The sequence below is a fragment of the Stenotrophomonas sp. Br8 genome (assembly GCF_014763005.1).
Lineage (GTDB): Bacteria > Pseudomonadota > Gammaproteobacteria > Xanthomonadales > Xanthomonadaceae > Stenotrophomonas > Stenotrophomonas lactitubi.
The window spans coordinates 112,233-169,903 of the sequence record NZ_JACGTN010000023.1 but is presented as its reverse complement, the minus strand read 5'-3'; the positions used below and the strand labels follow the sequence as shown (position 1 = coordinate 169,903).

Here is a 57,671-nt window from a genome sequence, read left to right as displayed (position 1 = left end):
GGAGTCTGCGCCGTTGTCCCAGGTGATCACCGCCTGGCTGCGGCCGCGACGGTCGACGTAGTGGAAGCCGTCGGCGGTCTGTACCAACGCCAGGCCGTCGCCGTCGTAGGGAAGATCCTGCAGGGTGTCCGCGCTGATCTGCGGCTTGCCATCGACGACCTCGCAGCCGGGCAGCATCCACAACCCGTGTTCTTCGGTCATGACCTTGCAGGCCGGCCCCTGCGCTGACGCGCAGGTACTGGCCAGCACGCCCAGCAGGGCCAGCCAGCGCACATGGCGCAGGCTGGCCAGGGCAGGGCGTGCCGGCCGGGCCATCACTTGCTGTCAGCCTTGCGCTCGAAGGTGGCCGGTGCCGGCAGTTCCACCGGTACGCCCTTGTCGTCGCAGGTGCCGGCCTTGCACAGGCGGTCGCGCAGGGCAGGGGTGGCCTGCACGATCATGTGGTAGATCGCGTTCTGTTCCAGGGTGCCGCGGATCGCCTTGCTGCCCGGGCCGCGTGCCCAGATGCCGACGTCCTCGCCACCATGCGATTCGGACTTCATCGGTACCAACGCTTCCTGCATGTAGTCCGGATGCTCGGTATCGACATCGTGCAGGTTCGGGCGGCCGTTGGCCGGCTCGAAGCTGCTGGGGTTGTGCGGGTAGCGCTTCGGGCCCGCCGGCTGCTGGTTGCTGGTGCCGGTGTGGCCGGGGCCGTTGGCATAGCTCAGGGTGGTGTAGGGCTGGCCGTTGCCATCCAGTGCCAGGTCGAGCTTGCCCGCACCGTCTTCGCCGCCCTTGTCCTTCACCTTGCCCAGGATCGGGTTGCCACGGGCCGGGTAGCCGACGAAGTTCAGGGTGTGCGAATGGTCGGCGGTGACGATGATCAGCGTGTCGTCGGCCGAGGTCAGCTCGTTGGCCACGCGCACGGCATCGGACAGGGCCACGGTCTCGGTCAGCGCACGGTAGGCGTTGCCGCTGTGGTTGGCGTGGTCGATGCGCGCGCCTTCGATCATCAGCACGTAGCCTTCCTGATGGCGCGACAGGTTCTTGATCGCTGCAGCGGTCAGCTCGGCCAGGCTCGGCTCACCGGCCGGGTCCTGCGGACGTTCGTACTCGTAGCGCATGTGGTCCGGCTCGAACAGGCCAAGAATCGCCGGTGCGTTGGCGGCGGCCTGCAGCTGCTTGCTGTTCCACACGTAGGCGCCCTGTGGGTGCGCCTGCTGCCATTCCTGCACCAGGCTGCGGCCGTCCAGGCGCTGGCCGACCTTGTCGTCGTACTCGGGGTCGCGCTCTTCCACGGTGGTGAACTCACCGCGACCACCGCCCAGGGCGACCAGTGGGCCGCGGCCGTAGCGCGAGGTCGACAGCAGCTGCTGGGCGATGTCCTTGCAGCCGGCGGCCTTGGCCGCTTCGGTCAGGTCGGTGTCGTTTTCCCAGTTGCGCTCGGGCGAGTGCGCGTAGGTCGCGGCCGGCGTGGCATGGGTCAGGCGTGCGGTGGAGACCACGCCGGTGGCCAGGCCGGCGCTGTCGGCCAGCTGCAGCCAGGTCAGCAGGCCCTTGGACAGGCTGTCGGCGCAGTCGGTGCGGCTGCCGGCACTGACGCCGATCGCACCCATGTGGGTCTTCACGCCGGTGGTGATGGCGGTCATGGTGCCGGCCGAATCCGGCGTCTGCGAATCGGTGTTGTAGGTCTTGCTGAACGCGGTGGCCGGGAAGCGCTCCCACGACAACAGGTTCTCTTCGCCCGAGCCGCCCTTCTGCTGGCCTTCGTAGATGCGCGAGGCGGCCACGGTGGTCAGGCTCATGCCATCACCCAGGAACAGGATGACGTTTTTGGCCTTGCCGGCCATCGCGCCATTGGCGGCTGCCTGGGCGGCACCGCTGCGGTACCACCACTGCGGGGTTTCACCGGCAGGGTGGGCAACGGGGGCGACGCTGACCTTCAGGCCGGCCGGAGCGGACGCGGGGGCGGTGCTGGCGCAGGCGCCGAGCAGCAGGGTCGTGGCGCAGGCGGCCAACAGGGAGACGGAACGACGCATGGACGCTGGGATCTCACAAAGTGAAACGGGACGTTCATTATGCCCGGCCTCGCAAGGCATGCCGATGACACACTGATTTGCCACGTGGGCGGTCGTTCTGCGGCCCGCCTTGGGCTATCGTGCCAGCATCCCTTCCTACCCCCTTGGATTGCCTATGAAGCTGGTCTCTGCCTGGCTGCGGATTCCATTCTGGCAGCGCGTGGTCGGTGGCTTCGTGCTCGGTGCGCTGGCCGGCTGGGCGCTTGGCCCGGCGGCTGAAACCTGGTTCGGCCCGCTCGGCGAGCTGTACGTCACCCTGATCAAGATGATCGCGGTGCCGCTGGTGTTCTTCGCGGTCATCAACGCGATCTCTTCGCTGCACGGCCAGAAATCGGTCGCCGCGCTCAGCGGGCGCACGTTCCTGTGGTTCGTGATCACCGCCGCGCTCGCGGTATGCGTGGGCCTGGGCGTGGGTACGGTACTGCAGCCCGGCGCCGGTGGCCTGCAGCTGTCGATGGCCAGCAACTATGTGCCGCGCGAAGTGCCCAGCGTGGTGCAGGTGCTGCTGGATGTGGTGCCGTCCAACGTGTTCTACGCGCTGTCGGGTATCGGCACCAAGGTCAACGCCGCCGGTGAGACCGTGCTGGCGGCGGGCCGTGGTTCGATCCTGCCGGTGATCTTCTTCGCAGGCCTGGTCGGCTTTGCCATCGTCAAGCTCGGCGAGAAGGTGACCGAAGCGCGCAAGCTGGTCGGGCAGATGAGCGACATCATGATCCAGGTGACCCGCTTCGTGCTGGAAGTCACTCCGATCGGCACCTTCGGCCTGATCGCCGGCCTGGTCGGCAGCTATGGCTTCGAGAAGCTGCTGCCGCTGGGCCACTTCGTGCTGGCGCTGTACGTGGCCTGCGCGCTGCACATCGTGGTGGTGTACAGCGCGCTGCTGCTGGCGCACGGGTTGAATCCGCTGAAGTTCTTCCGCGGTGCGGCGCCGGGCATGCAGGTGGCCTTCGTCAGCTCCTCCAGCTTCGCGGCGATGCCGGTTGCGCTGCGTTCGATCACCCACAACCTGGGCGTGAACAAGGATTACGGTTCGTTCGCGGTGCCGCTGGGCGCGAGCATCAAGATGGACGGCTGCGGCGCGATCTATCCGGCGCTGTGCGCGGTGTTCATCGCCCAGTACAGCGGTGTGCCGCTGACGCCCGAGCAGTACGTGGTGGTGCTGATCGCTTCGGTGCTGGGCAGCTTCGGTACCGCCGGCGTGCCGGGTACGGCGGTGATCATGGCGACGGTGGTGCTGAGCGCGGCCAACCTGCCGCTGGAAACCATCGGCTATCTGTACGCGATCGATCGCATCCTGGACATGATGCGCACGATGACGAATGTGACCGGTCAGATGCTGGTGCCGGTGCTGGTGGCCAAGGAAACGGGCCTGCTCGACCAGACGGTGTACGACAACCCGTCCACCAACGTCGGCATCGATGATCCCGACCCGAGCCCGCCGCGCGCCTGAAGCGGCACTGCAACGGGCTGTATCAGTACCTGTAACACTGCTGATACAGCCCCGGTGGCGCCTTGCGCAGTGGTGTTTCCTGCGCGTTAAGGCGAACGGAATCCGAACGAAGTTGTAACACTGCGGCGTCATGCCGCCGCGGTGTTACCCGTCAAACCCCCGCTGCGACGGCCTCCCGGTGTTGGCACGAAAGCTGCTCATTCCCCTCGCATATGCAACGGGAGAGCGGCATGGACGGCAGCACCACCCTTATCACTGTTTCTGGCCGGCAGCTTGCGCTGCTGCTGGTGCTGGCCGTTCCGCTGGCGGCCGCTGCTTCGGGCGCCCGCCAAGGGGTGAAGGCGCAGCCTGGCGAAATCGTCCTGTTGCGCGACGTGGCCACGCGCCCGGCCTACCGCATGGCGCCGCCCGGCGTGGCGTTGATCGCCGATCCGAAACCGCAACAGGAGATCGCCGCCGCACTCGGCAGCAGCGGCGCCGCCAGCGGCATGGATGAACTCAGTGACGACGACTACGCCGGTCTCGGCGCCGGTCAGTCCGGCAGCGTGCACGCGCACGGTGTCACCACCGTCGAGCGGGTGACCCAGCAGGCATTGGGCGGAACCCTTGGCCGCTCGGGCGAGGGGATGATCAGTGGCAGCAGCCTCAGCGGTGCGATGAGCGGCCCGCTGGGTGCGGTCGGCAATACCACACGCGGCATCGGCGATACCGTGCGCGGCGCACTGTCGCAGTTCCCGCTGGGCGCACCGGCGCAGGCGGGTGGCAAGTGAAGCGCGCAGTGCTGCTGGTGGCCTGGCTGGCAGTGCCGGCCGTAGCCCTGGCCGACGACTACAGCGGCATGCTGGCCTACCTCGATGTGACCCGCATCGACGGCCGCGCGCTGGCCGGTGCCAGTGGTGCCATCGCCATCAACCAGGCTGCGGGCGATCTCAACATCCAGGCCAACCTGCATGGCATGGCCAGCGGCGACCGCGCCGACGTGGCCATCGCCGCACGGCAGCAGCACAGCAACGATGTCGTGCTGTCGGCACCACTGGAAGCCAGCGCGCACATCGCCGGACAGGCGCTGGCAGGGGCCAGTGGCATTGCATCGATCAACCAGGCCAGCGGCATCGCCAACACGACGCTCAATGTCGTCAGCGCGACGCTGGCCCGGCAAGGAATACGCGAATCCGATGACACGGCGTTGGCCGCCTCGGACATCGCGTCAGCAGGGGGGCAGGGCGATGCCGGTGACGGTGTTGCGGCGGGTATCCGTAGTGTCGGCGTTTCATCGACGGCACTGCGGGGCTTCGACGGTGTCCTGCAACTCAATCAGATCGCGGGAGCGCGAAACGATACGGCCAATGTTCTGGGCCTGGTCGTGCAGGGCAACCCGTGAGTACCACCCACCCGATGTATCACTGATGAGAGAGGGCACCATGAAAGCGACTGTCAAGAAGACCGTACTCGCCATGGCAATTGCCACTGCCTCGACCGCTGCTGCGGCCAATGGCTGGGACAACCAGAACGCCAATGCGAACATCAACCACAACCACGTCGTGACCGAAACCCGCAACGACACGCACAACCATACCGACAACGAAGTCCGCAACTGGACCCGCAGCAACACCACGGTACGCAACAACACCGACACCTCGAACGTGACCCGCAATCGCACGGTGAACGTCAACGAGCAGGTGCAGAAGAACAGCAACATCCAGGCCGACGAGCGCAAGGAAAAGAACAACCACGGCGTCGACGTGAACCTGGAGAAGGACCTGCGGCTGAGTTCGGACATCAACTTCTCCGGCGATCCGACCATCACCGGTGACATCGATCTGGATTCGGCCGCCATCGCCGTGATCGACAACCGCCAGTCGATCAGCAACAACCTCACCGGCAACAGCCTGGTCACCAACAGTGCTTCGATCGCCGATGATGTCGGCGCCGGTGCCTCCGGCAACCTCGGCTTCAACGTGGTGGCTGGTGACAACAACGCGCAGGACAACGCTGCGTCGCTGTCGGCTGCGGATGCCTCCTTCAGCTTCGGCATGGCCGACGCCGAGGTGTTCGTCAACCAGGCCGGCTTCGGCAACACCACCATGAACTCCGGCGTCACCAACGCCGCTGGCCTCGGTGGCAATGCCTTCGGCGGTGCATCGGGCAACATCGGTGTGAACATCGCCTCGGGCAACAACAACGAGCAGAAGAACGCACTTGCTGCATCGGTAGCCACCAGTGCGATGGCGCAGTCGAGCATCAGCTCCAACCAGGTGTCCACCGGCAACACCGTGTCCAACGCCGGCTTCGTGCAGTCCTACACCGATACGGTGCAGGTCGGCCTGAGCGGTCGCGTCGCTGGCGGTACCCTGGCCGTGGGTGCCGGTACCTATCGCGGCACCGGCAATGCCTACCAGATGGCCAACTACTACCTCGATACGTGGAGTGGCGATCTGCCGCATCCGGGTGGCAATGCGACCGGGCACATCGATCTGGACAACGAGATCCAGAACGCAACGATGAACCCGAACCGGCCGGGAGTGGGTGGCCTGGGCTTCGATACGCGTGAAAGCGGCACCAGCCAGTTCGTCGAGCTGGGCGTGGCCGACCTGTATGCCAGCCTCAGTGGCACGGTCAGCACCACCCGCTGGGTGAACGTCAATGCGACCAACACCTCGGCACTGTCCGGCAGCGCGTTCTCCGGCGCGTCCGGCAACATCGGCGTGAACGTGGCATCGGGTACCGGCAACCTGCAGGCCAACAGCCTGGCATTGGCCGTGGCACAGCCGAGCACCGGCGGTGGGACCGGCGGCGGCGAATGATCCACGGTGTGACCGCTTTCGCAGCGAACCTGCGTTGAGCGCAACAAGCCCGGCCATCCGCCAATGGCCGGGTTCCCCCGGGAGCCCCTGTCCCTCCTCCCCCTTGGGGCAGGGGCTCCTTCCTTCTCGTGGAGAACAGCATGGCCGGTCATCGCTGGTGGTTGCGTTTGCTGCCCTGCCTGCTGCTGTTGACCAGCGCATCCGGCTGGGCAGGCGAGGTGGTGTTCAGCGGGGTGCTGCCCAATGGCGCGCTGCTGCAGCAGAAGGTGGAAAGCATGCAGGAGCGGCGGTATCGCAACCTGGTGCGGCAGCACACCGACTACAGCTGCGGGGCGGCCGCTCTGGCCACCATCCTGCGTTATGCCTACCACCTGGACACCACCGAGGCGACGGTGATCGAGGGAATGATGGGGGTATCCGATCCACAGCTGGTCAAGGAACGCGGTTTCTCGCTGTTGGACATCAAACGCTATGTCGAATCGCTGGGCATGCGTGGACGCGGCTATCGCATCGATGAATCGCGCCTGCGCACGTTGCGGGTTCCTGGACTGGTGCTGATGGATGTACGCGGCTTCCGGCATTTCGTCGTGCTCAAGCAGGTGCGCGACGGCGTGGTGGAAGTGGCCGATCCGATCCTGGGCAACCGCAGCCTGTCGCTGGCCGAGTTCAGCGCCGCCTGGCCGTCACGTGCTGTTTTCGTCGTGATCGGCAGCGACTTCGATCGCAATACGGCGCTGCTGCAACCCAGCGAACGGCCCAGTGCCCGCGCGTTGTATGCGCGGCAGGGACCGATCACCGATGCCGAACTGGTCGACTTCGGCTTCAGCCACGCCGACCTGTTCTGAAGGAGGCACGATCATGCAATGCCAACGTGTAGTACTCGCCCTGCTGCTGATGCTGTCGGTGTCGCCGTTGATGGCGGCAGACGGCGCACCGGGGCGGGGACTGAAGGAAATACCCGATCCCGAACTGAACCTGATGCGTGGCCGCTACACCGTTGGTGGCAACAACGTGGCCTGGTTCGGGGTGACGATGATTTCGCAGTGGCAGGGGCCCAACGGTGCGGTGGTGCAGGGCGCGCTGACCCTGGGCATGGATTTCCGCAATGGCGGGACACCGAAACTGAGCTTCCAGCCCAGCGTCCACGTCACCGCCGCTGACGCACCGTTGCCGACCACGGCAGGGCGCAGCATCGACAGTACCGGCTTGGCCAATGCCAGTGGACTGGTGCAGAGCGTGCAGGTGGCCGGCGATGGCAACACCGCGCGCAACGTGACCACGCTGACCGTGCGTGATGGCGCGGTGCCGACAGCGATGACCGACGACGGCAGCCGCATGGCGCAGGCACAGCAGGGTGGCGCTACCGCCACGGCCATGCTCGATGGCAACCAGGCGCGCCTGCTGCTGCAGGTCGATGGGCAGAGCCTGGTACAGCAGTGGATCCGCAACGGCAGCGTGGGGCAGGGCATTGCCCTGGCCGGCGATGGACAGACCGCCAGCAACCGGCTGCAGCTGGAACTGGTACGCAACACCGCGGCCAACAACCTGCCCTTGAGCCAGAACGTGGCCCAGGCGATCGGGATGAACCGCGGCATGGGCCCGGGCCAGTAACACGGCCTGGTCAGGGGGAATCGACGTACAACGCAGGTCACCGACATGCACACTCTCTTCCGGCTTACTCCGCTGGCGCTGGCGGCGCTGGCGGCCCCCGCCTTCGCCCAGCAGCCTGCACCCAGTGACGGTGCCGACATGCAGGCATTGATCGCGCAACTGGAACAGCTCAAGGCCAATTACGCACAGGAGGTACGCCGCCTGCGCGAACTGGACATGCAGGTGCAGGCGATGCAGGCGCGGCTGAGTGGTCGCGCAGGTCCCGGTACGACGCCCGCAGCGCCGTTGGCGCCCGCTGCAGCATCCGCCGTTCCGCCCAGCAGCGAAGGCTATGCCAGCAGCGCGGCCGAGGCACAGCAGGCCAAGCAGGAGGCACGGCGCAGCGTGGACGACGTCAAGCAGCAGCAGGCGGCGTTGTTTTCGCGCCGGTTCACCATCGAAAACGGCCTCACCTATGCGCGCTACGACCGCAAGCAACTCACCCTCAACGGGTTCCTTGCCCTGGATGCGATCTTCCTCGGCAACATCGCGATCGAGAACGTCGAATCCGATTCGTTGACCTACAACCTGGCCGCGCGCTGGGGCGTCAGCCCAAATCTCACCTTGAACCTGGATGTGCCGTACCTGGCGCGACGCACGGTCTACCAGAAGGGCGGTGCCGGCGGTGCAGCAGCGGCGATCGCGCAGGAAGAAACCAACGGCAGCGGCATCGGCGATGTCAGCCTGAGTGCCAATTACCGGCTGTTCGCCGAACGCGGCTGGCGTCCGGAGACGGTACTGACCGGTGGCGTGACTGCTCCTACAGGTCGCGCACCCTATGGCCTGGACTGGAAAGTGATCGAGCGCGATGACGATGACTACATCCGCTTCGCGGTGCCGCAGGAGCAGCCGACCGGCAACGGCGTATGGCAGGCCAACCTGGGCGTGTCGATGGTGAAGACCGCCGATCCGGCCATCCTGTTCGCCAATGCCGGCTACATCCATTCGTTCCCGCGCGGCTTCAGCGATATCGACAGCAACCCGGATACGGTCAACCCCGGTGACGTGAAGCTGGGTGGTTCGGTGTACTTCGGTGCCGGTGTGGCATTCGCGTTCAACGAGCGCACCAGCCTGAGCATTTCCTTCAGCGACAAGATCAGCACGCGCGCCTCGACGCGGTTCAAGGGCGGTGAATGGGTGAAGGTGATCGGCAGCGATGCCAATGCAGCGTCGCTCAATCTCGGCGTGACCTACGCGTTGAACCAGCACACCACGTTGGTGACGATGCTGGGCATCGGCCTGACCCCGGATGCGCCGGACTTCACGCTGGCCTTCAAGGTGCCGTACATGTTGTAGGCGGGGCGGCCGGGCCATGCCCGGCTGCTTCAAGCTGCCAGCGGTCAGCGCTGCGCCGGCAGCTCAAGATGATGCTTGCGGCACAACCGATAGACCGTCACCCGCGAGATCTGCATGTGCCGCGCGCACGCCGACACGTTGTAGCCATGCTGGCGCAGCGCCTGCAGCAGTACATCGCGCTCCACCTGGCCACGCGCATCCTGCAGCAGCGCGCGCCGTGCGGGCGCATCGGGTTCGGCCAGATCCAGGTCGGCCGCGCTGATCAGTTCTCCCTCCGCCACGATCGCCGCCCGCTGTACGCGGTTCAACAGTTCGCGCACGTTGCCCGGCCAGTCGAACCCGCGCATCGCCTGGTGCGCGCCAGAATCGAAGCCACGTGCACGGCCGGCATGACGTTGGCGGAATGCGCGCAGGAAGTGTTCGGCCAGCAACAGGACATCGGCGCCACGTTCGCGCAGCGATGGCATCGGCAGGCGCAGCACATTGAGGCGGTAGTAGAGATCGCGCCGGAAGCGGCCCTGCGCGACCGCGTGTTCCAGCTCGACATGGGTGGCCGCCAGCACGCGCACATCCACCCGCAGTGGCTGGTTGCTGCCCACCCGTTCCAGCGTGCCCTCCTGCAGCACCCGCAGCAGACTGGTCTGTGCATCCGCAGGCAGGTCGCCGACCTCATCGAGGAATACGGTGCCGCCATGGGCTGTTTCGAACAGGCCGATGCGACGTTGGGAAGCGCCGGTGAAAGCGCCACGCTCGTGGCCAAACAGTTCGGACTGCACCAGGTTGGCGGGAATGGCGCCGCAGTTCACCGCCAGGAAGGGCTTTCCCGCACGCCCGGACAGCGCATGCAGTGCCTGCGCGGCCAGCTCCTTGCCGGTGCCGGTCTCGCCCGTCACCAGCACCGGCAGCTCGACCGGGGCGAACTTGTGCAGGGCAGCGCGGACGGCCAGCAGGGGGGCGCTGTTGCCGATCAGTGCGGGAAGACCGCCACCGTTGTGGGTCGCGGCAAGCGGCACGTCGTCGCCGTCGCACTGGCGCTGCATCGCCGACAGGAGATCGGGAAGCTCCAGCGGCAGCGAGAACTGATCCTGGCAGGCCCGCAGCAGCGGCCCCCAGGCCGGTGGAGGACTGCCCAGCCCCGCGGGCAGCACGGCCAACCACGGCAGGTGATGGTGCTTTTCGATCCACGGCAGCAGCAACTGCGCCGCCTCTGCATCCAGATGGCGAAGATCGACGACGGCGACCAGATGATCGCGGCCGCGCAGGCCAATGGCCATGGCAGGCGCAGGGCTGACACAGCGAAGTTGCCAGCCGGCGGCCGCCAGCGCGCCGCGCTCGGCTGCCGGTGGCTGGCCAAACCAGATCACGCAGCGCGATGGAATCTCCAGGCTTGCCGCCATGCCTTCCCCCAGCATCCGGGCAACGCGAGCGGCAGACGGGCCATCTCGGCGTGCCGCCCCACGCCGGGATGCTGCGGCCGCACGTGGGTGGCCGGTTGCGGCCCAACCGGACCGTGACATCAATGACCAACGCAGCATGCGTCGACCAGCGGCCATGCTTTCGGTCAGCCAACAAAAAAGCCGCTGCAGGGCAGCGGCTTGTCAGGTCACGCGTGGACGGCCTCGAATCAGAGATCGACCCGGCGGGCCTGCATGAACTTGTTGCCCCAGTAGCCACTGAGCAGGGTGTCGACGCGGACGTCCTTGCCGGTGCTCGGGGCATGCAGGAAGCGGCCGTCGCCCACATAGATGCCGACGTGGTCGACCCGGCCCTTGCGGCCGAAGAACACCAGATCGCCTGCGGCCAGGGCGGCGCGGTCGTTGATCAGTTCGGCATTGGCGTCATGTGCCATTTCACGCGAGACGCGCGGCAGCTCGATGCCCAGAGCCGAGCGGAACACATAACCGACCAGGCCGCTGCAGTCGAAGCCGCTGTCTGGATTGCTGCCACCCCAACGGTAGGGGGTGCCAAGCAGGGTCATGGCCCGGCGCAGCAGCGACTGCACCTTGCCGTTGTCGGCAGCGTTGCCGACAACGACGCTGCCATTGGCGGCGCTGCTGGTGTCGTAATTGGCGAGCAGGCGGCTGAGGTCACCGGCCACCATGGCCGAGCGGTCCATCAGGGGAATGGTGTCATTGGCGGCCAGATGCGGCAGCAGGGCGGCCAGGGTGGCGCTGGCGGCGGCATCGGCGCGGCTGCGCTGCGGAGCGGTGGCGTCGGCCTTGGCGGCTGCGCGGGGGGCGGTCTCGGCGGTCGAAGCCGGGGTCGCATCGGTACGGGTGGGAGCGGACTGCGACCAGGCCGGAAGGCTGGTCAGACACAATGCCAAGCCCAGCAGAAGCGGGCGGACACTACGCGAAGAAGCGGCGGTCTGGCCTTGGCACGTCGGGTCGTTTGTCGTCACGCGTCGGTCACAAGGAAAAAAACGATGGGGCATCATGCCCTGTAAAAGCGGTAATAAGTTAAAAATTCCGTTAGTAAATCGTTAGTTTCATAGTGATGGTTGTCACAATTTTGAACATATCGCCTGTTCATTTTAGCGAAGGACGCGTTTTGCCCCTGTGTAGTGGTCCTTCCAATAGGGGCCGCTGAGCGAATCCAGGCGGACCGTTCCGCCGGTGCTCGGGGCATGCACGAATCGACCTTCGCCGACGTAGATCCCCACGTGACTGACACTGCCGCGGCTGCCAAAAAAGACCAGGTCGCCGGTTGCCAGGCGCTTCGGGTCGATCTTCGGGCCCTGTACCGCCGCCAGGTCGCGTGAGGTCCGCGGCAGCTTCAGATCCAGCATTTCACGGTAGACGTAGGCGACCAGGCCACTGCAGTCGAAGCCGGATTCAGGCGTGTTGCCGCCATAGCGGTAGGGCGTGCCGACCAGGCTGATGGCGCGCATCAGCACCGAATTGGCGGCCTCGGGGTTGTCCGGTGTGGTACTGGGCCAGCTTGCCGCAGGCGGTGGCGGTGTGGAACGGACGGCCTTGCCGCCGCCACAGGCGGTCAGCAGAAGGGGCAGGGCCAGCAGCAGGGCGGGCGCGAGGAGCCGGCGCGTGCCGGACGAAACTGGCGTGATGTGCATGTTCTCCGGATAATGCGCGACCTTGGATTGGCCGTCATGATGGCGGCGTCCCCGCCGGGCGACAACCCGCCCCAACCCGCCTGCCTCCGGCAGATCCAGACAGAGTTGCGCATGAAGATCGAAAAAGACCGCGTTGTCCGCTTCCACTACACCGTCTCCGAGGCCGGCCAGGAGCCGATCGAATCGTCCAAGGACCGCGGCGAGCCGCTGGCGATCCTGATCGGCCACGGCAACATCATCCCGGGCCTGGAAAACGCCATGATGGACAAGGAAGCCGGCGCGACCTTCGACGTCGACGTCAAGGCGGCCGATGCCTACGGCGAGCGCCGTGATGGCCTGTCCCAGCGCGTGCCGAAGAAGCACTTCGGTACCGCCAAGCTGGTCCCGGGCCAGCAGGTCGTGCTGCAGACCAACTTCGGCCCGCGTGCCGTGACCGTGCAGAAGGTCGGCATGAGCGTGGTCGACGTCGACCTGAACCATCCGATGGCCGGCAAGGACCTGCATTTCGACGTCGAGATCGTCGACGTGCGCGAAGCCGGCAAGGAAGAGCTCGAACACGGCCACGTCCACGGCGACGGCGGTCACCAGCACTGATCGCGCTGCGATCGTGATGGCAGCAACGGCCCGCTTCGGCGGGCCGTTGCGTATGTGGAACAGGGCGGAGCCATCCATGGTTCGCAGGCCGGCGGCATAATGACGGACCTGCACGCCGGATGCCCCGTGAACACCGCTTCCCCTTCCCTGCAACCGGTGGCTTCCGGCGAACGCATCGCCCTGCTGGACATACTGCGCGGGTTTTCCCTGCTGGGCATCCTGCTGATGAACATCGAGGCCCTCAGCGGGCCGCTGGACCTGGCCTTTACCGGCATCGACGCGCATTGGCAGGGCATCGACTACTGGGCCGATGCCTTCGTCTATGTGTTCGTGCAGGGAAAATTCTTCACCCTGTTCTCGCTGTTGTTCGGTGCGGGCTTTGCGGTGATGGCCCAGCGTGCTGAAACGGCGGGTCGCCCGTTCACTCCGTTCTACCTGCGCCGCAGCGCCGGGCTGCTGCTGATCGGCCTGTGCCACGCACTGCTGGTCTGGTCGGGTGACATCCTGGTGCTGTATGCACTGGCCTCGCTGCCGTTGCTGGCCTGCCGCGAAGCACCGCGCAGCTGGCTGCCGTGGATGGGCCTGCTGGTATATGCACTGGGTGTTGCGCTGATGCTGCTGGTCGGCGCAATGGTGTCGATGGCCACCCCACAGGACCTGCAGAAGATGCTGGTCGACGCGCAGCAGGGCATCGACCAGCAACGTCTGGTGTATGGCCAGGGCGACTGGATGCAGGCCAACGTGCAGCGTCTGCATGAGTTCGGCGCGTCGCTGGGCGGCATGTTCATTTCCGGACCCGAAGTGCTGGGCATGTTCCTGCTGGGTGCCTGGTTCGCTGGCAGCGGCGCCTTGACCGCGCCCGAGCGATTCCCCCGGTTGTATGCCGGCCTGCGCTGGGTCGCGCTGCCTCTGGGCCTGCTGGTCACCCTGGCGGGTGTGTTGTGGAAGCCCTATCTGGCTCCGGGTGTCTATGACCTGCCGACCACTGCGGCAATGGCACTGGTGGCCGTGGGTGGCGTGCCGATGTGCCTGGGCTACCTGGCCTGGATCGTGCACTGGCGTGCGCGCATGGGCTGGCTGGCGCCGGTCGGCCGGATGGCGCTGACCCATTACCTTGGCCAATCGGTGGTCTGTACGTTGCTGTTCTATCACTACGGGCTGGAGTGGTTCGACGCAGTGCCGCGTGCCTGGCAGCTGCTGTTCGCATTGCTGCTGTTCGCTGCGCAGGTAATCCTCAGCCATCTGTGGCTGCGCCGTTTCCGCTTCGGCCCGATGGAATGGCTGTGGCGTGCGATGACATACCAGCAGTGGCCGGCAATGCGCGGTAGGGCCGGGCAGGGGTGATCGATGCAGGCCACGCACATCTCTTCCTGCGTGGCTGCGTGCATCGCCACGCGTGTCGCTGCATACCCTCACGTCTGGCCTGCAGCGGGCCATGGCATGCTCGCAGCAGCATGAGCGCCTGCGTCAGCCAGCTGCCCGCCGATCTTCTCTGCGGGCGCACGCCCGCCATCGATCCTGTTCCCTGTCGACCCGAGCGATTCCGATGAACACTCCCTCTTATGACTACGATCTGATCGTCCTTGGCGGCGGTTCCGCTGGCCTGGCCGGCGCCATCCGCGCTGCGCAGCATGGCAAGCGTGTTGCCCTGCTGGAGCCGGGTGAACTGGGCGGCACCTGCGTGAATGTAGGTTGCGTGCCGAAGAAGGCGATGTGGCTGGCGGCCGATCTGGCCGAGCGCATAAGCCTGGCCAGCGCGATGGGCTTCGACGTGGAGGCGCGCCCGGCACTGTCGTGGAAGGAGCTGGTGATCCATCGCCAGGCCTACATCAGCAACATCCACACCAGCTACCACAAGCGCCTGGATGAAACCGGCGTGGTGCGTATTCCGGCCCGTGGCCATCTGCTGGATGCGCATACCGTGGCGTGCAGTGACGGCGTGCGGTACAGCGCCGCGCAGATCCTCATCGCTACCGGGGCGCATCCGCAGCGGCCCGACATTCCCGGCGCCGAACTGGGCCTGGTGTCCGATGACTTCTTCGACCTGCGTGCGGCACCGGCCGAGGTCGCCATCATCGGCGGCGGCTATATCGCGGTGGAACTTGCCGGGCTGTTGCAGGCGCTGGGCAGCAAGGTGAGTCTGCTGGTACGTGGCAGTCGCCTGCTGGAGCGCTTCGACTACGAGCTGACCGCGCAACTGGCCGAGAACCTGCGCCAGCAGGGTGTTCGCATCCACTTCGATTACCGTCTGCGTGAGTTGAAGCGCGACGGCGAGCGCGTGCGCGCTTTCGGCCATGACGGCCCGATCGACAGCGTGTTCGACGCCGTGTTCTTCGCGACCGGCCGGCGCGGCAACAGCAGGGATCTCGGCCTGGAGGCGCTGGGCATCGGCATCGGCGAACACCAGCAGGTGGAGGTGGACGAGTGGCAGACCACGGCGGTGCCGAGCGTGCATGCGGTCGGTGACATCGCAGGCAAGGTCGGCCTGACGCCGGTTGCCGTGGCTGCATCGCGTCGTCTGATGGATCGTCTGTTTGGTGGCCGCCCGGACGCGAAGATGGACTATGACAACGTGGCCAGCGTGGTGTTCTCGCACCCGCCGCTGGGCGCAGTGGGCATGAGCGAGGAAGACGCACGTGCGCGCTTCGAGCAGGTGACGGTGTACCACAGCCGGTTCCGGCCGATGCTGCAGGCACTGGCCAACGGCACCCAGCGCAGCCTGTTCAAGATGGTCTGTGCCGGGCCGGAAGAGCGTGTGGTGGGTGTACACCTGCTGGGTGAAGCGGCCGACGAGATCCTGCAGGGTTTCGCGGTGGCGGTGAAGATGGGGGCGACCAAGGCCCAGTTCGACGACACGGTGGCGATTCACCCGACGTCTGCTGAAGAAGTGGTGTTGATGCGCTGAGCCGACACTCACGGTAATGTCGGCCGCTGGCCGGCAACCTCAACAGCAACAGCCGAAGCAACAGCAACAGCGTGCATTCCGTGGGATGGCGGGGTGGGTCCGGTTGCGGGGTGCGCTGCAAGTACGTCCCTGTAAGCTCGGTCGCGCCATCCATGGCGCTCACGCCCCCGCAACCGGACCCACCCCGCCTTCGACAGATTGCTGCGATCTGTCGGACCGGCGTTCTGTGTTGCTGTTGGTAGGGGTCGACCTTGGTCGACACGTAGATCCACGCCATGCGTGGATCAGGAATTGCAGTGGGCATGAACGGGAATCGGATCGTTCGCCCGGAAGTGCCATGAGACAATTGGAAGCTATCCGGCTCCTTGCAGCCGCCCGTGCGGCCCGTCTTCTTCCTGATGTCTACCTCTTCCACCCGCATTGCCACCACGTCCCCGCGTATCGCCCTGGGCGGCATCGGCCTGGCTGCGATCGGCGCCGTTGCCGCATCGGGCAAGGCCATCATCGTCAAGCTGGGGCTGCGCCATGGCGTGGACGCCACCACGCTGCTGGCGCTGCGCATGCTGATGGCGCTGCCCCTGTTCGCGCTGATGGCGGTGTGGGCGTCGCGGCGTGCGGAGCGATTGTCCTGGGCTGACCGCGCACGCGTGCTGTGGCTCGGCTTCACTGGTTACTACCTGTCCAGCCTGCTGGATTTCCAGGGCCTGCAGTACATCAGCGTGACCCTGGAACGGTTGATCCTGTACTTGAACCCGACCCTGGTGCTGCTGATCAACGCGCTGCTGGCGCGGCAGCGGCCGGGTCGCTGGCAGATCGGTGCGCTGGTGCTCAGCTATCTCGGCGTGCTGATCGCGTTCGGCCATGACCTGCAGCGCGAAGGTGGGCAGATCATTCTCGGCAGCCTGCTGGTGCTGGGCAGCGCGCTCAGCTATGCGCTCTATCTGTTTGGCAGCGGTCAGGTGGTCGCCCGTATCGGCGCGGTGCGTCTGACCGCCTACGCCAGCTGCGTGGCCAGTGTGCTGGTGCTGCTGCATTTCACCATCACCCATCCACTGCCATTGCTGTGGCAGGCCCCCGCCGCGGTGCAGTGGCTGTCGCTGATCAATGCGACGGTCTGCACCGTGCTGCCGGTGCTGGCGATCATGCTGGCGGTGCAGCGCGTCGGCTCGTCGCTGGCCGCGCAGGTGGGTATGCTGGGCCCGGTTTCCACCATCGTGATGAGCCTATGGCTGCTCGACGAACCGATGGGGCCGGCGCAGATCGCCGGCACCGTGCTGGTCCTGCTCGGCGTACTGCTGGTGACGCGGCTGCGCCGATGACGCCGGAGCAGGCGCGTGCGCGCATCCTGGCGGTGATCCATGCGATTCCGCCGGGACAGGTGATGGGCTACGGCCAGGTCGCAATGCGCGCGGGCCTGCCCGGACGCGCCCGGCTGACCGCGCGCATCCTCGGCCAGAATGAGGATCCCACACTGCCCTGGCACCGGGTGCTGCGCTCGGATGGGCGCATCGCCATGGCCGAAGGTTCGGCCGGCTGGCGCGAACAATCGCAGCGGCTGCGTGCGGAGGGTGTCGTCGTGGAAAACGGCCGGGTGCGGATGCCCGCAGTCGACCCGGCGGCGGCGCTGGATGCCGCCGTATGGGGACCGGGTTGATCGCTGCCTGCGACTGAACGGGCGACCGTCCGCTCGGGTCAAAAAGGGCCGGTGCTGCGGCTATGATGGAGGCCGTTCCATGCCGGTGTCCCCATGTTCCCGCGACTGCCAACCGTTACCAAGGCCCTGTTGATCGCCAACGCGATCCTGTTCCTGCTGCAGCAGCCGTTCCTGCTCGGCATGCAGACCTTCGAACCGTTCATGCTGCAGCCGCTGCAGCAGGGCTTCGATGCGTTCTCGCCGGGTAGCAACTTCCAGCCGTGGCAGCTGCTGACCTACGGCTTCCTGCATGGCAGCTTCGGGCATCTGTTCTTCAACATGCTGGCTGTCTTCATGTTCGGCGCGCCGCTGGAACAGACCTGGGGCGAGAAGCGCTTCCTGATCTACTACCTGGTGTGCGTTGTCGGCGCCGGCCTGTGCCAGTTGCTGGTCGGCACGATGCTGGAGAACCCGGCCAGGGTGCTGGGTGCTTCCGGTGGTGTGTTCGGCCTGCTGCTGGCCTACGGCATGCTGTTCCCCAACCAGCGGGTGATGCTGCTGTTCCCGCCGATTCCGATGAAGGCACGTACGTTCGTGATCCTGTTCGGCGTCGGCGAGCTGGTGCTGGGCATGACCGGTTGGCAGCCAGGCGTGGCCCATTTCGCGCACCTGGGCGGCATGCTGTTCGGCTGGCTGCTGATCCGCTACTGGCGTGGCCAACCGCCGTTCAACAAGCGTCGTCCCCCCGGCCCGCCGAAGCGCCCGAATCATCTGCGCAGCGTCAAATGAGCCGCAGGCTCATTTGACGCCGGTAGATGCCAACCTTGGTTGGCACGCTTTGACGCCGGTAGATGCCAACCTTGGTTGGCAATCATCTCTGCCACGTTGTGCCAACCAAGGTTGGCGCCTACCAACAGCGGGCAATGCAGGCGGCGGGTTGTACCCACATCCACGCATGGCGTGGATCTACTGGTCCTGCAGCACCACCTGCGCCGCATTGTGCCCGGGCGCACCGGTCACCCCGCCGCCCGGATGCGTGCCCGCTCCGCACAGGTACAGGCCGGGCAGGGCGCCGCGATAGCCGGCCTGGCCGACCATCGGCCGTGCCGAGAACAGCTGGTTGGCGCTGAGCGCCCCGTGGAAGATGTCGCCGCCGATCAGCCCGAACGTCCGTTCCAGGTCCAACGGTGAAAGCGCCTGTCGACCGAGCACGCTGTCGGCGAAGCCGGGGGCGTAGTGATCGACGGTAGCGATCATCAGGTCGGCGACGGTATCCCGGTGGTCATCCCAGTGACGGCCATCGGGCAGCTCCGGCGCCACGTGCTGGCAGAACAGGCTCGCCACATGCTGGCCGGGTGGCGCCAGCGAGTCGTCCAGCGTGCTCGGAATCAGCATCTCCACGATCGGCTCGCGCGACCAGCCATCGCGGCGTGCATCCAGCCAGGCATGGTCCATGTAATCCAGGCTGGGCGCCATGATGATGCCGGCACTGAGGTGGTCGCCGGGGCCGGGCAGGGCGCGGAAATCCGGCAGCCGCGACAGCGCCACGTTCATCCGGAACGTGCCCGAGCCGCAGCGCCAGTTCGCCATGCGTTCGCGGGTGGTGGCGGGAACCTGCGCAGGCTGCAGCAGCTGTTCGTACAGCAGCTTCGGATTGACGTTGGCCACCACCGCACGTGCGCGCAGGCTCTCACCGCCGGACAACGCGACGCCGACCACGCGTCCGTCTTCAACCAACAGGCGCTGCACGCCGGCATCGACACGCAGCTCAGCACCGGCCGCACGCGCGGATGCGGCGATGGCCTGGCTGATCGCACCCATGCCACCGATGGCGTGGCCCCAGGCACCCTTGACCCCGTTGCACTGGCCGAACACGTGATGCAGCAGCACGTAGGCGCTGCCGGGCGTGTAGGGACTGGCGTAGTTGCCGACAATGCCATCGAACCCGAACAGCGCCTTGATCGGCTCGCTCTCGAACCAGCGGTCCAGGTACTCGGCGGCCGACAGCGTGAACAGATCCAGCAGTTCCTGCCGCAATGCAGGATCGAGTGCGGCCAGCTCACGCCCCAGCCGGCCCATCTGCCACAGCGCGGGCAGCGCGCGCCAGCCAGCTGTCACCCCGAGGTCGGGCGGCGGACGCAGCGCCCAGTCGCGCAGCACGTCGGCAAATACTTCCAGGCGCGCTTCATAGGCGGGCAGCGCCTGCGCATCGCGCTCGGAAAATTTCGCCACTTCCGCCTGGGTGCGGCCCGGTGCAGACAGCAGGTAGCGACCATCGGGCAATGGCAGGAAGTTGTTGGCCGGCCGCGCGACGATGCGCAGCCCGTGCGCATGCAGCTGCAGTTCCTCGATCACCTTAGGCTGCAGCAGCGACACCGTGTACGAGGCCACCGAGTTGCGGAAGCCGGGATGGAACTCTTCGGTGACCGCCGCACCGCCGAGTACACCGCGGCGCTCCAGCACCAGCACTCGTTGCCCCGCGCGCGCCAGGTACGCCGCACACACCAGCCCGTTGTGGCCGCCGCCAACGATGATCGTGTCCCACGTCGTCATGCGTTGCGGATCGCCGCGTCGATGGTGGCGATGTCGATCTTCTTCATCGGCATCATCGCGTTGAAGGCGCGCTTGGCCAGGGCCTTGTCCTTGCTGGTCACCGCTTCGATCAGCATGCGTGGGCTGATCTGCCAGGAGATGCCCCAGCGATCCTTGCACCAGCCGCATTGGCTCTCCTGGCCACCGTTGCCGACGATGGCATTCCACAGACGATCGGTCTCGGCCTGGTCCTCGGTGGAAATCTGGAACGAGAACGCTTCGCTGTGCTTGAAGGTCGGGCCGCCATTGAGGCCGACACAGGGGACACCGCAGACCGTGAACTCGACGGTGAGGACGTCACCCTGCTTGCCGTCGGGGAAGTCGCCTGGCGCGTGATGCACGGCGGTTACTTGACTGTCGGGAAAGGTCTTTGCGTAGAACGAGGCAGCCTCGAGCGCACCGCTGTCGTACCAGACGCAGATCGTGTTCTTGTGAGCCATGGCGGGGCTCCGCAGTGGACGAAGGCGCAGCGATAGCATGGGTCGTGTTAATGCCGGATCGTGCTGCACTGCGGGAGCTGGCGGCGTCGCGCTACCATGGCTGGACGACACGACAGGGACGATGCGTGAAGATCCTGATTCTGGGTGGATATGGGGTGTTCGGGGGGCGTCTGGTCCGCTTGCTGGCGGACCTGCCGATGCTGGAACTGCTGATCGGTGGCCGCAACCTGGCGGCGGCGCAGGTCTTCTGCACCGGCTATGTGGGGCAATCGACACTGCGCCCGCTGCAGGTCGACCGGCAACAGTTGGCCACGGCCCTGCAGGCCGAGCGACCGGACCTCGTGGTGGATGCCTCCGGTCCTTTCCAGGACTACGGCGAACATCGCTACACGGCGATCGAAGCCTGCATCGCTGCCGGCATTGATTATCTGGACTTCGCCGACGCGGCGGACTTCGTATTCGGCGTTTCGCAGTACGACGAGCAGGCCAGGGCGGCCGGCATCTACGTGCTGTCCGGCGTCAGCAGCTTCCCGGTACTGACCGCCGCGGTGCTGCGCGAGATGGCCACGCACATGGATATCGTCAGCGTGGAAGGTGGCATCGCGCCATCGCCGTATGCCGGCATTGGCCTGAATGTGATGCGTGCGGTTGTCGGCTATGCCGGTTCGCCGGTGAAGCTGCGCCGCAATGGTCGCGATGGGCACGGCATCGGCCTCGCCGAGAGTCGCCGCTTCACCGTCGCGGTGCCGGGGCGGCTGCCGCTGCGCAACCTGCATTTCTCGCTGGTGGATGTGCCTGATCTGCAGGTGCTGCCACCCGAACATCCGACGATGACCGACATCTGGATGGGAGCTGGCCCGGTGCCGGAAATCCTGCATCGCGTGCTGAACCTGCTGGCCAAGGCGCGCCTGCACCTGAAACTACCGTCGCTGGAGCCGTGCGCGCGGTTGTTCTACACCGTACTGAACCTGATGAAGTTCGGTGAACATCGCGGCGGCATGATCGTACGCGCGGTGGGCACCCGCGATGGTGCGCGCGTCGAACAGAGCTGGCACCTGCTGGCCGAGGCCGATGACGGTCCGTACATTCCGTCGATGGCGATCGAGGCGGTAATCCGCAAGCAGCTGGCCGGTGATCGGCCGACGCCCGGGGCGCGCGCGGCCACGCATGCACTGGAGTTGAGCGACTATGACCGCCTGTTTGAAGGCCGCACCATCCACACCGGTTTCCGCCGGGACATGCCGGGTGCCAGCCTGTACCAGCGCGTGCTTGGCAGCGCATACGCGCAACTGCCGGCCAGCGTGCAGGCGCTGCACGCACCGTCTGCAGCCAAGTGCTGGAGCGGCACGGCATCGGTCGAGCGTGGTCGCGGGCTGCTGTCGCGGTTGCTGGGGAAGGTGTTCGGCTTTCCCGCGGCGGGCGCGCGTGTGCCGGTCAGTGTGGAGTTCACCCCGGAGGCCGGCGGTGAGCGCTGGACGCGGACCTTTGCCGGCCGTCGTTTCTCTTCGTTGCAGACGCAGGGGCAGGGGCGCAACGAAGCGCTGCTGGTCGAGCGCTTCGGCGTGATCTCGGTAGCGTTGGCGCTGCTGGTCGATAACGGGCGGCTGCAACTGGTGCCACGACGCTGGTCGCTGTTGGGCATGCCGTTGCCGCAATGGCTGCTGCCGGGGGAAAACAGTTTCGAGAGTGATGAGGACGGATGCTTTGTCTTCGACGTGGAGATCGGCGCGCCAGTGGTGGGGCGGATCGTGCATTACCGCGGAACGTTGAGGCCGGGTTGATGCCCATCCACGCCTGGCGTGGATCCACCCCAGGCAACGGCAGTAGATCCACGCCATGCGTGGATGGCCAGAACCACGAAAAAGGGCGCCCGAAGGCGCCCTTTCCGTTACGGCTATCGCATCAACCTCAGCGCCAGACCTTGATCTGCTCGGCGTCGGTACGCTGCATCGGCTGGCCCGGCTTGCAGCTGAAGCTGGCGCCGAACGCCGGCAGGTTCGACAGCGGGCCGTTGGTGCGCCAGCGGCCCGGTGCACGGATGTCGGCGGTCAGGCGGCGTGCGGCCTCGTTCGGCGACAGCTGCTGCGGCCACAGCGCGGCCCAGGCGCGGAAGAAGCCCTGCTGCTGTGCCGGCTTGGCCTTCGGCTCCTGCGCGGTGTAGGCGGCCCAGGCCAGTTCCAGACCGGCGATGTCGGCCAGGTTCTCTTCCTGGGTCAGCGTGCCGTTGACCTTGGCCCCCTTCACGCCGGGGAACTCGTAGGCGCCGTACTGGGTAGCGACACGGCTGCCGAGCAGGGTCCAGGCGGTCTTGTCGGCCGGGGTCCACCAGCTGCGCAGTTCGCCCTTGGCATCAACCAGTGCACCCTTGGCGTCGATCGCGCGGGTCAGCTCGTGGCCGACCAGGCCACCGAAGCTGCCGAACTTGTCGGCGGCATCGGCCTTGGCGTTGAACACCGGGCCCTGCAGGATCGCGGCGGTGACGATCAGCCGGTTCTGCGCAAGGTCATAGGCCAGCGACGGCTGCTGCGGCAGCACGTCCCAGCGGCGGTCGGCGTTGCCCTTGCCGATGCGCTTCATTTCCTCGCGGTGGCGCCAGGTGGAAGCGATCAGCATGTTGCCGCCGAACGAACCACGGCCCATCGGCTGCACGCTGTAATCCAGGTCACGCAGCGGGGTGCCGATCTCGATCTTCAGCGCGGCCAGCTTGGCCTGCGCTTCGGTCTTGGCCTCGGCGCTCATCCAGCTGTTGTTCTTGACCGCCTCGATCTGCACTTCGCGTACCTTGTCGACGATCCACGCCGCCTGGCGACGGTCTTCGGCGGACAGGTAACGCGCAGCGTATTCGCGGCCGACCATCGGGCCAGCGGCCACGTTGATTGCGTCCAGCACGCTTTCCCAGCGCTGCGGCGGCAGGGTCTCACCACGCAGCACGCGGCCACGGAACTCGAATTCCGCATCGCGGTACGCCTTGGACAGGTACGGCGCCATCGAGTCACCCACGCGCCAGCGCAGGTAGGCCTTCCACTGGTCCGGCTTGAGCTTGGTGACCATGCCGTCGAGCTGCTTGAACAGCGCCGGATCGGCCAGCGAGACCAGGTCATCGTTGACGCCCTGCGCCTTCAGGAACGCATCCAGCTGCAGGTTGCGATAGCGGCTGTTGAGATCCTTGGTGGAGATCGGCGCGTAGTTGTTGAACGGGTTGTTGATGCCCGCCAGCGACTGCGCGTTGCGGGCCAGTTCGGTTTCCAGCGCGATCACCGCCTGCGACTCGGCGTCCAGCTTGGCCGCCGGGGTGCCGGTCAGTGCCAGGATCTGCTTGACGTAGTTGCGGTAGCGGCCCATCAACGCAACGGTGTCGGCGTCGGTGCGGGTATAGAAGGCCGGATCAGGCAGGCCCATGCCGCCCTGCATGAAGTAACCGATGTGGCGGTCCAGTGCCTTCAGGTCCACGTCCGGACCGAAGTTGAAGGCCACCGGGATGCCGACCTGGTGCAGCGCGGCGATCGAGGCGGGAATGTCCTTGGCCTTCTTGATCGCGTTGATGCGGGTCAGCAGCGGCGCGATCGGGTTGGAACCGTCGGCCTCCACTGCAGCTTCGTCCAGGCCGCTGGCCCAGAAGTCGCCCAGCAGCTTCTGCACGTTGCCCTGCGGCGCCTTCATCGAGGCGTCCAGCAGTTCACGCTGCTGCTGCCGGCTGCGGTCGACCAGCTGGCCCAATGCGGTGGCGGCACCGGTCTGCGGCACCGGGTTGGCCTTCAGCCAGCCTGCATTGGTGGCGTCGTAGAAATCGCTGCACTGCGCACTGACTGCCGGGGCGCGTGCGGCCTTCTTCTTGGCGGCGAACGCATCGTGGGTCGGAACCAGGGTCGCCAGGCTGATGCCCAGGGCGATGGCAAGCGGACGGAAGTTGGGCATGTAGAACGAATCCGTGATGGATTGAGGGCGGGCGAACTATAGCAAGCCGGGCATGGGCGCGGCATGCACGCATCACGGTGCATCCGCCGGGCATGGCCCGGCGCTACCGGGTGGGTGGCATGGGCACGGGATGCACGCGTCACGGTGGCTACTTTGTGCCATGCGCCGACCAAGGTCGGCCTCTACCCGCGCGAAAAAACAAAGGCCCGGGAAATCCCGGGCCTCTGCAGGCAAACCGTGGCCTCAGCCATGGCTTACCAGATCACCACCTGCGAGTCGCCGGTGCGCGACATCGGCGTACCCGGCTTGCACTGGAAGGCCGCGGTGAAGGTCGGCAGGTTCGACGGCGCACCGATGGCGCGGAACTGCGCCGGCGCGTGCGGGTCGGTTGCCAGGCGGACCTTGGCGTTCTCCGGGGTGTACTTGGTGCGCCACACGGTAGCCCAGTTGAAGAAGAAGCGCTGATCGCGGGTGAAGCCATCGATCTTCGCGTCTTCCTTGCCGGCCGACGCCTTCTGCAGTGCGTCGTAGGCGGTGGCCAGGCCACCCAGGTCGGCGATGTTCTCGCCCAGGGTCAGATGGCCGTTCACGGCCTGGCCGTCAACCTTGTACTGGTCGAACTGCTTGACCAGCTTGCCGGTCAGGCCAGCGAAGTTCTTCGAATCGCCTTCGGTCCACCAGTTTTCGAAGTTGCCGGTCGGCCCGAAGCGGCTGCCCTGGTCGTCGTAACCGTGGGTCATTTCGTGGCCGATGACCGCACCGATGCCGCCGTAGTTCAGCGCGTCGTCGGCCTTGGCATCGAAGAACGGCGGCTGCAGGATGGCGGCCGGGAACACGATCTCGTTCTGCAGCGGGTTGTAGTAGGCATTGACCGTCTGCGGGGTCATGCCCCACTCGGTCTTGTCCACCGGCTTGCCGATCTTGGCCAGGTTGTACTGGTAGTTGAACGCGGTGGCCGCGCGCACGTTGCCAAGGTAGCTGTCACGGTTGGTCTGCAGGCCCGACCAGTCACGCCACTTGTCCGGGTAACCGATCTTCGGAGTGAAGGTTTCCCACTTGGCGATGGCCTTGGCCTTGGTCTCTTCGCTCATCCAGGACAGGCCCTGGATGCGTTCCTTCAGCGAGGCGGCCAGGTTCTTCACCAGCTCTTCCATCTTCGCCTTGGCTTCCGGCGAGAAGGCGACCTTCACGTACAGCTGGCCGAAGGCTTCGCCGGCGTCGCTCTCGATGGTGCCCAGCACGCGCTTCCAGCGCGGCTTCTGTTCCTTCTGGCCATTGAGGGTCTTGCCGTAGAACTCGTAGCTTTCCTGCACGAAGGCATCAGCCAGGTACGGCGAGGCACTGTCCACGGTGTGGAAGCGCAGGTAGGCGCGCCACACCGACGGATCGGTGTCGCCCAGCGCCTTGCTCACTTCCTGGTGGAAGGCCGGGATGGCCAGCGAGAACTTCTCCGGCGCGGCCACGTTCTGCGACTTGAAGAACTCGGTCCAGCTGAAGTTCGGGGTCAGCGCATCGGCCTCGGCCAGGCTGACCGGGTGGTAGTACAGCGAGACATCGCGCGACAGCTCGACGCTGGACTTGGATGCCTTGGCCAGGCGGGTCTCGAACTTGACGACTTCTTCAGCCTGCTTGGCAGCATCGGCAGCGGCGACGCCGGACAGTTCCAGCACCTTGGCCACGTGGGCCTGGTAGGCCTTCAGCTTGTCTGCCTTGGACGCGTCGGTATAGAAGGTCTTGTCCGGCAGGCCCAGGCCGCCCTGGCTGGCGTAGGCCATGTTCACGGCCGAGTTCTTGAAGTCGGCTTCGGCGCCGAAGCCGAACAGCACGTTCTCGCCCTTGGCGGCGCTGGTGCGCAGGTAGTTGGCGATGGCGGCCTTGTCCTGCAGGCCATCGATCGCAGCCAGGTCGGCCTTCAGCGGCTCGATGCCCTGGGCGTTGACCTTGGCTTCGTCCATGCCGGTGGCCCACAGGTCGCCGACGATCTTCTCGATGCCGGCCGGGTTCTTGACCTGCGCGACCTGCTCGGCCAGCTGGTGCTGCACGGCCACCGAACGCTCGTCGAGGATGGTGAAGGCGCCCCAGCTGGTGCGGTCGCCCGGAATCTCGTTGGCGGCCAGCCACTTGCCGTTGACGTAGTCGCCGAAGGCGGTGCAGGCGTCAAGGTTGCTGTCCAGATCGCTGGCCTGGAAGGCGTTGTAGGCCGGCAGCTTGCTCTCGTCGAGCTTGTAGGTGGTGGCGGCGTCGGCCGCGGCCGGCGTGGAGGCGGTGGCATCCTTTGCCGGGGTTTCGTTCTTGCCGCAGCCGACCAGCGCGGCCGAAACGGCCAGGGTCAGCAGCACGATCTTGGGAGTACGGGTCACTTGAATGGCCTCCAGGCCGAGTGAGTCAGGGAAGGGCCGTGGTGACGGCCGTGGGCCGAACGATACGCCGCCGGCCCGCACTGCAAGGGTGTCGAAGGTCATGGCCGGGCGCAAGGGCCTTGCCGGCACCGGAAAAAGACAGACCCGGCAAAAGCCGGGTCTGTCGGGGGTACTGCATTTGTTGCTGGATCAGAACTTGTACTTCAGACGCACGAACGGGGTGCGGCCGTAGTAGTCGTACTGGGTGGCGAACGGGTGGGTGTTGCCGTAGCGCGAGGAGTACACGCTGCTGGAGATCAGCGGCGGCTTGGCATCGAACACGTTCGAGACGCCCACCAGGATCTGCCAATCGGCCTGCTCGTAGCTCACCGAGGCGGTGTGGTACCAGCGGCTGCCAGCGGTGATGTCACGGTACGAATTCGGACGACCCTGATAGGTGAAGGTCTCCGACAGGTCCGGGTCCTGGGTCGACGCGATGTACTGGGTCATCCAGTTGTAGGTCCAGTCGCCGCGCTCCAGGCTCAGGCCCAGGTTGCCGACCAGGTCCGGGCGACCGAAATCACCCAGCTGATCGGACGAGGACAGGCCGCTGGCAGCTGCGCTGTCGAACAGCTCGGCGGTGTCTTCAACGGTATAGGTGACCTGCGAATCCAGCGAGAACTTGCCGAAGCTGAACTCGTGTTCCCAGTTCAGGGTCAGATCCCAACCGCGGGTACGCTGGCGGTTGATGTTCAAGTACTGCGCGTACACCTCGGTGACCATGTTCGCGTTGGCACCCGAATTCGGGTTACGACGCATCAGGTCGCAGTACCGGTTCGGATAGGTGTTCGACTCGTAGCAGCCTTCCAGGATGGAGGCTGCACTCAGCGCGGTGATCTGGTCGCTGACTTCGTAGTCGAAGTAGTCGATCGCAATGCTCAGGTCAGCAAATTCCGGGGTGAACACCAGGCCGAGGCTGCGTGCACGCGAGGTTTCCGGCTTCAGGTCGCCGCCAGCGCCGCCGCGGGTGAAGACGGTGGCGCTGCTGTTGCCCGCAGCGGTGTAGTCGCCCGGAATACCGGCAGCGGCGCAGTTGGCAGCTGCGTTGCTGTTGTTGCCTTCGGCCCAGCGGATGCAGGGATCGATGGCGGTCTGCGCCTGGAAGCCGGTCTGGTTGCCCAGATACAGCTCGTACAGGCCCGGTGCACGGTAGGAGGTGCCGATGGTGCCGCGCAGACGCAGCGACGGGATGATCTGCCAGTTGACGCCGAACTTCCACACCTTGTCCGAGCCGGACACGGTGTCGTACTTGAAGACACGGCCCGAGCCATTCAGCGACAGCGACTCGATGCCCGGAACACCCTTGATGACCGGCACGTCCAGTTCGACGAAGGCTTCCTTCACTTTCTCATCGCCCTTGGTGCGACCCGCGGTGGTCGAACCCCAGATGTCGGCGAAATCGGCGCCCGGCTGGTCGTCGATCTTGTAGTTGCGGTACTCGACACCGACGGCGGTGGCCACGGCACCGGCCGGCAGATCGAACAGCTCACCACTGAACACGGCGTTGACCGTGGTCTGATCGTAGGTGGTCTTGCCCTTGGCCCAGACGCCGAGGATCGAGACCAGCTCGTCGACCTTCGAGCCATTCAGATAGCCAGGATCGAAGTAGTTCGCCGCTGCAGTGCCGGAACCCGGACGGCCGATGTCGCCGCTGATCGAGTTGCGGATGCCGAGGTTGCTGTACTTGCCACTGGAGTGGCTGTAGTTGGCGTTGACTTCCCAGCCCCAGGTGCTGCTGCCGAAGCCGCCATCGAACTTGTTGGCGAAGTAGTAGTAGTCAACTTCGGTCTCCGAAGCGGACTTGAACGGCAGCACCGGCTGGGCGCGGGTGGTGGTGCCCGGGATCAGCACGGTCGGGAAGAACTGGCGCCAGGCGAAGTTGTCCGTGGTGCGGTTGTTGTACAGGAACTGGGTCTTCCAGTTGAACGAGTCAAAGCCGAAGTCAGTGGCAAAGTAGACCGTCTTGCGCTCTTGGCGGTTGATGATCTGGCTCTGACCATAGGCCGGGAAGTTGTACGGCTCCTGATAGGTCGCCAGCGGATTGCCGTTGGCATAGGTCTGGTTGGCGCGCGGACGATAGCCCGGGAACGGACCGACCGTGCTGCCATCAGTGCTGGGCACGTAGCGGGTAGTGCCGACGTCGATGACGTTGTGCAGCATGTTCTGGCAGTTGGCCAGATTGGTGCCGGCCAGGATCGAACGGTCAACGCGGTCGATGCGGTTGCCCTTGTCGTCCCATACGATGTCTTCAGAGCACTTGAAGAAATCGCGGTCGCCGCGGGTCAGTTCGTTCTGGCGATACCATTCCACGGCGGCAACGATGCTGCCGTTGTCGAAGTTCCAGCCGTTGGCCAGCGATGCGGAGAACACTTCGCCGCCGCCCTCGGTCGGAACGCGACCGCTGATGGTCAGTTCTGGACGTTCGAAATTCTTCTTGGTGATCAGGTTGACCACGCCGGCCACGGCGTCGGAGCCATAGATCGAGGACGAACCGTCCTTCACGATCTCGGCGCGCTGCAGGACAGCGGTGGGCAGCACGTTCAGGTCGAATGCGCCGACCGCGCCGCGGGTGCCGGCCGGGCCGGGACGCTGGCCGTCCAGCAGGATCAGCGTGCGGTTCGCGCCCAGGCCACGCAGCGAGAAGGTCTGTACGCCGGTACCACCGTTGGTGGTGAAACCGCCGAACTGATTGGTGATCTGCGTTTCGGCGGCGCCGATCGCCGACTTCTGCAGGAATTCACTGACGCTGGTCTGGCCCTGGGCGGCATTGCGCTCGGTGTCGATGGTGAACACCGGCGAGGTGGTCTCGTAGTCCGCCCGACGGATCAGGGAGCCGGTGACCGTGACCTTGTCAAGGTCAGTTGCCTTCTTGTCAGACTTCGAAGCACTTGACGCCGCTGCTTCCTCGCGGGTGGATTCCTGGGCCAGCACCGGAGCTGCCTGCAGGCAGGCAAGCACTGCCAGGGCGAGCGGCAGGCGGCTGGGCGTAATAAGGCGGTTGGTCTTGCGCATTGTGTCGGATCCCCACTTGTTATGCTTCGGTTAACGGAGTGTATGCACAGCGTAAATTAAATGCAACATGAATACCCTCGTTGTGTAACTCACTGTTGCTAAGGGGAAATTCAGGGGTTCGGGCGTGAAAAACCCCGCTGGCCTGACCAGCGGGGTGGCGGTTTCCGCACGGGTGGCTTACAGGCCGCCGGGGCCGCAGTCCTTGGCCAGGAAGTCGGCCATCAGCGGCAACGTGGCCCGGTAGTGGCTCGGGTACCACGGCATGCTGTGCGGCATGTCCGCAATCAGTTCGAACTTCGCCGGAACCTTGCCCTGGACGGCGTTGTAGAAGGATCGGGCATGGAACGCCGGAGTGCGTACGTCACGATCTCCGACGTACAGAAGTACCGGAATGTTCGCCTTGGCCGTGTTCTGTATCGGATCCATGCCTTTGACGGTCTGCCCCTGCAGGATGCGCTGCAGGCGGTTCTCGCTCCAGGACATGCCGACTCTGCCGAGATCGGTGACAGGTGCGCCGGCAATGGCGCACTGGAAAGGAGAGGGGCTGCGGACAGTGGCTGCAGCTGCAGCGAAGCCGCCGTAGGAGTATCCGAAGATCGCCAGGCGGTCTTTTGCGGCGATCCCTTGCTGCACCAGCCACGCCGCCGCATCGTCATTGTCGTCCTGCATCGTCAGGCCCCACTGCTTGTCACCTGCGATCCAGTGGTCGCGACCGAAGCCGGTGGAACCGCGATACTGGGGGCGGATGACGGCGTAGCCACGCGAAGTGAAGTACGGCACCCAGCCGGAGACATCCCAACCGGCATAGTCACGCGCCCACGGGCCGCCGTGCGGGTGCACGAGCGCGGGCAGTGGTTCTCCACCTTCTTTCCAGCCAGCAGGCAGATCCAGGATGGCAGGAATCTTTCGTCCGTCGCGAGCGGTGTAGGTCACCCAGCGTTGCTCGCCGATCTGCTTGCCATCGATCCACGGGCGTTCACTGCCCAGGGTCGTCACCTGCTTGCGGTCGCTGAGTACGTGATAGGTGGTGGGGGTGTTGGCGCCGTTGGTGGTAAAGAGCACGCGGGAGAGATCGTCGTTGTAACCGGTGATGGCGACGTACTTTCCCGGGTAGGCCTGCTTCAGGCCGTCATACAGGGCCTTCATCTGCGGGTCGACATAGATCGCCTCGCGTCGCGGCCCGTCCACATAGAAGCCCAGAACCTGGTTGAAGTTGCTGGGTTTGCTGCCCAGGATGAGGCCGCTGATCGGGTACTGCGGGTGTGCGGCCAACGGCTCCTTGTCGAAGCTCCGGGTTGCCGGGTCGTACAGGCGGGCCTGCACCTGCTCGGAGTATCTGTCGGTGAGGATGTAGAGCTTGCCGGTCTGGTCGTCGATGCCGGCCACGTCCATCGTGTAGCGCTCACTGAGCTTGGTCGTCAGCGCATCGTGCTTCTCGAACTTGCCGCTTGTCTTGTCCTTGATCAGGATCTGCTGTTCGTACTCGTTCGACCCGGCCGGTTCGATCTGGGTCCTGGTCAGGAGCTCGCCGCTGCGGGGGTGGAACAGCCCCGGAGTCGAGCGCGCATCACCACGGAAGAGAAGTTCGGTCTGGCCGCTCTTGAGGTTGAACAGGTAGTAGCTTGCAGAGAACGTTGACTGGTTGATCTGCGAAATGATGACTTTGTCAGGGTCCAGCGGCAGCGAATGCACCAGCGACGCGGTACCTGCCAGCTCCAGGCAGCGTTGTGTCTGTTCGCTGATGCCGAGCTTGCGCGAATTGTCGGCAAAGGCCTCGTCGAACTTGGCCTGGCTGGTGTCGGTCAGGTAAGCCTTCGACAGAAAGGTCTTGGTGGTTCCCACCGAGTTGCCTTCTCCGCAACCGGCCAGCTGCGCGGTCAGTTCCTGGCGACCGATGACAAGGCTGCGGCCGGCCTTCAGGGCGCTGGCGGCGATGAACTTCATGCGATCGCCGGAAGGCGTGATGGCCACCGGGCCGGCGCCCAGATTGTCCAGGTTCCAGTTGGCCAGTGCGGTGTCACCGTTGTCGCTGCCCGGGGCAGCGATGATCGCAACCAGCTGCTTGCCATCAGGGCTCATGGTCACGGATTGGATGGCCGGGATCTTGGCGAAGTCGTCGACAGGCAGAGGGGTGGCCAGCACCTGGCCCACGGCCAGGCCGAGCAGGGTGGCAGCGATGCCCAGGCGGGCGGCGAGGCGGGCGTCTTTCATGTACAGGGCATCCTTGGCAGCGTGACTGGAAGATGACCTGAAGATGAACGAACAGCCTTCGCCCGTCAACTTGGCGTGAAATCCCCCCGCCGGACAGGCTGGGCGGGCCTCAACGCAGAAGACCCCGCCGGGGCGGGGTCTTCTGCTGTACGCGAACGTAACGACGGATCAGTGGTTGCCGAACTCGTACTTGGCCTGCACGTAGATGGCACGGCCGTAGGCGTTGTACAGGTAGTTGTTGTACGGCTGGCCGCTGGTGCCGGCGAAGCTGTACCGCTGGTTGTCGGGCAGCTTGTTGAACACGTTGTTGACCATCAGTGACAGGGTCAGGTTGTCCATCGCCCGATAATTCACGCTGAGGTTGTAGGTGGTGTACGAGCCCCACTTGCCGGCCTTGTAGCCGGAGGTGTGGACGTAGTCGTAGCCGTTGCCCAGGTAGGCCATGTAGTTCGGCGTCTTGCCGATGTAGTTGGCATACAGGGTGGTGGTCCACTTGTCCTTGGCCCAGCCGATCGAACCGTCGGCGCGCACCTTGGCGTACGAGTCGTACACCCACATCGCATACGGGTCGCGCAGCAGGTCCAGGTACTCATCGCCCGGCTGCGGCTGCAGTTCGCGCTTGAGCATGTCGGTGTAGTTGCCGGAGAACTGCAGCGAACCGAAGCGGCCGAGGTCCTGCACGTACTTGAAGCTGGCCGTCAGCGCCTGCAGGTTCTGGCTGGCCACGTTCATCTTCGGCGTATAGATCTCATCGAGTACGCCGGAGGCATCACGGGTGATCCAGTCGCTCACGTTCTGGCAGCTGGCCGAGGTGTTGTTGGTCTGGCCGTTGCGGCAGTAGTACTCGGCCAGCAGCAGCTGATCGGAGCTGAGCGTGTTGACCTCGTTCTTGATCTTCCAGTTGTAGTAGTCCACCGACACCGACAGGTTGTTGATCGGAGCCCACACGATGCCGGCGTTCCATACATCTGCGGTGATCGGTTCCAGGTCGGGGTTGCCGGACTGCGTTCCAAACACCGACACGCTGTCATACGGGCAGCCCGTCGTGTTGGCCGGGTCGTAGCCAAGCTGGCCGCAACGGTAGTAGTCGGTGGAGCCGTTGGCGTAATAGCCGCTTACACCCTGGAAAGCGTCGGACAAGGTGGGCGCACGGAATGCGGTGCCGTACTTGCCACGGAACAGCAGGCTGTCGACCGGACGGAATTCCAGTCCGACGCTGTAGGTTGCCTTGTCGACGGTGCTGCTGCCGATCTTGAAGGCGTCGTAGCGACCGGAGCCGGTTACCGTCAGCGATTCCAGCAACGGCATGCGCAGTTCAGTGGTCACTGCATAGTTGCTGCGATGGCCGGCGCCGGACACCGCAGTGGTGCCCCAGACGCTGCCATCGACCAGGCGTGCATCCGGCGTATAGTCCCAGCCTTCGCTGCCACCTTCGACCACCACTGCGAAGCCGGCATCGCCGCCGGGCAGCTTGAACAACGAACCGTTGGTGACCTGCGCACGCAACAGGTTCTGCCAGGTCCGGCTCTGGCTGTAGGTGTAGCCGGTGAAGCTCTGGAAATCACCGCTCGGCAGCGGCGAGTAGAACGCTTCCCAGTCCGGGCTGTAGATGTCGTAGCCGGTACTGGTGGTACCCAGGACCGGCCCCAGCACACGCTGCTCGAAGTAATCGTTGATCGGATCGTTCCAGCGCACGAAGTTGCGCTCGGTCAGCTTGTACTCGCCGCGGGTGAAGCTTGCGCTGTAATCCCAGTTGCCGACCGTGCCGCGACCGCCGAGCGTGACCTGGTAGGCCTTGTTGCGATCGGTGTTCATGATGTCGCGGTAGCCGCCGCCGCCGATGTCCTCCGGCGCGAACACGCGCTGCAGGTTCATGTACTGGCCGCTGTCCTGATCATAGAAGCGGCCCCAGCCGGAGGAGGTGCCCCACCAGGTGTAGCCGGAGCCGGTGGCGTACTTCACTTCTTCCAGGCTGTAGAGCGCGTCGCCGAACAGCTGGAAGTTGTCATTCACATCGAAGGTCATCGAGCTGTAGATCTGCCCGCTTTCCTTGCCGTTCTTGATGGTCTTGTAGCCGGTGCCATACACCGAACCACAGGCCTGGCCGGTCGGCCGGGTACCGAGCACGGTGGTGCCGTCGAACTGGCCCGCCACGTTGGCGCACAGGTTCGGGTCCATCATCGCGTAGCGGTTGCTGTTGGCCGGCAGCAATACCAGGAAGTCGTTGGAGACGTACTGTGGGCTGTAGCCGTCGGGATTGTTGACCTTGGTCAGGTCGCGCTGGTAGCCCCAGATCGGGCTGGTCTTTTCGTACTGCACGTTGACCAGCGCATGGAATCGATCATCGACACCATTGAAGCCGCGCGCCGCACTCACGCGCACACTGTTGCCGCCGCCCTCGGAGTAGGCGCCGCCGCGGACGTTGAGCACGCCGCCGTCCATGCGCTCCTTGAGGATGATGTTGACCACGCCGGCGATCGCATCCGAACCGTACAGCGACGACTGGCCACCGGGCAGGATCTCGATGCGCTCGACGATGTCGATCGGAATGCCGCTGATGTTGTTGAAACTGTCGCTGCCGTTGTACAGCGCCGGATACGAGAGCATCGGGCGGCCGTTGATCAGGTACTTGGTGTAGCCGGGGCTGAGCCCGAACATGCCGGCTGCCTCGGCACCCTGGGTGAACGAAGCAGAGGTCTGTCCGCCCTGCAGGCCGCCGGTCGACAGCGAGGACTGCTGCAGGACGTCGGCGACACTGGTGAAACCGCGGGTCTGGATGTCCTCGGCGGTAACGGTCAGGACCGGCGTGTGGTTCTCGATCTGCGTCTGCGGGATCAGTGACCCGGTGACGGTGACGCGGTCGAGCTGGGTCGGCGCGTTGTCCTGCGCGTGGGCTGCGCCGGAGGCGAGCAGGGTGCCGATCAGGGCGAGGGTCAGGGGGTGACGCGAAGGCGTGGAGCGATGGCGAGACATGATGGATCCCCGTGTGAGCGATGTCGTCTGGCTGATGTCCTCCGTGACATCTTCATGATTTGTTCAGTTGCAATCCATTCAGCAGGACCGTAACACGGCGTTCACGTTGTCAAAATGCTGCGGTCATACGGATGTGCCACGTGCTCCCGGGAAATTCCTTTGTAATCAATGGATAAACGGGTTTGTCTGGGAATGTTTCAAAATGTTGCGATGCAGAACAATATGCTTCGATAGCAATATTTGTCTTCAGGATCAAAGGCTTGGGGTCGCCTTCAGATTCTTTCTGATTATTTAATTTATGGGACTTATTGCTTTGATTGGTCTCAATTGGCGGGCATGAAAAAGGCCCCGCCGAAGCGGGGCCCTTGGGTTGCTGCGAGAGCGGCGCTTATTTCTTGCCGAACTCGTACTTGGCCTGCACGTAGACCGCACGGCCGTAGGGGTTGTAGATGCTGCTGTTGTACGGCGCGTCGATGTTGCCGGCGTAGCTGTGGGCCTGGCCGTCGGGCATCTTGTTGAACACGTTGTTGACCATCATCGACAGCGTCAGGTTGTCCATCGCCTGGTAGTTCACGCTGAGGTTGTAGGTGGTGTACGAGCCCCACTTGCCGGCTTCGTAACCAGACGGATGCACGTAGTCGTAGCCCTTGCCCAGGTAGGCCATGCGGTTGGGCGTCTTGCCGATGTAGTTGAAGTACAGCGTGGTGGTCCACTTGTCCTTCGCCCAGCCCACCGCACCATCTGCACGCACCTTGGCGTACTGGTCGTAGTTCCACATCGCGTACGGGTCGCGCAGCAGGTCCAGGTAGTCGTCGCCCGGCTGCGGCTGCAGTTCGCGCTTGATCATGTTGGTGTAGTTGCTGGAGAACTGCAGCGCACCGAAGCGGCCGATGTCCTGCACGTACTTGAAGCTGGCCGTCACCGCCTGCAGGTTCTGGCTGGCGATGTTCATCTTCGGCGTGTAGATCTTCTCCAGCTTGCCGGTGCCGTCACGGGTGATCCAGTCGCTCACGTTCTGGCAGCTGGCCGAGGTGTTGTTGGTCTGGCCGTTGCGGCAGTAGTACTCGGCCAGCAGCAGCTGATCGGAGCTGAGGGTATTGACCTCGTTCTTGATCTTCCAGTTGTAGTAGTCCACCGACACCGACAGGTTGTTGATGGGGGCCCACACGATGCCCGCGTTCCAGACGTCGGCGGTGATCGCTTCCAGCTCGGCATTGCCGGACTGTTCGCCGAACACCGATTCGTTGGCATACGCACAGCCCACCGTGTCGCTCGGGTTGAAGCCGAGCTGTCCACAGCGGTAGTAGTCGACCGAGTCGTTGGCGTAGTAACCGCTGCGGCCCTGGAAGGCATCGGACAGGCTGGGCGCGCGGAAGGCGGTGCCGTACTTGCCGCGGAACAGCAGGCTTTCGATCGGGCGGAATTCCACGCCGATGCTGTAGGTCGATTTGTCGACGGTCTTGTCGGCGATCTTGAACGCGTCGTAGCGGCCGGAGGCGGTCACGGTCAGCGACTCCAGCAGCGGCATGCGCAGTTCGCTGGTCAGCGCGTAGTTGCTGCGATGGCCGGCGCCGGCCACCGAGGTGGTGCCCCACACGCTGCCATCAAGCAGGCGCTGGTCGGGTGTATACGACCAGCCTTCGCTGCCTGCTTCGGCCACCACTGCCAGGCCCGCATCGCCACCGGGCAGCTTGAACAGCGAACCATTGGTGATCTGCGCACGGCCCAGGTTCTGCCAGGTGCGGCTCTTGTTGTAGGTGAAGCCGGTGAAGGTCTGGAAATCACCTGCCGGCAACGGCGAGTAGAACGCGCCCCAGTTCGGGTTGTAGATGTTGTAGCCGTCGTCGCTGACGCCCAGCACCGGACCCAGCACACGATCTTCGAAATAGCTGTCGATCTCGTTGGCCCAGCGCGCGAAACTGCGCTCGGTCAGCTTGTACTCGCCGCGGCTGAAGCTGGCGCTGTAGTCCCAGTTTCCGACGTTGCCACGACCGCCCAGAGTGACCTGGTAGGCCTTGTTGCGATCGGTGCTCATGATGTCGCGGTAGCCGGCGGCGCTGATGTCCTCAGGCGCGAACGCGCGCTGCAGGTTCATGTACTCGCCGCTGGCCTGGTCGACGAAGGCACCAAAGCCGACATTGCTGCCCCAGAAGGCGTAGCCCGAACCAGCGGTGTACTGCACTTCTTCCAGGCTGTAGAGCGCATCTGCGAACAGCTGGAAGTTGTCGTTGACGTCGAAGGACATCGACGAATAGATCTGGCTGCTTTCCTTGCCGTTCTTCAGTGTCTTGTAGCCGGCACTGAAGGGCGAGCCACAGGACTCACCGACCGCACGCGTGCCCAGTACGGTGGTGCCGCCGAACTGGCCGGCCACGTTGGCGCAGCGGGTCGGGTCCATCATCACGTAAGCGTTCTGCTGGCCCGGCAGGTAGACCAGGAAGTCGTTGGTCGGCACCTGCGGCGTATAGCCCTTGGTGTTGTTCTGCTTGGTCAGGTCACGCTGGTAGCCCCAGATCGGGCTGCTCTTCTCGTACTGCACGTTGACCAGCGCGTGGAAGCGGTCATCGAAGGCATTGAAACCATGCGCGCCGCTGACGCGGAAATCGTTGCCGCCACCCTCGGTGTAACCGCCGCCGCGCACGTTCAGCACGCCGCCGTCCATGCGGTCCTTGAGGATGATGTTGACCACACCGGCGATCGCGTCCGAGCCGTACAGCGACGACTGGCCACCCGGCAGGATCTCGATGCGCTCGACGATGTCGATCGGGATGCCGCTGAGGTTGTTGAAGGTGTCGCTGCCGTTGTAGAGGGCAGGGTAGGACAGCATCGGCCGTCCGTTGATCAGGTACTTGGTGTAGCTCGGGCTGAGGCCGAACATGCCCGAGGCTTCAGCGCCCTGGGTGAACGAGGCGGAAGTCTGGCCGCCCTGCAGGCCGCCGGTGGTCAGCGAGTTCTGCTGCAGCACCTCGGCCACGCTGGTGAAACCGCGGGTCTGGATGTCCTCGGCGGTGACGGTCAGGACCGGCGTGTGGTTCTCGATCTGCGTCTGCGGGATCAGTGAGCCGGTGACGGTCACGCGTCCGAGATCGGTGGGAGTGTTCTCTTGGGCGAGCGCGATCGCGCTGCTGCTGGCCAGGATCAGGCCGCTGAGGACGGCGCGGGTGAGCGGGTGACGCGGGAAGCCATTGCGAGACATGCGGTACTCCGTGTGGTCGTGAGAGACGCGTTTCCCTTTCCTGGGAACTCATGGATTGTTCAGCAGCCTGCAGACGCAGAAAGGCGGCGTTTTTCGAACGTAACACACGCTTAACTTGATTTGCGCGGCTTTGTAACGCTCCAATGGCTCGGCATTTGAGGTTAATCAAAGTGCCTTTAAAAACAAGATCTTGCGAGATCTTCGATGCTTTGCCGAGTTTGGCGGAATGAATGTTGTGTAAATATTTCTTGATTAACAATTGAGGCGTCGCTGCATTTGGCGCGGCGTGTCCAGCCCAAAAAAAAGGCCCCGCCGAAGCGGGGCCTGGTCCGGAATAAGACCCGGAAAACGACGGGATTACTTGCCGAAGTCGTACTTCACCTGGGCGGAGATCTGACGGCCGTAGACGCTGTAGAAGCCGCCATTGAACGGGGTCGATTCATTGCCCGGGTAGTTGTAGCGCTGGCCTTCCGGCAGCTTGTTGAACACGTTGTTGACCATCAGCGACAGGGTCAGATCGTCCTGCGCCTGGTAGTTCAGGCTCATGTTGTACGTGGTGTACGAGCCCCACTTGCCGGCCTTGGCGCCGGAGGAGTGGACGTAGTCATAGCTGCGGCCGGTGTAGGCCAGGTAGTTCGGGGTGCTGCCGACGTAGTTGGCATACACGGTGGTGGTGAACTTGCCGATGTTCCAGCCTACCGACAGATCGCCACGGACCTTGGCGAAGTTGTCGTAGTACCACATGTTGTACGGATCGCTCAGCAGATCCAGCTTCTGTGCACCCGGCAGCGGGGTCACTTCACGCTTCAGCATGTTGGTGTAGTTGCCCGAGAACTGCAGCGAACCGAAGCGGCCCATGTCCTGCAGGTACTTGGCGCTGACCGTCACCGCTTCCAGGTTCTGGCTGGCAACGTTGAGCTTGGGCGTGTACACGCGGGTCAGGTTGCCGCCGGCATCGCGGGTCACCCAGTCGGTCACGTTCTGGCAGCTGGCCGAGGTGTTGTTCGGCAGACCGTTGTGGCACTGGTACTCGGCCAGCAGCAGCTGGTCGGTGCTGAGGGTCTTGACCTCGTTCTTGATCTTCCAGTTGTAGTAGTCGGCCGACAGCGAGAAGTTGCTGATCGGAGCCCACACCACGCCTGCGCTCCACACGTCGGCGGTGATCGGCTTCAGTTCCGGGTTGCCGGACTTTTCGCTGTACACCGAGGTGGTCTTGTAGAACGAGCAGGCTTCGTCGCGCAGGGCGTAGCCCAGCTGGCTGCAACGGTAGTAGTCGTTCTGGCTCGACGCGTAGGAGCCGCTCATGCCCTGGTAGGCATCGGACAGGGTCGGCGCGCGGAAGGCGGTGCCGTACTTGCCGCGGAACAGCAGGCTTTCGATCGGACGGAATTCCAGACCGATGCTGTAGGTGGCCTTGTCGACGGTGCCGTCGCCGATCTTGAACGCGTCATAGCGGCCCGAGGCGCTGACGGTCAGGGTCTCCAGTACCGGCATGCGCAGTTCGCTGGTCACCGCGTAGTTGCTGCGATGGCCGGCGCCGGCCACGGCGGTGGTGCCCCACACGTTGCCATCGACGAACGCCTGGTCCGGCGAGTAATCCCAACCTTCACTGCCACCCTCGAGGACGATCGCCAGGCCGGCGTCGCCGCCCGGCAGCTGGAACAGCGAGCCGTTGGTCACCTGTGCACGGGCCAGGTTCTGCCAGGTCTTGCTGCGGTGGGTGCCGTAGCCGGTGAAGCTGGCGAACTGGTCCGGGGTGATCGGCGAGTAGAACGCGGCGTAGTTCGGGTTGTAGATGCCGAAGCCATCAGCGGTGGTGCCCAGGCGCGGGCCCAGCACGGTCTGGCCGAAGAAGTCCTCGATCTTGTCCTTCCAGCGCACGAAGCGGTTCTGGTCCAGACGGTACTCACCGCGGGTGAAGCTGGCGCTGTAGTCCCAGTCGCCGACCATGCCCTTGCCGCCCAGGGTGACCTGGTAGGAACGGCTCTCATCCGAGTTCAGGATGTTGTCGTAGTGGCCCGGGCCGATTTCTTCCGGTGCGAAAGCGCGCTGCAGATTGACGACCTTGCCCAGGCCCTGGTCGTAGAAGCCGCCCATGACCGACTTGGTGCCCCACCACAGGGCGCTGGAGCCGGAGGTGAACTCGGTCTTTTCCTTGCTGTACAGCACGTCGGCGAACAGCTGGAAGTTGTCGTTCACGTCGAAGGTCATCGACGAGTAGAACTGACCGCTGTCCTTGCCGTTCTTCAGGGTCTTGTAGCCGGCGCTGTACACCGAGCCGCAGGACTCGCCGGAGGCGCGCTTGCCGACGGTGGTGGTGCCGTCATACAGGCCAGCCACGTTGCCGCAGCGGGTCGGGTCCATCATGTACAGCTTGTTGTCCGAGTTGCCGATCACGGCAAAGTCGTTGGACGGCAGCTGCGCGGTGTAACCGACCGGGTTGTTCTGCTTGGTGATGTCGCGCTGGAAGCCCCAGATCGGGCTGCTGTTTTCCAGCTGCACGTTGACCAGTGCATGGAAGCGGTCATCGAAGGCGTTGAAGCCCTTGGCCGCGCTGAAGCGGATGTTGTTGCCACCACCCTCGGTGTAGGTGCCGCCGCGGACGGTCACGGTGCCGCCGTCCATGCGCTCCTTCAGGATGATGTTGACCACGCCGGCGATCGCGTCCGAGCCGTACAGCGAGGACTGGCCGCCCGGCAGCACTTCGATGCGCTCGACGATGTCGATCGGAATGCCACTGATGTTGTTGAAGGTTTCGCTACCGTTGTACAGCGCCGGATACGAAAGCATCGGGCGGCCGTTGATCAGGTACTTGGTGTAGCCCGGGTTCAGGCCGAACATGCCGGCCGCTTCGGCACCCTGGGTGAAGGCGCCCGAGGTCTGGCCGCCCTGCAGGCCGCCGGTGGTCAGCGAGGACTGCTGCAGCACTTCAGCAACGCTGCTGAAGCCGCGGGTCTGGATGTCCTCGGCGGAGATCGACATCACCGGGGTCTGGGTTTCAACCTGGGTCTGCGGGATCAGCGAACCGGTGACGGTGATCTTGTCCAGGTTGGTGGCCTTGTCCTGGGCCATTGCCGGCGAGGCGGCAACCAGGGCGGAGATCAAGGCGACAGCGAGGGTGTTGCGACGTGCGGAATTGCGAAGGTCTTTCATGTAGTTCCGTTCAAAGAGCAAATACGAGTACGGCACTGCGCATGCGCCATCGTGCGTGCTGCAACAACCAGCCGCGGAGCCCAAAACCAGTGCTCAGCGAACGTAACATGAACTTAACAATCTGTGCACGAATCTGTAGCAATCCTGAATTTCAGTCAGCGTACGTCCAGCTAGTATGATGTTGGGTTCTTCTTATCGATTCACCCCGGAGTCCGCAGTGAACAGTTCTTCCCGTCGTCCGCATGCCAGCCAGGTGCAGAAGGGACTGGCGCCGCATGCGCGCATCCGCAACGTGATCGCGGTGGGCTCGGGAAAGGGTGGGGTGGGCAAGTCGACCACGGCGGTCAACCTTGCCGTTGCCCTGCAGCAGCTTGGCGCGCGCGTCGGCGTGCTTGACGCGGATATCTACGGCCCCAGCGTGCCGGCGATGCTCGGCCTGTCCGGTCGCCCGGAAAGCCCGGACAACAAGAGCATCGAGCCGATGCGTGCCTTCGGCGTGGACACCATGTCGATCGGCTATCTGGTCGAGGACGAGACACCGCTGATCATGCGCGCACCGCGCGCGACGGCGGCGCTGACCCAGCTGTTCGAAGACACGTTGTGGGACGACCTGGACTATCTGCTGATCGACCTGCCGCCGGGTACCGGCGACATCCAGCTGACGCTGGTGCAGAAGATCCCGCTGGCCGGCGCGGTGATCGTCACCACGCCGCAGGACATCGCCACGCTGGATGCGAAGAAGGCGCTGAAGATGTTCGAGAAGGTCGAGGTGCCGGTGCTGGGCGTGGTCGAGAACATGGCCGTGCATACCTGCAGCAACTGCGGGCACGTGGAGCACCTGTTCGGCGAGGGTGGTGGCGAGCGCATGGCCGCGCAGTACGGCGTGCCGCTGCTGGGGTCGTTGCCGCTGCAGATCGGCATCCGCGAGCAGGGTGATGCCGGCACCCCGATCACCGCCGCGCAGCCGGATTCGGCGGCGGCCCAGGCCTACCATCGCGCTGCCCAGCGTCTGGTCGAGGAGGTGGGCAAGCGCCCGCGCGCCTCGATCCCGATCCTGTCCTCGCTGCTGTAAGGGCCCGCTGGCGGGGCTGCGGCGGCGACGCCCGGCCCCCTGTTAGAATCCTCGCGCCCCCTTGCACCCAGGACAGAGCATGAGCATCAAGAGTGACCGTTGGATCCGCCAGATGTCCGAACAGCACGGCATGATCGAGCCGTACGAGGCCGGGCAGGTCAAGCAGGTCAACGGCGAGCGCATCGTCAGCTACGGCACTTCCAGCTACGGCTACGACGTGCGCTGCTCGCGCGAGTTCAAGGTGTTCACCAACATCAACTCGACGATCGTGGACCCCAAGCATTTCGATCCGGGCAGCTTCGTCGACATCGTCGGTGATGAGTGCATCATTCCGCCGAACAGCTTCGCGCTGGCGCGCACGGTCGAGTATTTCCGCATCCCGCGCGACACCCTGGTGGTGTGCCTGGGCAAGAGCACCTATGCGCGCTGCGGCATCATCGTCAACGTGACCCCGCTGGAGCCGGAGTGGGAAGGCCACGTGACCCTGGAATTCAGCAATACCACGCCGCTGCCGGCACGCATCTACGCCAACGAAGGCGTGGCGCAGATGCTGTTCTTCCAGTCCGATGAAGTGTGCGAGACCTCGTACAAGGACCGCGGCGGCAAGTACCAGGGCCAGACCGGCGTGACCCTGCCGCGCACCTGAAGGTGGCGCCGGGCGATGCCCGGCGTTCTGCGTGATCACGAAGGCGGCGCATGCGCCGCCTTTGCTTATTTGCCGCGACCGAACAGGATCGCGATGCCTACGGCCACCAGGCCGAGCGGCCACCAGGTGAGCAGCAGGCGCGACAGGTTCAGGTTGGTCCAGCCCAGATTGCTGGCCAGCATGAACAGGCCGATCAGGATCAGCAGGATGGCGGCGACGATATTGAATCGCATCAGGTCGGCACTGGCTCAGGAATGGGCCGGATATCCTAGCCGTTCCTTCCAGTAGGCGACATGCTGGTCCAGCGCGGCCGGCTCATAGCGGTGCGCCGGGCCGCTGCCCCAGACCGGTCCCGGCCATGCCGGATCGCCGTCGTGGCGGCCGATCACGTGGAAATGCAGCTGGCGCACGATGTTGCCCAGCGCGCCGATGTTGATCTTCTCAACCCCGTCGGAACCATGCAGCGCCTTGCAGGCGCGGTTGAGCTCGGTGCGCAGCTTGTCCTGCTGATCGCCGTCCAGCTCGATCCACTCGGTCACCCCGGCCAGGCGCGGCACCAGGACCAGCCAGGGGAATCGTTCGTCGTTCATCAGTCGCACTTGCGACAACGGGCCTTCGGCCACCAGCACGCTATCGGTGGCCAGGCGTGAATCGAGTTCGAAATCGCTCATCCAAGATGCTCCGAGAAGAAGTCCAGGGTGCGTTGCAGCGCCAGGGCGGCGCTGTCTGGATCATACGCATGTCCGACCTCGCGGTTGAAGGCATGATCGGCCGGATAGACGTAGGTCGCCATCTGCGGCAGCTTCTCGCGGTGGGCCTGGATCGCCGCCGGCGGGATGCTCTTGTCCTGCGCGCCGAAGTGGAACATCACCGGGGCCTTCGGCGTTTCATCCAGGAACTGCACGTTGCGCGCCCCGTAGTAGCTCACCGAGGGCAGGCCCAGGCGCAGCGCGGACAGCAGCGCGACGCTGCCGCCCCAGCAGTAGCCGACCGTGCCCACTTTGCCGTGCGGCGCCAGCCGGGTGGCTGCGGCGCGGACCACTTCCAGCGCCTTTTCCATGCCCAGGGCGGTGACCCGTTCCAGGCCATCCTTCACGCCTTCGGGGGTATAGGGCAGGGCATCCGGATCGGCCTCGGGGCCGTCCACCAGGTCGAAGAATGACGGTGCCAGCACCGCGTAGCCCTCGGCCGCGAAACGTTCGGCCACGCTGCGGATGTGCGGGTTGGCGCCGAAGATTTCCTGCACCACCACCAGGCTGCCACGCGGAGGGCCTTCGGGCAGGACCTGCCAGGCACGGACCGGACCGTAATGCGTATCCAGGGTGATCCATTCGGACATCGGGGGGTACCTCGTTGCAGGGAACAGAACGGCATTGTCGACGCTGTGAGGGTTAGCGCGATGTCAGCGGCTGTGCCGCATCGGGCGGCTACTGGGAAATGGCGGTGGTTTCCCAAGGCGGTGCAGATGGTGGTTTTCGCATTGACCGGTGCACACCCGGCGCCTAAGCTTTCAGCCAGGATGACATACAAGCCTCCGGCGCAAGCCGGGGGCTTTTTTGTTGTCCGCGCGTTGCCCGAGGGCGGCGTGGAAACAGGCGGCTGTGCCGGGCCAACCGCGACGAAGACATCCAGGCCGACCCGAGCCTGATAACCCCGAAACCCAGCCGCCGCAAGGCGGCTTTTTCATTTCCAGGAGAATCAACACCATGTCCATCAATCAAGCCATTTCCGCCCAGGACTCCGCGCTGTATGTGAAGGCCGGCACCGCGCCAACCGCGCCGAACAATCCGGCTGGCTACACCGAGATCGACGGTCTCACCGCCTTCCCGTTCGGCCGTGGTCAGGCCAACACCCTGGATGCAACCAACCTGCGTTCGAAGCAGATGGAGAACATCGCAGGCCTGTCCGGCGGCCAGGCCGTACAGGTGTCCGGCCATCGTTGGCCGGTGGGCAGCTCGGCGGGTCAGGAAATCCTGCGTGACGCCAATCCGGATGCCGACCTGCACTTCCTGATGGTGCTGCCCACCGGCGATGCAGCCACCTTCGTGGCCAAGGTCGCAGCCTTCAACGTCGCCCCGGGTACCAACCAGGTGCTGACCTTCACCGCCGATCTGTTGCCGCGTGATTTCGCCATCGTCACCGCTGCTGCTGGCGGCACTCCGTGATGTTGCTGGGCAAGCAGCAGATCCTGGATGCACATGATCGCCGCCATGAGGACATCGCCGTGCCCGAATGGGGCGGCAATGTGCGTGTGGCGATGATGTCGGCCAGCGACCGTGACCGCTGGGAGCAGGAGACCTACGGCGGTGATACGCCCAAGGTGGATGACTTCCGTGCGCGCTTCGTCGGCCTGTGTCTGGTCGACGAAATGGGGGGGCGCCTGTTCTCCGACCATGAGGTGGCCCAGCTGGGCGCGAAATCGGCGGCGGCGCTGGATCGCGTGTTCCGTGTCGCGCAGACGCTCAATGCGCTCGGCGATGCGGCCGTGGGAGAGCTGGAAAAAAACTGATCCGCCGGCCTGAGCGCCGGCTTCAGTTCCGGATCGCGTGGAGGCTGGGCCTCCCGCATCCGGACCACCTGCTGGCGGGAGTGACGTCCCGCCAGCTCTCGGAGATGTATGCGTTCGCACGCCTGGAACCGATGGATCAGCCACTGCAGGGGATGCTTGCGCAGCTGACCAGTGTGCTGGCCCAGGTACATGGCAACGCGACCACGGCCGAGGACTTCCTGCTGGTGCGGCCGCGCGCCTCGCCGGAGAAGGCTGCCAAGGAACGCTCGCAGCAGCTGCTGGAGATGTTCGGCAGCGCATCGCGCCGCAACGCTGCGCCGTGAACCCAGGCGGGGCAGGGCATTGCTTCTCCGAGGTGTGGCATGCAATCGAACCTGGGGCCCTGCGGGGCCCCTCATCATTCTTGGAGGAACGCATATGGCGTCCACTAACCAGAATCTAGACGTAGTACTGCGGGTCAACACGACGGGCTTCCGTAACGCAATGGCGGAGGCCAGCCGCCTGGCAACGCAGAATCTCAAGACGCTGCGCGCAGAGGCAGAGCGGACGGCAGCGGCCCTGGCGCGTGTGCATTCGGCACCGGAAGGCGCGGCGGCAAAGGCAGGGGCAAGCGCAAAAGGCGGGGAAGATGTACTCCGCAGCGGCGTGAAGGAGCTTGGCAACGGCCTGCTGACTGCTGCAGGCGGCCCATGGGGCATCGCCATCGCGTCGGTGCAGAAGCTCGGCGAAGCGTACATGGACATGGTCAAGGCATCCGAACGTGCCCGCGCCGAGTTCAATGAACAGATGCAATCGCTGAAGCTGATGTCGTTCACGATGGATGAAGTCGGCAAGGGTCTGCGGGATCGCAGCATGCCGATGGATGTCGCCGTCGCTTCGCTGCATGAGCAGGCAAAGGCCATGCGCGAGCTCGAAGCGCGCAAGCGCGCGCTGGAGGGGGCCGTCACCCATTGGGAAGGGCGCGTGGCCTATGGCCAGCAGTCGGCGCGGGAGGGCGCCGGCATGAGCGCGGGGGCCGACTACGCAGGGCTGAAGGCCGCGCAGGACGCCTTGAAGGAGTTTGAGGGCAAGACCGATCCGGTGCGGCGCCAGTTTCAGGAGCTGCAGGAACAGATCCGTGGCTCAATGGATCCAGAGCTGTTCAAGAGGGTCCAGGACGCCATCAGCAATCTCGACATCCAGACGTTGGTCCAGCTCAAGGCGGAGCTTGGCGCTGCCAAGTGGGAGGCGCTGCAGGCGGGCTCGGCCATCAGCGGCATGTTGGGCGGAATGCAGGGTGATGCGTGGCGGGATGAGGTGGAATGGATCCGCCAGACCCGTGGCGAGTACGCGGCGTGGATGGTCGAGCGTGGAAAGCAGATCAATGCAGCCGGCGGCCCGGACAAGATGAACGCGCGTAGCCGCGCCGAATTCAATGCGCTGGCGGCGCTGAAGAAGGCGGACATCGAGCGCAAGGATCGGTTGCGCGAGCAACAGCAGGGATCGCAGCGGACTGTTGAGCGGGTCGATGCTGAAGCGGCGGCTTATCAATCTCTTATCGACCGCATTGACAAGCAGATCGCACAGGACCGGGTGCAGAGCCAGTTGAAGGAAGGCATGACTGCGACAGAGAAGCTGCAGATCACCCTGCTGGATGAAATGCGGCATGCCGAAAAACAGCTGAGTCTGGAAAAGCGCCAGCGGATCGAAGCATCGCTCGCGGGCGCTGTCGTCAACGCCAAGGAAGCGGCAGCACTTGAGGCTACGAAGAAGGCCCAGCAGGACCTGCTGAAGCTGCAGCGGGAGCTCCAGCAGGCGGCGCAGGCACAGCAGCGCGGCAACGACCAGGAACTGTTCGGCATCGGCCGTGGCGCAGCGAGCGTGGATCGCATGCAACGCCGTTCCGCGCTGGATGAGGACCGCGACAACCGAAAGCGTGCGTTGGACGACGAGTCGCGCAGTGAAGACGGCAAGGTCATCGAATCGGAGCGCTACAGGACCCTGCTGGCCGAGCTCGATGCGTTCCATGAGCAGTCCCTGCAACGCGAGGCCGCGTTCCAGGAGAGCAAGAAGGCATACCAGTCCGATTGGAAGAACGGCGCGATGCGGGCCTTCGAGGACTACGCCGACGCTGCCGCCAACGCTGCCGAGCTGAGCCACGGCGTGTTCAGCAATGCCCTGGGGGGGCTGGAAGAAGGCTTGGTCAAGTTTGCCCAGACCGGCAAGCTGTCCTTCTCCGACCTGGCCGACTCGATCATCGCCGATCTGGCGCGCTTGGCAGCCAAACAGATGGTCAGTGGGCTGATCAGGTCGGTCGGGCAGATGTTCGGGCCGAAGATCACCGGCTTTTCCATCGGCGGTTACACAGGCCCCGGTGGCAAGCACGAGCCCGCCGGCATCGTCCACAAGGGCGAGGGCGTGCTCAGCCAGGAAGACATGGCCGCTCTCGGCGGCCCCTCGGCGTTCTTCGCCCTGCGCACGTCGCTGCGGACCGGCAATGGCCTGTCCGGTGGCGACAGCGGTGGCTATGTGCAGGTGCCGATCGCCCGTGCCGGCGAGGGTGGGATGAACGTGGAAATCAACAACTACGGCGAAAGCCGGGTCAATACGCGGGAAGAGCGACAACGCATGCCGGATGGCAGCGAAGTGCGGCGACTGGTGATCGACATCGTGGGCGACAGCCTCAACGGTGGCGAGCTGGGCGCCATTGGACGGGCCCGATATGGATGGACGGAGGCAGTGGGATGAGCAGTTGGCCAGAGTATGCAGAGATTCGTTTCGCCGACTATGGCGAGGAGATCGTCGCGTCCGAAGAGCGGACCGACATGGAGCGCGGGCCGAGCAAGATGCGCACGCTCAACAGCCGGGTGATGAAGAATGTGTACGCCTCGGTGCAGTTCCGCAGTGCGGCCGACGCCGAAGCGTTCGAGGAGTGGTACCTGCGCGATGTCGGTCGTGTCGGCTGGTTCACGATGGAGCACCCGCGGACCGGGCAGCCGATCAGCGCCCGCTTTCCGCAGGGGATCGGCCGCCTGGTGCCGCTCAACACCCAGTTCCGTTTCTCCAAGCGTGATCTGGTGCTGGAGTACATGCGATGAGCTCGTTCCATGAACGTCGCCAGCGCCTGGCCGATACCCAGGGGCCGCTGATGCTGCTGGAAGTGTCGGCGCCATCGATGCCGGAAGTACTGCGGATCGTCAACGACAACGTGAACTGGACCAGCAATGGCAGCGAGTTCATCGCCGCGCCATTCGGCTTTCAGCTTCCCGACGACGTCAGTGGGCAGGCTCCGCGTGCGCAGCTGGTGATCGACAATATCGGCCGCGCACTCACCGAAGACCTGGAAGCACTGGCCCCGGGCGAGATGGTGACCGCCCGGTTGATGCTGACCGACCGTGCCAACCCGGATGCCATCGAGGCCGAGTACGACCTGCCGATGACCCAGGTATCGGTCAACACGCGCACGGTCAGCGCCCAGTGCGGCGTCGACTTCCTGATGCGCCAGCAGGCCGTGCTGCTGCACGCCAATCCTTTCACGTTGCCGGGGATCTTCTGATGCGCCTGGTCGACGTCGAGCGATGGGTGGGAATTCCCTATGACGAAGCCGCGTGCGACTGCGCCGATCTGGTGGTGCAGGTGCAGCGGGCGCTGTTCGCCCGTGAAGTGGAGCTGCCCGGGCGGAGACCGCGCGGGCGGCGCGGCTCGGCCGAACTGGGCACGCTGTCGCGCGCGCAGGCGGTAGCCCGCGAGGGCCCTCCGCAGGACGGCGACCTGGTACTGATGATCGAACGCGGACAACACAACCCCGGCCATGCCGGGGTTTTCTTTTTCCTGGCCCACGAGGGCTGGGTTCTGCACAGCAATGAAACGAACGGCTGCAGCGTGCTGCACCGCGTTCGTGACCTGCCCGGATATGGGCTGAGGATCGAGGGATACTACGCATGGAACTGACCCCACAACCGGCGACCGACGGTCGCCTCATCATCACCCCGCATCCGGTGCTGCTGGATGGCCAGCGCAACGTGCCGGTCGACCTGCGCCCGGGCGAAAGCCTGTACGCCTTCCTCATGCGCCATATCGATGGCCTTGATGGGCAGGCCTGGCAGGTCTGCGTGGATGGTATCGATGTCCCGCGTGAGCAGTGGATGCAGGTGCGCCCGCGGCATGGGCAGCTGATCGAAGTGCGCAGCGTGGTTGGCAAAGCGGTGATCCCGCTGGTGGCGATGATCGCGCTGACCTACTTCACCTTCGGCATCGGCGCGCTGGCGGCAGGCTCCGCCTGGGGTGCGGGAGCGATCGCGGGCACTTATGGCACTTTGGCCGCTTCGGCGGTCTACGTGGCCGGCAGTGTGCTGATCAACAAGGTTCTCACTCCGAAGCCTCCCCGGCCCGGTGGTGGTGGTGTTGCCGATACCGCCTATTCGCTGGCTGCGCCTCGCAACCGTGTGCGCGCCTATGAGCCGCTGGGCCTGCTGTTCGGCTCCACGCGCGTGGCGCCCGATCTGATCAGCCGTCCCTATACCTGGTTCGAGGGCGATGAACAGTTCGTCGGCATGACCCTGAGCCCAGGCATCAATGTCGGCCGTGTCGAGGCGCTGCAGAACGGTGAGTCACCGCTGTCCAGCTATGAGGGGGTGCGCACCTGGTTCCGCGGCTTCCCGCAGATGCCGGACGAAGCGATTCCGCTCTACAGCAACGCGGATGTGATCGAAGGCGCTCTGTTGCTGGATACCGGCAGCGACGCCAAGCATGTGGCCAGCCCGTGGGTGGAGCGCACCAGTTCGGCCGAGACGCTGCGCCTGCAGGTGAACGTGGAATTCCGTCTGTGGGACACGACCTCCAAGGGCAAGGACAAGGACAACCGCGAGCAGCTCCAGATCCAGTACCGCCCGGTAGGCACCACCAACTGGCAGTTGTTCGGCAACTACAACCTTGTGGGGCGCACGCAGAAAGCCCGTCGGGTGAGCTACGGTCGCGATGTGGAGCTTGGCCAGTACGACGTGCGTGTGCGCGTGGCTGGACAGAACACCGATGGCAGCGGTGCGCAGGCGAACTTCACCTGGACCACGCTGGTCAGCGTGCAGCGTGACGATGCCAGCCATGCCGGCATTCCCGCGATCGGCCTGCAGATGAAGGCCTCCGGCCAGCTCAACGGCACCCCGGATGAAATCCGCTGCGTGGCCCATTCGCGGCCGATCCCGGTGTGGAAGGGCGATGCGGTTGGCTGGGTGACCGAGGAGACCAGCAACCCGGGCGCGCAGATTCTGGCCTACGTGCGAGGCATCAACGACGAGAATGGCAAGCGCATCGCCGGCCTGGGCATGGCGGATCGACGCATCGACATTGAAAGCCTGAAAGCCTTCATGTTGCATTGCGCAGACAATGCGCTTGGCTATGACTACTGGCTGACCGAAGTGCGCAGCCACCAGGCGGTGCTGGATGCCATCGCCCTGGCCGGCTTCGGCCAGGTGACCTGGGCAAAGGGCCGCCTGGGCGTGGCATGGGCCGCCGACGAGCAGCCGCTCTCCGGCGTAGTCAACATGGCGACGATCAAGAAGGGCCAGTTCCAGGTCGACTACACCCTGGCCAATGCCGCCGACGGCATCGAGTACAGCTATCTGGACCGCCGCACCTGGAAGGCGGCGACGCTGCGCGTGCCGGCACCGGGTGTGGAAGTGATGCTCAACCCGGCCAAGATCACCGGCGAGGGCGTCAGCACCGAAGCCCACGCCGCGATGCTGGCGCGTTGGCATCTGGCGCAGAGCGTCTATCAGTACAAGTCGATCAGCTACAGCACCGACATCGAGCACCTGGCCTACTCGCGGTTGTCGGTGCTGGCGTTGCAGCACGACTTGACCCAGTGGGGCTTCGGTGGCCGCCTGATCGGCGCGACGGTCGATGCCGAAGGTGTGACCACGTTGCAGTTGGACGAGCCGGTGCCGCCGCCGGCGGTGGGCAGTGCGTTCATTGGTCTGCGCATCCCCAGCGAGCGCGTCTACCGCGTACTGCGCGTGGTACCTGGCAGTGAGCCGAGCGACACCCTGGTGTTGGCGGATCCCTGGCCGGCCGACGCGTCGCTGCCTGGCAGCAGCGAGAACAATCCTGCCCACGACACGATCTGGATCTACGATTTCAAGCAGACGCCGGGTACCCGCGTGCGCGTGACCGGCATCCGTCCGGAAGGCGACCTCAAGGGTGCATCGGTGGACGTGGTGCAGGAAGGGCCAGCGTTCTGGCACTACGTGCGCACCGGCCAGTACGTGCCGCCGTCGAACGAATCGTCGCTGCAGACCCGGCCGATCGCCAGCAACCTGAAAGTGATCGAACGGCAGGTCAGCCAGGGTGGCAGCGTCCATACCGAACTGCAGGCGAGCTTCGACATCAGCGGGCCGGTGGGTGACACGCTGGTGCTGTCCGATCCAGACGGCAATGCCGCGTTGGAGGAAGTCGCACGCACCACGACGCGCTCGGCAAGCTGGTCGATCCCCGGTGCGGGCACCTATCCCGTCGTCGTGCGTCCGTACAGTCCGGAGGGACGCGCCGGCGTGGCGGTGTCCACCCAGTACACCACGATGGGCGCCGATGCCCCGCCTGTCCTGGTCGACCTGTTCGACATCGAAGAGCTCAGTGGCGGTGTGCGCCGCTACGTATGGGGCTTCTTCAGCGATACGGTGCAATCGACCGACTTCGCCGGTGTGGAAATCCGCTACACCGCGGGCAGCATCGACAACCCGCTGTGGGAGCAGATGACACCGCTCGGCGATGCGGGTGGCTTCTTCACTGCCGCGATCGAAGCGGTGCTGCCGGCGTCGGGCAGCTGGACCTTTGCCTGCCGCAGTCGCAACACCTCGGGCGTACTGTCGACGGCCGCCCGCTACGTGCGACGTTCGCTTGGCCGCAACGTCGGGCAGACGCTGGAGGGAATCGGTGGCGTGGTGGAGTCGGTCAAGCAGGATCTGGGCAAGGAAATCACTGCCCGCATCGACAACGACCTGGCCAACGCCACCCAGGCGGCCGAAGCACTGCGCAGTGAATCGCTGCGCCTGCAGGGACAGATCACCGAGAGTGCCACGCACCTTGCCCAGCAGGCCGGGCAGCTGGACCAGCAGGCGCTGGCGATCAAGGCAAGCACCGATGGCCTGGCACGCGAAGTGCTGGACCGCGCTGCAGGCGATCTGAATACCCGCACCGAGCTGACCACGGCGGTGACCCGCGAAACCAGCGAACGCCGGTCGGATGTCGAGAATCTCACGCGGATGGTGAGCCAGCTGTCGGCCGGCAGTGGCGTGCAGTTTGACAGCAAGCGCATCTGGTACTTCGACAGCAGCGTGGAAGGATGGGGCGCGAACGGTGGCAGTCCGACGCTGGTGGATGGCTGGCTGCGCCCGGCCAACCATGCCAGCGATGCCTTCGTGACCAGCCCGCGTGGCCAGGACGTCCAGGGCGCGGCGCACCGCTTCGTCAAGCTGCGCATCCGCAAGGTGGGTAGTCCTGCCTGGGACGGGCGACTGCTGTGGAACGGCCCCGGCCAGTCGTGGGACGACGCGCGCACGGTGCAGTTCGCAGAGCCGGGCTATGACAGCAATGGCATCGCCACGCTGGATGTGGACAACATTCCGTGGAACGGAACCGTGGTCGACCAGATCCGCCTGGATCTGTCCAAGGCGCAGACCGATGCCCACTACTTCCTGCTGGACTGGGTGGCGATCGGCCGACCGACACCGGGCGCATCGGTGGCGATGCTGCAGGACGAAGCCAGTGCACGCATCGCAGCCGATTCCAGCGAGGCCAGTCGTCGAGAGACGCTCGGCGTGCAGCTGCGAGGCAGTTACGAAGGAGGCGATCTGGCGGGCGTCAGCCAGGGCCTGATCGCGGCGGAGAAGTCCGCGCGGCTCAGCGGCGACCAGGTCAACGCACAATCGATCCAGGCACTGCAGGCACGCATGCCCGCAGGTACCGGCGCGGTGGCTACCAATGCCAGCGTCAGCAGCCTGCAACAGGCAATGGTCACTGCCGATACCGCGCTGGGACGTCGTGTGGACAGCCTGGACGCCACGATGGGTGACAAGGTCGGCTCCAGTGCCTTCAATGCGCTGAAGTCGGAAGTGGGGCAACTTGACGGCAAAGTCACCACCAGCAGCCAGGACCTGGTGCAGCTGAAGAGCCGGATGGAGGCGGTGATGGGGGCGGGCAGCAACCTCGCGCTCAATGGTGACTTCAACCTGGGCCCCGAAGGTTGGACCTTCTCCAATACAACGGCTGCATCGGTGGTGCGGGAGGGGCGTGGCAACAGCCTGTGCTGGAAGGCCGGCCCCTATGCCGGTGGCGTCAACACGGTGGTCAGCGCGGCCGTCAATGAAGGGCGGTTCATTGCCTTGACGGCCGGGCGCCGCTATCGCGTTTCCTGCTGGACGCGGACCAGCGAGGACTTCGATGGCACGGCCGACAATACCAAGCTTCGTATCGGCGACCAGAATGGCAATCTGATGGTGGCTGCGACAGCGTCGTTCCCCAGGTCCGTGGATTGGGTGAAAACCGAGACCTTGGTGAACCTGCCGGCCTCCGGCACGGTGCAGGGCATCAAGGTCACGATCAATCGCAACGGCACGGCCGGCACGCTGTGGCTGGATGACCTGTGGGTGGAGGAAGTGACCGACGCCGATGCGAATGCTTCGGCGATCACGGGTCTGTCGACCAAGGTGGAGCAGATCGATGGCAAGCTGACGACCGCCGCCGAGGATGTGACACGCCTGGCGTCCGGTATCGGCAACATGGTGGCCTACAACATCATTGCCAATGCGCACATCAACGCCTGGCCCACAGGTGGACCGCGTGCATCGGGTGTTTACCGCGCCAACGGCAGCATCGTGGCCGGCATGGGGGCCAACCGCGGCCTGCGGGTAGGGGTGATCAATGCGGACAACAGCATCAGCAGTACCGCCGTGTTCGACACGTACGGCAATCTGCAGGCTGAATCGGCCCGTTTCAACGCCTGGTACGACGAGACCCTGAAGGACAATCAGTACTTCATCGCCTATACGTCTGACGCGGTGGGGGCGATCAGCAGTGGCACCAACGCCGACACCGTCGGCCTGCGCACGCGCCTGCTTGATGCCGGTCTGTCGCAGGAGAATCTTGTGGCGCTTTCCGGCGGACGGATGCTGGTGATGGTCGGGCGCAGGAAGAGTGGCGCCGGTGGCGGCAGGCAGATCCTGTCTCCGCCCGCGCTGGATGCCAGCCGCGTTGGCATGTGGGTGGAAATGACCATCACCCTGCTCAATGGTGTACCGACCGGATCGCAGGACTCGTCGGCGCTCGACCGTGCCTCGCGGGCCAATGCCGAAGCACTGACCGGGCTGCGCACCGATGTGGGCAAGCTCGGTACCGATCTGGCATCTGCGGCGGACAGCATCACCAGTCTGGGTGCACGAATCGATACGTCCGTGGTGAGCAATGACAACCTGCTGCGCAACAGCAACTTCGCCGGCAGTGCCGCGTGGTGGACGTTGACCCGCACGCTGCCGGCCAACACCGTGGAGTGGGTGAAGGCCTCTGGCCAGGGCGGCGATGCGTTGTTGATGACGCACGGGCCGCAGGCCGGCCAGAACCCGGCAATCACAGCCAATGATGCGCGCTGGTTGCCGGTGGCTGCCGGCAAGTCACGCCGGTACCGGATGGTGATGATCGCCCGTGCCTTCGATGGCGCGACGGCGACGCTGGTATGTCGCCTGAGGGTGCGCACCACGGGCGTTGGCGAAAGCCATGCGGACGTGACATTGAACCTGGCCGACGGTGCCTGGAAAACGTACACGGCGGAGTGGTCGACGGGGCTTGACCGCAATGAAGTGATGCCACAGGTGCATCTGACCAATGCGAATGGCAAGGTGTTGTTCGACCGCGTCGAGTTCTACGACATCACCGATGCACAGGACATCGCCGGCAATGCCACGGCGATCTCCAACCTGCGCACCGACGTGGTGCAGCTTGGCGACCGCATCACCAGCAGCGCGGCCAATGTGGTCAAGCTGCAGTCGGATGTGCAGTCGATTCTCAACGGAAGCGACAGCCTGTTCCCGCTGGGATCGTTCGAAACCTTCCAGGACGGCCAACTGCTGGCGAGTGCGGCGGGCACGATCTACACCGCCCGCGCCGATGCGCGCCGGACCGGTGAGCGGGGCCTGGACGTGAATGTCGCAGCCAACACCAGCCAGAGCACGAACGCGGACATGTACGTCGGCCAGTGGACCCCCATCACCGGCAATCGTCGCATCTACGTGGAGTACTACGCGCGCCTGCATCCGGACAGCATCCAGCCGACCGGAGGTTCCATCCGGGTGGGCTGGCAGACTACCAACGAAGCCAACGCGGAAAGCTTGTGGCCATTGCAGGCCTATGCACTGGCCTCCCTGCGCAAGGATGCATGGACCAAGGTCAGCGGCTACATGGATACTGCGGCCTCTGCCGCGAAGTGGCGGATGCTCGTCAGTATCCCGGGCGGAAATGGCGCACGGGAAGTGGGGGTCCGCGTACAGGTTGATGATATCCGCATGATCGATGTCACCGATGCCTACGCCGCCCAGCAGAGCGCCGCCGCCACGGCAACGGCGGTCACTGCGCTGACCACGAAGGTGGATCAGCAGGGGGCGAGGGTCGATGCGCAGGCGCAGCAGGTCACTGATCTTTCCAGCAGCCTGAAGGGAGTGCTCAATACCGGCAGCGGCCTGCTGCCCAATCCCGATTTCGCAGAGGGCCTGGGAGGCTGGACCGCATCGGCAGCCGCCAACGGTGCAGTGTGGAGCACGGTCAACGGCGACGGCCGTCCGGGCGTGCTGCTCAATCGATATACCAGTGTGAATCCCACGCTGCAGCCTAATGGTGGCAAGTGGGTGCCAATCAATGGTATGCGTCGATTGCGCGTGGTCGTACGTGCCTGTGGCGCAGGTGGGGCGAACAACCTGATGGTGCGGATGTATCGCAGAAGCGTCGCCGGACAGCAGTCCAACCAGGACCTGCGTGCCGTGTTCGCTGTGGAGGCATTCGAGACACGCACGTTCGATTTCGATGCGTTCAACAGCGGTATCGACGCGTGGCGGCTGAATGTGTATGCCTATCCGGACAATGGCCAGGTGCGCGTGGACAGTGTGCAGGTGTACGACATCACCGATCAGTTGGCCAATGATGCCAACGCCTCGGCGATCAGCGGGCTCAGCACGTCCGTTGCGCAGCAGGGCAGCAAGCTGGACACCACCGCGCGTGACCTGACCCAGCTCAAGACGCAGGTGGGCGATGTGTCGGCCAGCGGCTTCTCGCAGCTGAAAAGCCAAGTGAGCCAGCAGGGAACACAGCTGACGGCACTGTCCGGGCGCGTGGATGGCGTGCAGGCATCGTTGGGCGGCAAGGCGGACGCTGCCGTGGTCACCAGCATGCAGGCGCAGGTCAAGAACCTCGGTTCGGGCGGCAACCTGCTGATGAACACCACCTTCCCGTTCTGGCAGCGCTCGGGCTGGGGATGGGGGGGGAACACCAATGGGCGCTGGATCGAGCTGGGTGATCCAACTGGCGATGGCAACTGGAGTCCGCGGGGAGTGTTCGGCCTGGGGTCGCGGACTGGCGGGGTGGTGTCACCCAGCGAAGTGTCCTGGTGTGGCACCGAGTACGACATCGCCGTCGAGGCGGGTAAAACTTATTGCGCCTCGAGCTGGATGAACACGCATCGCGTCGAAGGCAAGGTTGAACTGACGTTTTTCGATGCCTCCGGCAATCACCTTGGTCTGGTGCACAGTCCGGGCGTGCGCAATTACGTAGGGGGCCCCGTCACTCTGGACAAGCTGTCGCGCCCGTTCCTGATCACCAAAGCGCCAGCGAATGCGGCCTTTGCGCGCTTCCGCATCATCCTCCTCGGCACGGGGGAGGAGAACCCGTACTTCTGGATCTTCCGCCCGATGCTCAGCCAGGTGGATGCGGCAGCAACTACGCCACCGACCTGGTCAGCAGGTGGCACCGAGTCATCCGCACAGTGGTCGGTCAACGTCCGCGCCGACGGCAGGGTAGGGGGCGTGCAGCTGGCTTCCAATGGTCTGGTCTCGCGCTTCGACGTGGTGGCCGATGC

The 57,671-nt window shown here is 64.9% G+C and carries 41 protein-coding genes and 1 pseudogene (2 of these 42 cut by a window edge); 25 read left to right on the top strand and 17 right to left on the bottom strand.

Annotated elements, in window-relative coordinates:
- Together H3005_RS19115 and H3005_RS19110 are read right to left on the bottom strand one after the other, a co-directional pair.
- Positions 1-318, bottom strand: partial view of a WG repeat-containing protein gene (locus H3005_RS19115; RefSeq protein ID WP_100553150.1) — the 5' portion only. 228 nt of this gene lie to the left of the window's left edge; 318 of the gene's 546 nt are visible here — the first part of the coding sequence; its start codon is at positions 316-318; its stop codon lies beyond the left edge, outside the window.
- Positions 315-2,021, bottom strand: coding sequence for an alkaline phosphatase (locus H3005_RS19110; RefSeq protein WP_100553149.1), 1,707 nt, complete (start codon positions 2,019-2,021; stop codon positions 315-317). The genes H3005_RS19115 and H3005_RS19110 overlap by 4 nt, the downstream gene beginning before the upstream one ends.
- Before the next feature lie 154 nt (positions 2,022-2,175).
- Between H3005_RS19110 and H3005_RS19105 the strand changes: the two genes are divergently transcribed.
- The 7 genes from H3005_RS19105 to H3005_RS19075 all read left to right on the top strand — a co-directional run bounded on the left by H3005_RS19105 (position 2,176) and on the right by H3005_RS19075 (position 9,260).
- Positions 2,176-3,510: a dicarboxylate/amino acid:cation symporter gene (locus H3005_RS19105; RefSeq protein ID WP_025876066.1), complete on the top strand. Its 1,335-nt coding sequence runs from the start codon at positions 2,176-2,178 to the stop codon at positions 3,508-3,510.
- 230 nt (positions 3,511-3,740) lie between these two features.
- Positions 3,741-4,280 (top strand): hypothetical protein, encoded by a 540-nt coding sequence (locus H3005_RS19100; RefSeq protein WP_100553148.1) that lies wholly within the window; start codon positions 3,741-3,743, stop codon positions 4,278-4,280.
- Positions 4,277-4,891 carry a hypothetical protein gene (locus tag H3005_RS19095; RefSeq protein WP_191078784.1) on the top strand — a complete coding sequence of 205 codons (615 nt, stop codon included), beginning with the start codon at positions 4,277-4,279 and terminating at the stop codon, positions 4,889-4,891. Before H3005_RS19100 ends, H3005_RS19095 begins: the two co-directional genes overlap by 4 nt.
- Positions 4,892-4,931: 40 nt before the next feature.
- The gene (locus tag H3005_RS19090; protein WP_089236356.1) at positions 4,932-6,314 is read left to right on the top strand and encodes an adhesin; all 1,383 of its coding nucleotides are present in this window, start codon (positions 4,932-4,934) and stop codon (positions 6,312-6,314) included.
- A 140-nt stretch (positions 6,315-6,454) separates the two neighbouring features.
- On the top strand, positions 6,455-7,159 hold the full coding sequence (locus tag H3005_RS19085) for a C39 family peptidase (protein ID WP_100461139.1): 705 nt from the start codon (positions 6,455-6,457) through the stop codon (positions 7,157-7,159).
- A gap of 13 nt (positions 7,160-7,172) precedes the next feature.
- Positions 7,173-7,925, top strand: coding sequence for a hypothetical protein (locus H3005_RS19080; protein WP_100553145.1), 753 nt, complete (start codon positions 7,173-7,175; stop codon positions 7,923-7,925).
- Positions 7,926-7,970: 45 nt separating this feature from the next.
- On the top strand, positions 7,971-9,260 hold the full coding sequence (locus H3005_RS19075; protein ID WP_191078783.1) for a transporter: 1,290 nt from the start codon (positions 7,971-7,973) through the stop codon (positions 9,258-9,260).
- A 44-nt stretch (positions 9,261-9,304) separates the two neighbouring features.
- Here the strand turns inward: H3005_RS19075 and H3005_RS19070 are convergent, their stop codons facing one another.
- From H3005_RS19070 to H3005_RS19060, 3 genes are all read right to left on the bottom strand, one after another.
- Positions 9,305-10,657 (bottom strand): sigma-54 dependent transcriptional regulator, encoded by a 1,353-nt coding sequence (locus tag H3005_RS19070; RefSeq protein WP_191078782.1) that lies wholly within the window; start codon positions 10,655-10,657, stop codon positions 9,305-9,307.
- A 227-nt stretch (positions 10,658-10,884) separates the two neighbouring features.
- Positions 10,885-11,661, bottom strand: a complete 777-nt coding sequence (locus H3005_RS19065; RefSeq protein WP_180166291.1) for a C40 family peptidase — start codon at positions 11,659-11,661, stop codon at positions 10,885-10,887.
- 132 nt (positions 11,662-11,793) lie between these two features.
- On the bottom strand, positions 11,794-12,333 hold the full coding sequence (locus H3005_RS19060; protein WP_191078832.1) for a C40 family peptidase: 540 nt from the start codon (positions 12,331-12,333) through the stop codon (positions 11,794-11,796).
- A gap of 111 nt (positions 12,334-12,444) precedes the next feature.
- Here H3005_RS19060 and H3005_RS19055 point away from each other — a divergent pair, with 111 nt between their 5' ends.
- From H3005_RS19055 to H3005_RS19030, 7 genes and pseudogenes are all read left to right on the top strand, one after another.
- Entirely contained in the window at positions 12,445-12,927 is a 483-nt protein-coding gene (locus H3005_RS19055) for a peptidylprolyl isomerase (RefSeq protein ID WP_025876084.1), read from the top strand.
- A 99-nt stretch (positions 12,928-13,026) separates the two neighbouring features.
- Entirely contained in the window at positions 13,027-14,271 is a 1,245-nt protein-coding gene (locus H3005_RS19050) for a DUF418 domain-containing protein (protein ID WP_191078781.1), read from the top strand.
- Between the two features lie 60 nt (positions 14,272-14,331).
- Positions 14,332-14,477: pseudogene (locus tag H3005_RS21155) on the top strand (amino acid dehydrogenase); the annotation flags it as partial.
- Positions 14,474-15,832: a glutathione-disulfide reductase gene (gorA, locus tag H3005_RS19045; protein ID WP_191078780.1), complete on the top strand. Its 1,359-nt coding sequence runs from the start codon at positions 14,474-14,476 to the stop codon at positions 15,830-15,832. The pseudogene H3005_RS21155 and the gene gorA, both read left to right, overlap by 4 nt.
- Positions 15,833-16,230: 398 nt before the next feature.
- Complete coding sequence (locus H3005_RS19040) at positions 16,231-17,151, top strand: DMT family transporter (RefSeq protein WP_191078779.1); 921 nt, start codon at positions 16,231-16,233, stop codon at positions 17,149-17,151.
- The gene (locus H3005_RS19035) at positions 17,148-17,486 is read left to right on the top strand and encodes an MGMT family protein (protein WP_191078778.1); all 339 of its coding nucleotides are present in this window, start codon (positions 17,148-17,150) and stop codon (positions 17,484-17,486) included. Before H3005_RS19040 ends, H3005_RS19035 begins: the two co-directional genes overlap by 4 nt.
- A gap of 93 nt (positions 17,487-17,579) precedes the next feature.
- Positions 17,580-18,254, top strand: a complete 675-nt coding sequence (locus H3005_RS19030; RefSeq protein ID WP_191078777.1) for a rhomboid family intramembrane serine protease — start codon at positions 17,580-17,582, stop codon at positions 18,252-18,254.
- A gap of 177 nt (positions 18,255-18,431) precedes the next feature.
- Here the strand turns inward: H3005_RS19030 and H3005_RS19025 are convergent, their stop codons facing one another.
- Positions 18,432-20,018 (bottom strand): NAD(P)/FAD-dependent oxidoreductase, encoded by a 1,587-nt coding sequence (locus H3005_RS19025; RefSeq protein WP_191078776.1) that lies wholly within the window; start codon positions 20,016-20,018, stop codon positions 18,432-18,434.
- A complete protein-coding gene (locus tag H3005_RS19020; RefSeq protein ID WP_191078775.1) occupies positions 20,015-20,497 on the bottom strand; it encodes a VOC family protein in 483 nt (160 codons plus the stop codon). Before H3005_RS19020 ends, H3005_RS19025 begins: the two co-directional genes overlap by 4 nt.
- A gap of 125 nt (positions 20,498-20,622) precedes the next feature.
- Between H3005_RS19020 and H3005_RS19015 the strand changes: the two genes are divergently transcribed.
- Positions 20,623-22,278, top strand: a complete 1,656-nt coding sequence (locus H3005_RS19015; protein WP_191078774.1) for an SDR family oxidoreductase — start codon at positions 20,623-20,625, stop codon at positions 22,276-22,278.
- A 127-nt stretch (positions 22,279-22,405) separates the two neighbouring features.
- Here the strand turns inward: H3005_RS19015 and H3005_RS19010 are convergent, their stop codons facing one another.
- The 7 genes from H3005_RS19010 to H3005_RS18980 form a co-directional block, all read right to left on the bottom strand.
- Positions 22,406-24,412, bottom strand: coding sequence for a M13 family metallopeptidase (locus H3005_RS19010; protein WP_191078773.1), 2,007 nt, complete (start codon positions 24,410-24,412; stop codon positions 22,406-22,408).
- Between the two features lie 254 nt (positions 24,413-24,666).
- Positions 24,667-26,772 carry a M13-type metalloendopeptidase gene (locus tag H3005_RS19005; protein ID WP_191078772.1) on the bottom strand — a complete coding sequence of 702 codons (2,106 nt, stop codon included), beginning with the start codon at positions 26,770-26,772 and terminating at the stop codon, positions 24,667-24,669.
- A 189-nt stretch (positions 26,773-26,961) separates the two neighbouring features.
- Positions 26,962-29,823 carry a TonB-dependent receptor gene (locus H3005_RS19000; protein WP_100553134.1) on the bottom strand — a complete coding sequence of 954 codons (2,862 nt, stop codon included), beginning with the start codon at positions 29,821-29,823 and terminating at the stop codon, positions 26,962-26,964.
- Between the two features lie 177 nt (positions 29,824-30,000).
- Positions 30,001-32,034, bottom strand: coding sequence for a prolyl oligopeptidase family serine peptidase (locus tag H3005_RS18995; protein ID WP_100553133.1), 2,034 nt, complete (start codon positions 32,032-32,034; stop codon positions 30,001-30,003).
- 168 nt (positions 32,035-32,202) lie between these two features.
- A complete protein-coding gene (locus H3005_RS18990; protein ID WP_191078771.1) occupies positions 32,203-35,007 on the bottom strand; it encodes a TonB-dependent receptor in 2,805 nt (934 codons plus the stop codon).
- A gap of 388 nt (positions 35,008-35,395) precedes the next feature.
- Entirely contained in the window at positions 35,396-38,203 is a 2,808-nt protein-coding gene (locus tag H3005_RS18985; protein ID WP_191078770.1) for a TonB-dependent receptor, read from the bottom strand.
- Between the two features lie 357 nt (positions 38,204-38,560).
- The gene (locus tag H3005_RS18980) at positions 38,561-41,356 is read right to left on the bottom strand and encodes a TonB-dependent receptor (protein WP_191078769.1); all 2,796 of its coding nucleotides are present in this window, start codon (positions 41,354-41,356) and stop codon (positions 38,561-38,563) included.
- A gap of 217 nt (positions 41,357-41,573) precedes the next feature.
- On the opposite strand from H3005_RS18980, the gene apbC reads away from it, so the two are divergent.
- Both apbC and dcd read left to right on the top strand, forming a co-directional pair.
- On the top strand, positions 41,574-42,428 hold the full coding sequence (gene apbC, locus H3005_RS18975; RefSeq protein WP_089236336.1) for an iron-sulfur cluster carrier protein ApbC: 855 nt from the start codon (positions 41,574-41,576) through the stop codon (positions 42,426-42,428).
- Between the two features lie 79 nt (positions 42,429-42,507).
- A complete protein-coding gene (gene dcd / locus H3005_RS18970; RefSeq protein WP_089236335.1) occupies positions 42,508-43,074 on the top strand; it encodes a dCTP deaminase in 567 nt (188 codons plus the stop codon).
- 65 nt (positions 43,075-43,139) lie between these two features.
- Here dcd and H3005_RS18965 read toward each other — a convergent pair whose 3' ends face one another.
- The 3 genes from H3005_RS18965 to H3005_RS18955 are packed head-to-tail and all read right to left on the bottom strand — an operon-like array spanning position 43,140 to position 44,413.
- Complete coding sequence (locus H3005_RS18965) at positions 43,140-43,307, bottom strand: DUF5668 domain-containing protein (protein WP_025876120.1); 168 nt, start codon at positions 43,305-43,307, stop codon at positions 43,140-43,142.
- Between the two features lie 15 nt (positions 43,308-43,322).
- Positions 43,323-43,745 carry an HIT family protein gene (locus H3005_RS18960; RefSeq protein ID WP_100553128.1) on the bottom strand — a complete coding sequence of 141 codons (423 nt, stop codon included), beginning with the start codon at positions 43,743-43,745 and terminating at the stop codon, positions 43,323-43,325.
- On the bottom strand, positions 43,742-44,413 hold the full coding sequence (locus H3005_RS18955; protein WP_100553127.1) for a dienelactone hydrolase family protein: 672 nt from the start codon (positions 44,411-44,413) through the stop codon (positions 43,742-43,744). Before H3005_RS18955 ends, H3005_RS18960 begins: the two co-directional genes overlap by 4 nt.
- Positions 44,414-44,780: 367 nt before the next feature.
- On the opposite strand from H3005_RS18955, the gene H3005_RS18950 reads away from it, so the two are divergent.
- The 8 genes from H3005_RS18950 to H3005_RS18915 all read left to right on the top strand — a co-directional run.
- Positions 44,781-45,239, top strand: a complete 459-nt coding sequence (locus H3005_RS18950; protein WP_191078768.1) for a phage tail protein — start codon at positions 44,781-44,783, stop codon at positions 45,237-45,239.
- Positions 45,239-45,583 (top strand): hypothetical protein, encoded by a 345-nt coding sequence (locus H3005_RS18945; protein ID WP_100553126.1) that lies wholly within the window; start codon positions 45,239-45,241, stop codon positions 45,581-45,583. Before H3005_RS18950 ends, H3005_RS18945 begins: the two co-directional genes overlap by 1 nt.
- Positions 45,584-45,663: 80 nt before the next feature.
- Entirely contained in the window at positions 45,664-45,906 is a 243-nt protein-coding gene (locus H3005_RS18940) for a hypothetical protein (RefSeq protein WP_235189890.1), read from the top strand.
- A 94-nt stretch (positions 45,907-46,000) separates the two neighbouring features.
- Positions 46,001-48,310 (top strand): phage tail tape measure C-terminal domain-containing protein, encoded by a 2,310-nt coding sequence (locus H3005_RS18935; RefSeq protein WP_191078831.1) that lies wholly within the window; start codon positions 46,001-46,003, stop codon positions 48,308-48,310.
- Positions 48,307-48,660, top strand: coding sequence for a hypothetical protein (locus H3005_RS18930; RefSeq protein WP_100553124.1), 354 nt, complete (start codon positions 48,307-48,309; stop codon positions 48,658-48,660). The genes H3005_RS18935 and H3005_RS18930 overlap by 4 nt, the downstream gene beginning before the upstream one ends.
- The gene (locus H3005_RS18925; protein WP_032975025.1) at positions 48,657-49,118 is read left to right on the top strand and encodes a DUF1833 family protein; all 462 of its coding nucleotides are present in this window, start codon (positions 48,657-48,659) and stop codon (positions 49,116-49,118) included. The genes H3005_RS18930 and H3005_RS18925 overlap by 4 nt, the downstream gene beginning before the upstream one ends.
- Complete coding sequence (locus H3005_RS18920) at positions 49,118-49,513, top strand: hypothetical protein (RefSeq protein WP_100553123.1); 396 nt, start codon at positions 49,118-49,120, stop codon at positions 49,511-49,513. Before H3005_RS18925 ends, H3005_RS18920 begins: the two co-directional genes overlap by 1 nt.
- Positions 49,504-57,671, top strand: the 5' portion of a protein-coding gene (locus tag H3005_RS18915) for a host specificity factor TipJ family phage tail protein (protein ID WP_191078767.1). It continues 109 nt past the right edge of the window; 8,168 of the gene's 8,277 nt are visible here — the first part of the coding sequence; the start codon lies at positions 49,504-49,506; the stop codon falls past the right edge of the window. Before H3005_RS18920 ends, H3005_RS18915 begins: the two co-directional genes overlap by 10 nt.

Excerpts from the sequence above, each read along its gene's own strand:
- H3005_RS19105 (WP_025876066.1), top strand. The coding sequence starts at position 2,176 with ATGAAGCTGGTCTCTGCCTGGCTGCGGATTCCATTCTGGCAGCGCGTG.
- H3005_RS19020 (WP_191078775.1), bottom strand. The coding sequence starts at position 20,497 with ATGGCTCACAAGAACACGATCTGCGTCTGGTACGACAGCGGTGCGCTC.
- H3005_RS18935 (WP_191078831.1), top strand. The coding sequence starts at position 46,001 with ATGGCGTCCACTAACCAGAATCTAGACGTAGTACTGCGGGTCAACACG.
- H3005_RS19055 (WP_025876084.1), top strand. The coding sequence starts at position 12,445 with ATGAAGATCGAAAAAGACCGCGTTGTCCGCTTCCACTACACCGTCTCC.
- H3005_RS18980 (WP_191078769.1), bottom strand. The coding sequence starts at position 41,356 with ATGAAAGACCTTCGCAATTCCGCACGTCGCAACACCCTCGCTGTCGCC.
- H3005_RS18930 (WP_100553124.1), top strand. The coding sequence starts at position 48,307 with ATGAGCAGTTGGCCAGAGTATGCAGAGATTCGTTTCGCCGACTATGGC.
- H3005_RS19040 (WP_191078779.1), top strand. The coding sequence starts at position 16,231 with ATGTCTACCTCTTCCACCCGCATTGCCACCACGTCCCCGCGTATCGCC.
- H3005_RS18985 (WP_191078770.1), bottom strand. The coding sequence starts at position 38,203 with ATGTCTCGCAATGGCTTCCCGCGTCACCCGCTCACCCGCGCCGTCCTC.
- H3005_RS18945 (WP_100553126.1), top strand. The coding sequence starts at position 45,239 with ATGTTGCTGGGCAAGCAGCAGATCCTGGATGCACATGATCGCCGCCAT.
- H3005_RS19010 (WP_191078773.1), bottom strand. The coding sequence starts at position 24,412 with ATGCCCAACTTCCGTCCGCTTGCCATCGCCCTGGGCATCAGCCTGGCG.
- H3005_RS18950 (WP_191078768.1), top strand. The coding sequence starts at position 44,781 with ATGTCCATCAATCAAGCCATTTCCGCCCAGGACTCCGCGCTGTATGTG.
- H3005_RS19000 (WP_100553134.1), bottom strand. The coding sequence starts at position 29,823 with ATGCGCAAGACCAACCGCCTTATTACGCCCAGCCGCCTGCCGCTCGCC.
- H3005_RS19075 (WP_191078783.1), top strand. The coding sequence starts at position 7,971 with ATGCACACTCTCTTCCGGCTTACTCCGCTGGCGCTGGCGGCGCTGGCG.
- H3005_RS18965 (WP_025876120.1), bottom strand. The coding sequence starts at position 43,307 with ATGCGATTCAATATCGTCGCCGCCATCCTGCTGATCCTGATCGGCCTG.
- H3005_RS18995 (WP_100553133.1), bottom strand. The coding sequence starts at position 32,034 with ATGAAAGACGCCCGCCTCGCCGCCCGCCTGGGCATCGCTGCCACCCTG.
- H3005_RS19025 (WP_191078776.1), bottom strand. The coding sequence starts at position 20,018 with ATGACGACGTGGGACACGATCATCGTTGGCGGCGGCCACAACGGGCTG.
- H3005_RS19035 (WP_191078778.1), top strand. The coding sequence starts at position 17,148 with ATGACGCCGGAGCAGGCGCGTGCGCGCATCCTGGCGGTGATCCATGCG.
- H3005_RS18955 (WP_100553127.1), bottom strand. The coding sequence starts at position 44,413 with ATGTCCGAATGGATCACCCTGGATACGCATTACGGTCCGGTCCGTGCC.
- H3005_RS19100 (WP_100553148.1), top strand. The coding sequence starts at position 3,741 with ATGGACGGCAGCACCACCCTTATCACTGTTTCTGGCCGGCAGCTTGCG.
- H3005_RS19080 (WP_100553145.1), top strand. The coding sequence starts at position 7,173 with ATGCAATGCCAACGTGTAGTACTCGCCCTGCTGCTGATGCTGTCGGTG.
- H3005_RS19090 (WP_089236356.1), top strand. The coding sequence starts at position 4,932 with ATGAAAGCGACTGTCAAGAAGACCGTACTCGCCATGGCAATTGCCACT.
- H3005_RS18960 (WP_100553128.1), bottom strand. The coding sequence starts at position 43,745 with ATGAGCGATTTCGAACTCGATTCACGCCTGGCCACCGATAGCGTGCTG.
- dcd (WP_089236335.1), top strand. The coding sequence starts at position 42,508 with ATGAGCATCAAGAGTGACCGTTGGATCCGCCAGATGTCCGAACAGCAC.
- H3005_RS19070 (WP_191078782.1), bottom strand. The coding sequence starts at position 10,657 with ATGGCGGCAAGCCTGGAGATTCCATCGCGCTGCGTGATCTGGTTTGGC.
- H3005_RS19030 (WP_191078777.1), top strand. The coding sequence starts at position 17,580 with ATGTTCCCGCGACTGCCAACCGTTACCAAGGCCCTGTTGATCGCCAAC.
- H3005_RS19110 (WP_100553149.1), bottom strand. The coding sequence starts at position 2,021 with ATGCGTCGTTCCGTCTCCCTGTTGGCCGCCTGCGCCACGACCCTGCTG.
- H3005_RS18925 (WP_032975025.1), top strand. The coding sequence starts at position 48,657 with ATGAGCTCGTTCCATGAACGTCGCCAGCGCCTGGCCGATACCCAGGGG.
- H3005_RS18920 (WP_100553123.1), top strand. The coding sequence starts at position 49,118 with ATGCGCCTGGTCGACGTCGAGCGATGGGTGGGAATTCCCTATGACGAA.
- H3005_RS19085 (WP_100461139.1), top strand. The coding sequence starts at position 6,455 with ATGGCCGGTCATCGCTGGTGGTTGCGTTTGCTGCCCTGCCTGCTGCTG.
- H3005_RS19060 (WP_191078832.1), bottom strand. The coding sequence starts at position 12,333 with ATGCACATCACGCCAGTTTCGTCCGGCACGCGCCGGCTCCTCGCGCCC.
- gorA (WP_191078780.1), top strand. The coding sequence starts at position 14,474 with ATGAACACTCCCTCTTATGACTACGATCTGATCGTCCTTGGCGGCGGT.
- H3005_RS19050 (WP_191078781.1), top strand. The coding sequence starts at position 13,027 with ATGACGGACCTGCACGCCGGATGCCCCGTGAACACCGCTTCCCCTTCC.
- H3005_RS18990 (WP_191078771.1), bottom strand. The coding sequence starts at position 35,007 with ATGTCTCGCCATCGCTCCACGCCTTCGCGTCACCCCCTGACCCTCGCC.